Here is a 55,886-nt window from a genome sequence, read left to right as displayed (position 1 = left end):
TACCCACCCCGATTCCGACAATGTCTGGATCGATCAGGCCATGCACCCCGAGCCCGACGTCAACCAGTGGGTCATGGTCATGAACAAGGAGACCCGCGAGCTGACCCCGATCCACGTCGCCGACCGGCCGCTGGAGCACGACGCCGTGGCGGTGCACATGGAGTACGACCAGACCGGCAGCGAGGTGTGGGTCTCGATCTGGGCGCGCGGCGACGGCCACCAGAACGACGGCGCCATCGTCGTCTTCGACGACAAGACGCTGGAAGTGAAGGCGGTCGTCGAGGGCCTCAATACGCCGACCGGCAAGTTCAACGTCTACAACCGCAAGCACCACGTCGGCTGATCGTCTCCGCCGACACCGCCGGGGGCCCAACGGGCGCCCCGGCCCCTTCACCAGCCGCTCCCCCCTTGCGAAGCGGCTGGTGAAGGGGCCGACACAACAGCGACGTCCAGGCAGCGGCCGTCGAGGGCAGGCACCCGCGTCACGACACTTTGGGAGAAAGACCATGGGGGAGCGACCACGCAACTGGCGCAGAATCACTATCCTGGGGGCATCGCTGGGTGCCGCCGCGTTCTTCTTCGTCGCCGGCATCATCTTCTGGGGTGGTTTCAATACGGTGATGGAAGCCACCAACAGCTACGCCTTCTGCAGCACCTCCTGCCATGAGATGAGCTGGGTCCACGAGGAGTACCAGGATCGCCCGCACTACCAGAACGCCACCGGCGTGGGGGCGGCCTGCTCCGACTGTCATGTGCCGGACGCCTGGGGGCCCAAGATGATCCGCAAGATCCAGGCCAGCCGCGAGGTGTGGCACTGGATGCTGGGCTCGATCGACACCGAGGAGGAGTTCGAGGCCAAGCGCATCCACCTGGCCGAGAACGTGTGGCGCTCGATGCTGCGGACCGATTCGCGCGAGTGCCGCAACTGCCACGACTGGTCGACGATGGACCTGGAGCAGCAGGCTGCGCGCGCCTCGCGCGAGCACGCCCGCGCCTTCGAGCAGGGCATGACCTGCATCGAGTGCCACCAGGGCATCGCTCACCAGCTGCCCGAGGCATGGGACGAGTCGCCGGTATGGGCGGGCCGCTTCGATGTCGACAGCGACGCCGGCGAGGCTGGTGATGCGCAGCCCGTGGCGCTGGAAGCCGAGGACCTGGGCGAGGCGGCGGCGGTCGAGGACAATATCGCCGCCTCGCTCGACTGGGACGAGGTGCCGGCCATCGACCTGACGCTGTTCCTGCCGGGCCAGGCCTCCATCGAATGGATCCAGGACGGCAGCGAGCACGGCGGCGGGCGCGCCTTCAGCTTCGGCGACCGCTGCCTGTGGTGCCACCAGGGCGAAGAGACCGACATCGGCGCGCTGGCCGTCGCCGCGGAAAAGATCGAGACCTACGACCTGGGCGACAAGCGCGGCCACGTGCCGATGCGCGTCAAGGCCGCCTTCGACGACGACTACCTCTACATGCAGTTCCAGTGGGAAGCCGGCGAGCATGCGCCGCTGCCCTTCGTCGACGGTGGCATGATGGACCCGGACAACCCCTTCAAGCTGACCGTGAGCCTGTCCGACGATCGCGTCGAGATGGCCGAACGGGCGGGCTGCTGGGCGAGCTGCCACCACGATTCCGCCTACATGCCGGATGCCCCCGAGGCCGAGGCGCTGGCGGCGAGCGAACTTGCCGAGCGGCTCGACTTCATGAGCGGCAACGGCGTGACCAAGTACCTTGGCGAGAGCCGCACCGACATCGAGATCCGCGGTCGTCGCGGCGCCGCTCGCGGTGGCTGGGACAAGCTCAAGGAGGAGTCAGAGGTCGAGGAACTGCTGGATGGCGGCGCCTATCTCGACCTGGCGCGCTACAACAGTGGCGACGGCTCCGTCGAGTCGGGCTACGTCCTCGACGAGCGCCACTTCAGCGACAGCCAGGCCATCGCCTTCAGCGTCGAGGAGCAGGATGGCGCATTGACCGCCTACCTGACCCGCGCGCTCAAGACCGGCACGGAGGGTGACAAGCCGCTCGACCTGGAGCGCCTCTACAGCCTCAACGTGGCGCTCCACGACGACCATGCCGCCTCGCGCTTCCACCATGTCTCCTTCCAGTACGGCCTGGCCTTCGGTGTGGAGAATCCGGAGGAAGCCTTCGGCGAGGACATGGTGGAGATCAACGCGACGCGCATCGACCAGTGACGCGTCGCCCGGGGGAGGAGAGGCGAATGGCAAAGGCCAGCAAGACGAGCCTCGGTGCCGCCCTGGCCGCCCTGCTGCTGAGCGGGGCGGCCGGGGCCGACAACGACGTCGTCGAAGTGGAGATGCGCGACTACGGCTTTCACCCCGCCGAGCTCGAGGTCGAGGCCGGTACCACGGTGCGCTGGGTCAACACGGAGAAACGCACCAGCCACGACGTGTACTTTGTCGATGAGGAGCGTGGCTCGCAGCGCCTGTTTCCCGCCGAGCACTGGGAGCGGACCTTCGATGAGCCCGGCACTTATCCCTACCGCTGCCGTCCGCACGAGAGCCGGGACATGCAGGGGATGATCGTGGTGGTGCCGACCGAATGATACGACCAAAGCGCCATTTGCTGCGAACGCCGGCACGGCCGGCGATTGCAGCCGTTCATGCAAGAGGAGCGACTATGCGACGACACCTGCAAGCGTCGGCCTGGCTCGGTGGCAGCCTGGCCGCCCTGGCCTTCAGCGCCGCCCTGGCGGCGGAGGGGCCGGCCGGCTATCGCAGCGCCGAGTTAGGCATGGCCTTCGACGAGGTGATGGCCGAGCTGGAACGCGACGCCGCCGTGGTCAACTTCACCGCCAGCGAAACGGAGGACGGCGACCGCCTCATCGACGGCGAGCTGGACGCAGTGGACGAGCCGCAAACGGACCTGCGCTACGTCTTCCCGGCGGGCAGCGACGCCCTGGCGCTGGTAGTGGCCTTCCACCCCGAGGTGACGGACTATCCGCGCGTCAGGGAACGGCTCGAGGAGCGCTACGGCCAGCCCTGGGAGGCGGAGATGACCGAATGGTGGTTCGAGCAGCTCAAGGGGGGCATGCCGCAGGAACCGAGCAGTCTCACCGTGTGGGGCGGCGATGGCAGCGAGGATACCGAACGCGGCCGCTTCGTGCGCCTGTGGTCGTTCGAGGATTACCTCACGGTGGAATATCTCGACACGCAGCTGTTCCCTAGATGAGCCCCAGGAAGGGCACCAGCGTCAGGGCCAGCATCGCCAGCACCGCCAGTGCCACCAGCAGCATCTGAACCGGATGCTGCCACAGGCGCCGCCACAGGGTCGGCGCGTCTCCCTGCGCGACGCGGTCGGCATGCTCCTGCTGTACACGGGCTTGCCGCTCGGCCTGGTAGCGCTCGAGGACCTCGCGGGCTGCGTCCAGCTGCGCGGGGTCACGCAGCCAGATGGCATCGACTCCCAGGCGCCAGAAGCCGGCGTGGGTCTCGTAGGTGTCGAAGCCGTGCTCGTCGAGCAGCCGGCGCACCTCCCAGGCTTCCTCCTCGGTGACGTTGGCCAGCCGGAACAGCAGCGTCGCCATCAGCCGGCCGCCTCGCACTGCCGTTCGGCGCGGGCGATGGCCGCGTCCGCCCCCGCCAGCTCGAAGCTCATGAACCAGTAGTCCTCGTCGCCGCGATCGAAGCGCAGGCGCAGCGTCTCGCCGGCGCGCATCTCGTCGAGCAGCCGGTCCTGGGTGTCGAGATAGAAGTTGACGTAGAAGCCGCGGTCGCCGCGCTGGGTGATGAACTCCGCCATGCCGCTGTGGATGGTCTCGTGATCGACCCGCAGGTCGCCGGGCACCAGGTTGGCCACGCGGCTCTCGGGCTGGTGCTCCTCGAGCTCGACGCGCACCTCGAGCCACGGCAGGTCGCACACGCCGGGGGTGTAGTTGACGCTCAGGATCGAGTCGCTGTAGCTGGTCTGCTCGAGGGCACGGAAGTGGCGTTCATCGCCCAGCGACAGCGTCACGGAGTGCCACTTCTCGTGCTGTTCGGCATCGCTGACGTTGTAGTTGGTGGCGCTGGCCGGCTCGGACAGGGCCAGGCCGACCAGGAGGGGGGCGAGCAGGGCGCTGAAACGCATGCGGGGTCCTCGAAAATCGATCGCCCGAGCCTAGCATGAAGCGCCTGGGCTGTCCCGCCGGGCTCAGTGCCCGCTGCCGTGCCCGGCCAGGTTGCCCATGGCATCGTCGCCGCCGCCCAGTTCGCCGCGGCTCAGGCGCGCCAGCAGCTCGAGGTCGATGTCGTCGAAGGCGTACAGCTCGCCGCCGTGGGTCTCGGCGAAGGCCTCGGCGTGGTGACGCTGCTTGAACGAGGCCAGGGTATGGCCCATGGAGCCGCGCTGGTCGTGGCCGGCCACGTACCAGGCCTCGCTGGCGAGGACGAAGGCCTTGTCGTCGGGGGTCGGCCAGGGCGCGGCGGCCACGTCGTGCACGTAGGCGTGGGAGAGGCGGGCCTCGTTCTCCGGCTGGCGCAAGAAGGCGAACAGCTCCGTGGTGGAGCAGAACTTCAGCGCCGAAGTGCTCTTGTCGAGGAAGGCCTCGCCCTTGGGGCCGGGGTGCTCGTCGATCAGCATCCCGCACACATGGCAGCTGTCACCGGATTCGATGGGTTCGGCGGCGGCCAGGGCTTCGGGCTCCGACTCGCCGCAGCCGGCGAGCAGCAGGGCGAGAAGCAGGGGCAGCAGGGCAAGGGCACGGATCATGGATCTCTCTCGAAATGACGTCGCGAAGGGATGGCTCATGTGGAACGGTGACGGAAGCGCAGCAGCGCCAGGCCAAGGGGCACCAGCACCCAGGCCGTCAGCAGCGGCAGCAGCACGGCGGGGCGGAAGGCGCCGCCCTCGGCGATGGAGGTCAGGCCGGTGTAGCTGCGCGCTGCCTCGAAACCGGCCAGGTTGATCAGGCGGAACAGCTCGGTGGGGTTGAGCAGCAGCAGCCAGGGCAGCCAGTCGCCGCCCTGCTTGACGCTGACCAGCAGCGCCAGCAGGCCCAGGTCGAAGACCAGCACGAAGAGGAACCACACCACCAGCGCCAGGCCGGCGGCACGGGCCTTCTCGCTGACCGATACGCTGATCAGGTAGGCGAAGGCGATGAATACCCAGCCCAGCAGCACGCTGCTGGCGATCAGCAGGCCCATGCCGGCGGCGAGCTCGCCAAGCGCGACGCCCTCGGCCCCCACGGCGATCACCACGCCGGCGACGCCGAAGCCCAGCGCCGTGGCGCTGCCCAGGATCAGGCCGTGGCCGAGGAACTTCCCCAGCAGCAGCGAGCTGCGGCTGACCGGATAGGTGAGCAGCAGCAGCAGGGTGCCGGCCTCCTGCTCGCCGACCACGGCATCGTAGGCCAGCAGCAGGGCGATCAACGGGATCAGGAACACCGCCAGGGTGGCGAGGCTGACCAGGGTGGTGGCCAGCGAGGTGAAACCCAGCCCGCCGCTGGCGGCGGCGCCGAACCAGGCGATGCCCACGGCGAGGATCGCCAGCACCAGGGCGATGGCCCAGACCCAGCGGTTGCGCAGGCCGTCGCGGAACTCCTTGCCGGCCAGCGTCAGGATGGCGTTCATTGGGCGTCTCCTCGTTCACGGGGCGCGAGCCCGGCGGAGAAATGGGTGTAGAGATGCTCGAGGGTCGGCGGCAGCAGTTCGATGTCCTCGACCCCGGGGTGCGTGGAGAGATGGCGCAGCACGGCGAGCTTGGCGTCGGCGGGCACCGAGAGCGACACCTCATGGCCGTTGAGCGGCCGGGCCTGGATGCGCGTGTCGTTCCAGGGCCGCTGCCAGTCGGCGCCCTCGAGCCAACCGCGGGCGCGAATGGTCATCGGCAGGGCGGCCTCGGCACGCAGGGTCTCGAGGCTGCCCAGCGCCAGGCGGCGGCCGCCGCCGAGGATCAGCGCGCGATCGATGTAGGGCTCCACGCCGGGCAGCACGTGGGAGGAGAGCAGTACCGTGCAGCCGCGCTCGCGCAGCGTGCGCACCGTCTCGTAGAAGTCGCGGGTGGCGGCGGGGTCGAGCCCGGTGGTGGGCTCGTCGAGCAGCAGCAGGCGCGGCTCGCCGAGCAGTGCCTGGGCCAGGCCGAGGCGCTGGCGCATGCCCTTGGAGTAGGTCTTCACCCGGCGCCTGGCGGCCGCGCCCAGGCCGACCTGTTCGAGCAGGCCGGCGACCTGGCGGCGGTCGACGCGCTTGAGCCGGGCGAAGAAGTCCAGCACCTCGCGGCCGCTGAGCTGGTCGTAGAAGCTGACGTTCTCGGGCAGGTAACCGAGGCGACGGCGCAGCGTCTCGGCGTGGGGGCCGTCGGGGGCGCCGCCAAGCACGGAAACCGAGCCTTCGCTGGGCGAGAGCAGCCCCAGGATCAGTTTCATGGTGGTGGTCTTGCCGGCGCCGTTGTGGCCAAGCAGGGCCAGCACCTCGCCCTCGCTGACCGTGAGGTCGAGGGCGTCGAGGCGCACCACATCGCCGTCGCGCCGGGTCACGCCGTGAAATTCGATCACCGCGGTCATGAGTCGGTGTCTCCGAAGTCGGGTTCTGTCATCAGGGGGGCGCTGTCCTTCACGCCCTGGGGGCGGAAGACGGGGAACTGGCGCTGTACCCAGCGCAGGGTGAGGACCGCGGGGCTGTGCATCAGCAGCCGCGCGACGGGGTAGCGCCACAGCAGGCGATCCATGGCGTCGTTGGGCTCGTAGGGCGTGTCGCCGAACCCGTCGCCGCCCAGGTCCCAGCCCAGGTAGTCGCTCCAGTAATTGCCGCGATCCTCCTCAGACCACTCCTGGGTGCGCGTCGCGACGTACATCACCTGCTGGCGGTTGTCGACGAAGGCGTTGCCCACCACGCTGTTGTCCTCGGAGCCGGCGGTGAGGTGGATGCCGATGTCGCTCTCGGCCAGGCGGTTACCCTCGAAGCGGTTGTACTGGGCGTTGTAGACGAACAACGCCTTGCCCTCACCGCCGCTGACCAGCCCCTGGCCGCTCGCGTCCAGCGGCTGGCGCACGCCGCTGACGCGATTGCCGCGCAGCGTCGAGTAGGTGATGTTGTTCATCAGGATGCCGTAGTTGAGGTCACCCTCGGAGCGGTTGTTCACGACCGTCAGCTGGCGCGACTGCATCAGCGCGTAGCCGGTGCGGGTACCGCGGGTCAGGTTCTCTTCCACGCGGTTGTCGTGGGCATACATGTAGTGCACGCCGTAGCGCAGGTCCTGCATCCGGTTGCCGCGCAGCAGGCTCTGGCTGCTGCTGTCGATGTAGATGCCGTCGCGCACCTCGCGGATGTCGTTGCCCTCTACCCGTGCATTTCGCACATTGTAGAGGTGGATGCCGTTGCCGCGGTCCTGCGAACGCAGCGAGGTGTCGCCGCGAATCACGTTGTCGAGCACCGCCACCTCCTCCACCGAGTCGAGGCGGATGCCGAAACCGGGCCCTTCGAGGCGCGAACGGCGAATGACGCTGCCGGCAGCGCTGCGCTCCACCAGGATGCCGCTGTCCATGGCGGTGAGGTCGTGGCCCCAATCCTCGACGGTGAGGCCGTCGATCACGCTGTCGGGGGCGGCGACGATGACGCCATGGCCGCTGCCGCCGGCATCGATCACGGCACCGGGTTCGGCCACCACGCTCAGCGAGCGGTCCAGGGTGAGCGGGCCGGGATAGCGGCCCGCCGGCAATAGCAGGCGGTCGCCGTCGCTGGCGCGTTCGACCAGCGGCTGCAGCGATTCGCCCGGGCTGGCCTGCCAGTCGGCGGCCAGCAGCAGACCTGGCAGGGACAGCCAGGCGGCAAGAATCGGGATCAGGACGCCGAGGATCGGTCGTCGGGTCATGCATTTCTCCAAACTTATAGGGTGCCGGGACCAGGCCGTATTTGCCTTCAACCTGGTCCCGGTGCCCTCAAGGCAGCCAGAGCGTCATCTGGCCATTGCCTGTCACGCCTTCTCGACCAGCATGCGGCCGGTCATTTCCATGTGCATGGCGTGGCAGAACCAGTTGCAGTAGTACCAGTGCACCCCGGGCTTGTCGGCGACGAAGGTGACGCTGGCGGTCTGCTGCGGGCCGATCTCCATCTGCGCACCGTGGTTGACCATGCAGAAGCCGTGGGTAAGGTCTTCCACCTTGTCAAGGTTGGTGATCACTACCGTGACCTCGTCGCCCTGCTTGACCTTGAAGTCGGTCAGGCCGAACGTCGGTGCCACGGAGGTCATGTAGACGCGCACCTTGTTGCCATCGCGAACCACCTTGTTGTCACGCTCGACATCGACGCCATCGGCCTCGGCCATGGCGATGGTGTCGGCGAAGAAGGGGTCGTCGCGACGCCACACCCGCACCGGGTCGATCTGATCGGCGCGTACCAGGATGCAGTCGTGCGGTTCGGCATAGGTCGGGCCGTCGTGCACCAGCTTCATCTCGTCGCCGCTGATGTCGATCAGCTGGTCGTTCTCGGGGCGCAGCGGGCCCACCGGGAGGAAGCGGTCCTTGGAGAACTTGCACAGCACCACCAGCCACTTGCCGTCGGCATCGCGCGACTCGGTGAGGCTCGCGTGGTTGTGGCCGGGCTGGTAGTGCACGTCCAGCTTCTGGCGGATGTAGTTGACCTCCTCACCGTTGTAGGCGCGGATGGCGTCCTCGATGTGCCACTTGGCCACCTGGCTGTCGATGAACAGCGTGGTGTAGGCATAGCCGCGGCCGTCGAAGGTGGTGTGCAGCGGCCCCAGGCCCAGCTCGGGCTCGCCGACCACGGTGTCGCGCGGCTCGATGGCATCGTCGAACAGCTCGGGCAGCCTGTCGATCGCGATGATGGACACGGTCGGCGACAGCTTACCGTTGGCCATGAAGTACTTGCCGTCCGGCGAGGTGTTCAGGCCGTGCGGGTTCTTCGGCACCGGGATGTAGCGGGTCAGCTGGGAGCCCTTGCGGCCGTCGAGCACCGGCACCTCGGAGTCGCCCAGGGTCTCGAACTCGCCGGCGGCGACGGCGGCCTCGATCGCCTCGACGTCGAACACCACCACCCAGTCGCGCTCGGCGCTCATGGTCTCGGAGAGCGTCACGCCCTTCTCGGAGTTGTAGCAGGTTGCGGCGACGAAGCGGCCGGTGTAGTCGGCGTCGGTGTTGTCGAGGTTGCCGTCGACGATCACCTGCCACGCCACGTCCATGCTCTCCGCGTCCACCGCGTTGAACATGGTCCAGTAGTTCTCCGGGTTCTCCATGTCGCGGCCGTCGTTGACCTGCGGGATCGGCATCTCGGCGTTGCAGAACACGTACTTGGTGTGCGGCACCTTCTGCAGGCGCAGGCCGTGGATCGCCTGGACGTTGGGGATGGTGGTGATCTTGTCCGTCTTCATGATGTCGAGACGGATGCGCGCCACGCGGGTGTTGGCCTTGTCGTTGATGAACAGGTACTTGCCGTCGTAGCGGCCGTCGGTCATCGAGACGTGGGGGTGGTGGCTGTCGCCGTTGAGGAAACGCGCCGACTCGCCGAGGATACGCTTGGACTCGTTGCTGATGCCCCAGCCGGTGGCGCTGTCAGTGTTGAACACCGGGATGCGCATCAGTTCGCGCATGGAGGGCACGCCCAGCACGCGCACCTCGCCGGAGTGGCCGCCGCTCCAGAATCCGTAGTACTCGTCGAGTTCACCCGGTGCCACGCTGCCTTCCGCACCGGCGGCGGCCTGGGCCGTGCGGCTGCTCATCAGCGCGCCGGCGCCGAAGCCGCTGGCCAGGCCGGCCCCGGCGACGCCGGTCACCGCGCTGTTGCGCAGGAAGTGGCGGCGACCGAGGTTCTCGATCTGCTTCTTGTCACTCATGGTTCAGTCCTCTTGGTGGGTCGGAATACGCTGCAGCCGGTCGACGGCGTTGGCGGGTTCGTGGAACTCGACGCGGCCCTTGCCGCCCGATACGCGCGCTGCCTTCTCGTAGCGCTTGCGGCGCTTGATCATCGGTGGACAGCGGCGGTCGTCGTGGTAGGTGATCTGGCAGTCGAGACAGTAGTGGCACTCGTTGGCGTTGATGCGGCCGTCGGGATGGATGGCGGCCACCTCGCATTCGTTGGCGCAAATCTGGCAGGGCGTGCCGCAGCTGCCGCGATGGCGCTTGAGCCAGTCGAACAGGCGCAGGCGGGCGGGGATGGCGAGCCCGGCGCCCAGCGGGCAGACGTAGCGGCAGTAGGCCTTGTGGGTGAACGCCGAAATCGCGACCAGGCCCAGCGCGTAGAGCAGGAAGCCCCACTCGCGCTGGAAGCGCAGGGTAATGGCGGTCTTGAACGGCTCCACCTCGGCATAGCGCTCGGCCTGCCCCAGCGAGTGCAGCGAGACGGCGAACAGCGCCAGCAGGATGATGTACTTGATCGCCCATAGCCGCTCGTGCAGGCCGAAGGGCACCTCATACTGCTTCACGCCCAGCTTGCGTGCGGCCTTGTTGACCAGGTCCTGCAGCGCACCGAAGGGGCACAGCCAGCCGCAGAACACGCCGCGGCCCCACAGCAGCAGGCTCACCGCCACGAACGACCAGAGAATGAACATCATCGGGTCGATCAGGAACGACCCCCAGCTGAAGCCGGTGATCAGCGAGTTGGTGAAGGTGAGAACGTTGACCACCGAGAGCTGCGCCAGCGAGTACCAGCCGATGAACACCAGGGTGTAGACCAGGAAGCCCAGGCGCAGCGGCCGCATGATGCGCGGGTAGCGTACCAGCACGTCCTGGAACAGCATCACGCCGGTGAGCACCACGAGGCCGGCGCCGAGCACGGCGATCTGGAACGCCTTGTCGCGCCACACCTGGACCCAGATCGGCTCCTCCCGCGGGGGTTCGGGCCGCTCGATGTAAGCCTCGGGCACGCTGTAGTCGGCACTGAAGCGGCTGAACTCGGTGTCCAGCGGGCCCGAGGCGCGGCGCACCAGCAGCTCGAGCTGCCACGGCTGGCCCGGGTCGAAGGAAGCAGCCTCGCGCACGATGAAGATGTCGCGCTCGGCGAAGTCGGGCGCACCGGCGATGGCGAGGCTGCCGAGCCGGGTATGGTCACTGTCGTGGAAGCTGACGGTGGTGCTGCCCTGGCTGAGTTCCAGGCGGTCGAAGATGCCGCCGCGCACGTAGCCCGAGCCCTTGAAGGAGTAATCGCCGCGACCCATCACGGCGATGGCGTGCTCGTTCTCGTCGAGTTCCGCCATCAACCGCTCGTAGCCCCGCTCGCCAAGCAGGTTGCGGCCGGCGGTGGGCGGGTTGAGGTAGGTGTAGAAGAGCTCGATGAAGGTGCGCTCCGCCGGCTGCGGCGTGTGCAGGTAGTCCTCGGCGGGGGTACCGACGAACGCCTCGTCCACCTCGCCGTGGCTCAGGTGCAAGCGGCGGATGGTGCCGTCCCCGGTGAGCGTTTCCCAGTCCGCGGGGGCATAGACGTCTTCACGCACCCGGGCCTGGGGGGCGGCGGAGGGGTCGGCGATCAGCCCCTGCTCGGCGGCGACCTGGCGCGCGGCGCGCAGGATGGTGTCGCTGACCACGATCACGGTGACGGTGGCACCGGAGATGGCGTCGAGGTTGTCGCCGACCTTGAGCCGGTCGTTGACGTGGGCGCCCACGTGCGCATCGGCGAAGCCCTCCAGCTTCGTATCGGGGATGCCCACCAGCATGATGGGTTCCTCGTGACCGAGAATATCGGCCAGCACGATACGGCCCTGCATGTCGATGCCCACCAGCAGATTGACCGGCTTGCCCGAATAGGCGGGGATGGGAGCGATATCGACACTCTCGAAGACGTAGCCCAGCGCCTCTCCCGCGTCGTTCTCCACGGTCATGGCGGGAAGCGTGCCTTCGGCATCGCTCAACCGGGCCGCGTCGGTGAAGCCGGGGCGTACCTGTTCCAACTCGATGGCCAGGGTCGGCAGGGAGAACAGAAGCATCAGCAAGCCGATCAGCCAGGGGAGAGCCACGGAAGACGTGAGGCTGCGCCGGGTAGGCATGGGCGTTCCTTGTTTCGGTACCTGCGAGGCCCGGAAAATACGGGTCTGGATAACAGGCATGTGAAATGTGTCTTTTGCTGCTGGAAGCTATGATGCCAGTTGCCCCTGGGGTGGGAATTGACGTGGATCATGGCGGGGACAGGAGGGCGGGGGAGTATCTCGAAGGGGGTAGGCCGGCGAGGTACGTTACAGAAAGGGCAGAACGCCATGGCGCGGATGCGCCATGGCGTTGCGGTGGATGGCGAACGGCGTCGCCAGGAGGATATCCGCCTGTGTTTACATTACCGGCTCGACCAGGAAGTCGACCGCGGCCTGCACTTCCTCGTCGCTCAGGTTCGTCTGGCCACCCTTGGGCGGCATGGCGCCGATGCCCTCGATGGCGTGGGTGTAGAGGGTCTCGATGTCCTGCTCGATGCGTTCGGCCCAGGCCTCCTCGTCGCCGCGGATCGGGGCGTCGGAGGCGCCGGTCATATGGCAGGCCATGCAGGCCTGGTTGTAGATCGCCTCGCCATCGGGCTCTGCCTGGGCAGTGGCGGCGAATGCCAGACCGGCGGTGCCGACGAGCAGGGCGGCGGTAAACTTGTTCATGGTTTTCTCCTGATTCTCACGGTCACGGTGAAGCCAGGTGGCGCAGGATTCACCTGCAACTGGCGGCTGGCTTCGATACAAAGCCAAAACGGATTTTGGCACAGTTAAACGGGGTGGGTGGCGATCTGCATCAAGCGGGCGAGCTGTGGCTGCCGCCTGCCGAGCATGTCGGCCAGAGTATAGCGATCGAGAACGCCCATGAAGGCATCCATGGCCTCATTGAGGATCGGCTTGAGCCGGCAGGCGGGGGTGATGACGCAGTCGTTGCTGTCGCGAAAGCACTCCACCAGCCCGAGTTCGTGCTCGGTATCCCGCACCAGCGCGCCGAGGGTGATCTCTTCCGGGGCGCGGTTGAGCAGCAGCCCGCCGTTCTTGCCACGGATGGTGGTGATGTAGCCGCGGTGGCTGAGGTCCTGCACCACCTTCATCAGGTGATTGCGCGAGACGCCGAAGCTCTCCGCGATTTCGTGGATCGTGGAGCGCTCCTCGCCCTTGACGGCGAGGTAGATCAGCACGCGCAGTGCATAGTCGGTATAGCGGGTCAGGTGCATGGCAAGTCCGAAAGTGGCTTGATGAGCATCAATTGAAGTACGCTAAAACCTTCTTATCATAGCAGTATTCCCTTCCTGGCGTTCGCCGCGCAGGGGTGTGGCATCGGGTCGCGTCAACACGAAAGCGGCCACACAGCCGAAAAGCGCTGCCGTCGCACCCAGCACCTGGCCGGGCGCACTTCCCAGCCAGAGTATCAGCCAGCTCAGCGCCAGCAGTAGCGTCGCCATCCGCTTGGCGCGCCGGGGGATGGCACGCTGGTGCTGCCAGGCCTGCAGGGCAGGGCCCAGCCGCGGATGCTGCCACAGCCAGCGTGACAGGCGCGGCGACGCCTTGGGCGCCGCCCACGCGGCCAATAGCAGGAACGGCGTGGTCGGCAGCAGCGGCAGCACCACTCCCACGACTCCCAGGCCGATGCAGCCATAGGCCAGCGTGCACCAACCCAGGCGTCCCAGGGTATTTTTCATGGCGTCCTCGCGGTAGGGCAGCGAAGCAGTTTCCAGCAAGTCGTCTAAGTAGTATTTTATATACATGTTTATTGCGCTTGCCAAGCCCGGCGTCGACACGACCGGCTCCAGCTCCCTCCGGTTGCCCGCCTGGCGCTGGTTGTTCCCGCTGGCGGCGCTGCACGCCGCCCTGATGGTCCCGCTCTCCCTGCTGGCATTGTTCCACGGCTGGACGGCGGTGCAACTGGCGTCGCCGGCTGCCCACGCCCGCGAGATGCTGTTCGGCTTTGCCCTGGCGGTGGTCGCCGGCTACCTGTTGGGGCCCGTGCCGCGGCGTCAACTGGTCGTGCTGGTGGCGCTGTGGCTGGTGGGGCGGCTGGGCGTGCTGGACTGGCCGGGGGCGATCGTGGCCTCGCTGGCCGATGGCGCCTTCGCTGTGTGGGTGGCCGCTCGGCTGGTGCCACGCTTCCTCACCGCCAAGAAGTGGCGCAACCGGCTGCTGTCGCCGCTGCTGGGCATGCTCTGCCTGCTGGCGCTGGTAACCCTGACCTGGCGCTACCTCGACGACATGCCGACCACCGCGCCGCTGATGCACCAGAGCGTGCTGTGGCTGGTGCTGCTGATGACCTTCATGGGCGGCCGCGTCATCGCGCCGGCGATCAATGGCTACCTGATGCAGGCTCGCCGGCAGGCGGGTGCCGGCGTGCAGCCGCGTATCGAGGGGGCCCTGATCGTGCTGCTGGGGCTGGCACCGTTCCTGATGCTGTGGGCCCCGCTGCGGCCGCTGGCGGCGCTGCTGGTGCTGGCGGCGGGCGTGCTGGTGCTGTGGCGTATCCGGGGCTGGCAGCCGAACCAGTGCGGCGACAGGCCGGACCTGCAGGTGCTGGTGCTGGGCTACGCCTGGATCGCCATCGGGCTGTTCCTGCTGGCACGCAGCTGGTGGGCGCCGCAGCACGCCAGCACGGCCCTGCATGCCTTCACCGTCGGGGCGCTGGGAACGCTGGCCAGCAGCATCATGCTGCGCCATGTGATCCTGCGGGCGAAGCAGCGCCCCGAGCGGGAGTGGTCGGCGCTGCCGCTGGCCGGGCTGTTCGCCGTGGCGGCAGTGCTGCGGCTGTGGGCGATCGAGGCCGGCAGCACCTGGCTGGCGCTGCTGTGGGCCTCGGCCCTGAGCTGGAGCCTGGGCTGGCTGCTGGTGGCCTGGCGGCTGCAGGCGTGGCTGCGATGGGGAGACAGGGCGTCGGCAACGGCGCGCACCCGACAAACTTGACCCGGGGCAAGAGAGCGGCGAGCTGTCAAGACGGCGCCGAGCCCCCGGTGTCATACTCACGGGCATCGGGCATGGCATGCACCATGCCAAGGTTTCAAGAGGCTGTTCCGATCATGCAAGACGATCTGCTGTTCAATCGCCCGCTGGTGGAGAAGTACGACCGCCCGGGTCCTCGCTACACCTCCTATCCGACGGCGCCCCAGTTCCATGCGGCCTTCGCCGAGGACGACTACCGCGCTTGCGCCTCCCGCAGCAACCGGGTCGCCGCGCCCAAGCCGCTGTCGGTCTATGTGCACATCCCGTTCTGCAAGAGCCTGTGCTACTACTGCGCCTGCAACAAGATCATCACTCACAACACCGAGCGGGCGGCCGAGTACCTCGAGTGGCTGAAGCAGGAGATCCGTGTGCAGGGGACGCTGTTCGACGAGACCCGGCGCATGACCCAGCTGCACCTGGGCGGCGGCACCCCCACCTACCTCAGCAATGCCCAGCTCGGCGAGCTGATGGCGGCCCTCGACGAGGCCTTTCACTTCGCACCTGCCGAAGAGCGCGAGTTCTCGCTGGAGGTCGACCCGCGTACGGTCACGCCCGAGCAGATCCATGAGCTTCACGACCTCGGCTTCAACCGGCTGAGCTTCGGCGTCCAGGACTTCGACCCCGACGTACAGAAGGCGGTCAACCGCGTGCAGAGCGAGACGCAGGTAGTCGAGCTGGTCGAGGCAGCCCGCGAGGCCGGTTTCCAGTCGGTCAGCGTCGACCTGATCTACGGCCTGCCGCTACAGACCGTGGCGAGCTTCGATGCCACGCTGGACAAGATCATCGCCCTGCGCCCCGACCGTATCGCCGCCTACAGCTATGCCCACCTGCCCGAGCTGTTCAAGGCCCAGCGGCTGATCCGCCCCGAGGACATGCCGCCGCCGGAGCGCAAGCTGGAGCTGCTGGAATTGACCATCCGCCGGTTGACCGCGGCCGGCTACGTCTACATCGGCATGGACCACTTCGCCCTGCCCGAGGACGAGCTGACCCTGGCCAGGGAGAACGGCACCCTGCAGCGCAACTTCCAGGGCTATTCCACCCACGCCGACTGCGACATGATCGGCCTGGGCATCACCTCCATCGGCAAGGTCGGCGACAGCTACAGCCAGAACGTCAAGGAGACCGCCCAGTACCAGGCGCGCCTGGAGAGCGGGCGGCTGCCGGTGATGCGCGGCTATCGCCTCAACGACGACGACCGCCTGCGCCGCGACGTGATCAACGCGCTGATGTGCCACGGCCGCATCGATTTCGCCGCCATCGAGGCGCGCCACGACATCGCCTTCCGCGACTACTTCGGCGACGCCCTCGACGAACTCGAGGAGATGCAGGCGGACGGCCTGGTCTCGCTGCGCGACGACGCCATCGAAGTGCTGCCCGCCGGGCGTCTGATGATGCGCAACATGGCGATGGCCTTCGACGCCTACCTCAAGCCCAATGAGGGGCGCTTCTCGCGTACGGTGTGAGCCGCCGTCCTGGTCGCTTGCCCGTATGGATAACGGCGCCCTTGGGCGCCGTTAGCGTTCTGAGGTGGATTGTCAGGCGCGTTCGAACAGCAGGTTGTTCTCCAGATGGATGTGCTCCATCAGGTCTTCGCGGAACTCGCGCAGGCCGGTATAGAGGGCACGCCAGGTGGTGCAGGCACCCTTGGGCGGAGTGATGTCGTCGGTGAGCCGCATCACCTGCTCGAGGTTCTCGCCGTGGTCGTCGTGCTCGTGGCGCATCACCGCGATCGGTCCCTGGGCCTGGGCGCCGAGGCCGCGGCGCAGCATGGGGAAGAGGATCTGCTCTTCCTTCTGCATGTGGCTCTCCATCTCCTGATAGATCACCAGCAGCAGGTCGGCGAGGCCGTTGGGGCAGTTGTCGCGGTCGCCGTGGACCTGCTCCACTCGCCGCGCCATGCGGATCAGCTCGGGTAGCTGCTCGCGGTGCACGTCGTGATAGCGGGTGAGGATGTGGTCGATCAGTTCGTCGTTGCTGGCCTCGCGCCAGTCGCGCTGTTCGCTGCTGGCAGCTGGCAACGCCTCGAGTTCGGCGACCAGCTTGTCAACTGGCAGGCCGGCGCGCTCGGCCGCCTGCTGCAGGCTGATCCTCCCGCCGCAGCAGAAGTCGATGTTGTTGGCATGAAAGACACGGGTGGCGCCGGGCAGCGACAGGGCGAGGCGGCCGACGGTCTGTTCCTGCAGGGTCATGAGATGCTCCTCGAAGGGTGAAGGACACCCTGCCTGAGCAAGTGCTGTGCCAGCTTTTGTTTTTCAAGCGGTTACGTCTTCGATGGTAAAAAACACCCTAATCGGGTAAGGTTTTTTCTACCTTCTCTGGGTGATTTCCACCATGCTCGACCACTCCCTTCTCGCCGATCTCGCCGCCGACCTGCCCAGTGCCGTGCGCCTGCAGCGCTTGGTGCGCACCCTGCGCGAGGGCTTCCGCTGCGGTGCGGTGTGCCTGCTGCGGCTCCAGGACGACGTGCTGGCCCCGCTGGCGGTGGACGGCCTGGTGCGCGAGGCGCTGGGCCGACGCTTCGAGGTGGCGCGGCATCCGCGCCTGGCGGCGATTCTCGCCAGCCGCCGGTCGACGCTGTTTCCGCCGGATTCGACCCTGCCCGACCCCTACGACGGCCTGGTCGAGCAGCAGCCCGGCGAGCCCTTGCACGTGCATGACTGCATGGGCATCAGCCTCCACGTGGAGGGCGAGCCCTGGGGCGTGCTGACCCTGGATGCCCTGACGGCCGGCACCTTCGACGAGGCAGCCTGCCTGTTGCTGGAACGTTATGCGCTGCTGATCGAAGCCGCCGTGCGGGTCTCGCGCCTGGAGCAGGAGGTGCGGGCGCTGCGCATGGCGCACCAGGGCGCGCACGCGCATGCCGAGCCGGGGGAGGGGGGCGAGATCCTGGGGCACAGTGCGGTGCTGCAACGCTTGCTGCATGAACTCGACGTGGTCGCCGAGGCCGACCTGCCGGTACTGCTCAGCGGTGAGACCGGCGTGGGCAAGGAACTGTTCGCGCGACGCCTGCACCTGCGCTCGCCGCGCCGCGAGCAGCCGCTGGTGCAGGTCAACTGCGCGGCGCTGCCCGAGTCGCTGGCCGAGAGCGAGCTGTTCGGTCACGTCAAGGGGGCTTTCTCGGGTGCCACGGCCGACCGGGCGGGGCGCTTCGAGGCCGCCGACGGCGGCACCCTGTTCCTCGACGAGGTGGGCGAGCTGCCGCTGACGATCCAGGCCAAGCTCCTGCGTGCGCTGCAGAACGGTGAGGTGCAGCGCTTGGGGGAGGACACTCCGCGGCGGGTCGACGTGCGCATCATCGCCGCCACCAATCGCCGGCTGGCCGACGGTGTGCGCGACGGCCATTTCCGCGCCGACCTCTATCACCGCCTGTCGGTGTATCCGGTAATGATCCCGCCGCTGCGCGAGCGCGACAGCGACGTGCTGGTGCTGGCCGGCCACTTCCTCGAGATCAACCGGGCGCGGCTGGGTGTGCGCAGCCTGCGCCTCGCGCCGGCGGCCGAGGCCGCGCTGCTCGATTACGCCTGGCCCGGTAACGTGCGCGAGCTGGAGCATGTCATCAGCCGCGCGGCGATCAAGGCACTGGGGCACGGCGCCCGGCGCGACGACATCGTCACCCTCGTGCCCGAGTGGCTCGACCTGCCCGCGGGGACGGCGCGAGCGACTCCGGCAACGACGCGCGAGGCCCCGCCCGCGATCCTCGAAGCGCCGTTGAGGGCGCAGGTGGACCAGGCACAGCGCGACGCCATCCGCGCGGCACTGACGGCCGCTGGCGGCAGTTGGGCGGGGGCTGCGCGAAGGCTCGAGGTCGACCCCAGCAACCTGCACAAGCTCGCCCGACGGCTGGGGATAAAGTAGCCTTCGACTTTTCAAGCACGCTCGTTCGGTTATATACTGAACTGTCTAGTATTCCTTTTTTGAATATATCGTTGTTCCGGACGCTTATATGCAGCTTCAGTTCGAACGGGTCGCCAAGTCCTTCGGCGACCTGAGAGTCATCGACTCCTTCGACAACACCATCCGCGACGGCGAGATCGTTGCCCTGGTCGGTCCGTCCGGCTGCGGCAAGTCGACCCTGCTGCACATGGTCGCCGGCCTGCAGTCGGCCACCGAGGGTGAGGTGCGCGCCGACGGCAAGCGCGTCGAGCGTCCCGCGCCCGAGCGCACCCTGGTGTTCCAGGAGCACGCTCTCTATCCGTGGATGACGATCAAGGAGAACGTTGCCCTGGCGCTGGAGTTCCAGGGTCGTGCGCCCGGCCCGGCCCGCGAGGAAGCCAGGGAGTGGCTGGGGCGCGTCAAGCTCGACGGCTTCGAGGACTACTACCCTCACCAGGTTTCCGGCGGCATGCGCCAGCGCTGCGCCCTGGCCCGCGCCTTCATCGCCCGGCCCAAGGTGCTGCTGCTCGACGAGCCGTTCGGGGCGCTGGACGCCCTGACCCGCATGACCCTGCAGAGCGTGCTCAAGGAGCTGATCGAGGAGGAGCGCCCCACGGTCGTCCTGGTGACCCACGACGTCGACGAGGCGATCTACCTCGCCGACCGCGTGCTGGTGTTCAGCCATCGCCCGGCGCGGGTGCTCGAGGAGTTCACCCTCGGACACATTCCCAAGACCCATGACCTGTCCGCCTTCGCCGATATCCGCCGTGAGGTGCTCACGCTGCTCGGTATCGATACCCAGGCCGAGGCATCCCAACGTCAAACCGAGAAAGGAGACGTGCAATGACACGCTGGCTCATCGCTCCCCTGCTGTCCCTGCTGCTCGCTGCTCCGCTGTCTGCCGATGAACCGTTTCGCGTCGGCTACGTGCGCGTGATGGACGACGCCCAGGTGATGCTTGCCTATGAGGCGGGGCTCTACGAGAAGTACGGCCTCGACGCCGAGCTGATCGAGTTCAGCTCCGGCACCGACCTGATCAAGGGCATCGTCGGCGGCCAGCTCGATATCGGCGTGCTGGGCTTCTCCAACGCCTTCACCTGGGCCGGCCGCGGCGCCGACCTGCGCATCGTCGGCGGCGCCCAGCGCGGCTATCATGCGCTGCTGGCCCGCGAGGACGCCGGCATCGACGAGGTCGCCGACCTGGCCGGCAAGAACCTGGCGTCCCAGAAGCAGGGCAGCACCGCCGATATCGTGCTCAAGGGCGTGACCCTGGCCGACGCCGGCCTGACCCCGGACGATCTCAACATCATGGGCGTGGCGCCCTCGGTCGCCGTGCAGTCGCTGGCCGGTGGTCGCGTCGATGCCGCCTTCCTGTTCGAGCCCTACGCGCGCATCGCCCAGCTGCAGGCGCCGGTCAAGGAGATCTACGAGATCGGCGAGGTCTGGCCCTTCCCGTGCATGGTGGTGATCACCTCCGCCGAGACCCTGGAGAATCGCCGCGACGTGCTGTGGGCGGCGATGGATGCCCAGCGCGAGGCGATCGACATGCTCGAGAACTCGCCCGAGGAGGCCGCGCCCTACATCACCGACTACTTCGTCAACGACGACGAGATCGAGGCCCGCGACGGCAGCACCGTCCCCAGCGAGGAGGTCATCGCCCAGGCCATCGCCACCAATGACTTCAGCGCCGAGCTCACCGAGGACGACATCGCGCGCATGAAGGAGCTGGCGGTGATCATGCAGGAGCAGGGCGTGCTCGAGGGCGAGGCCGAATTCGACGTCGACGCACTGCTCGATCTCTCCTGGCAGGAAGAGCGCGAACTTTGAGTATGAGCAATACCGCAACCGGCGTGGCCAGCAAGCGTGCCTACGTGCTGGCCATCGCCTTCATCCTGTTCTTCTGGCAGGTAGCCGCCTGGTTTCTGCCCAGCTTCCTGATGCCCGACGTGCACGTGGCGATGATGCGCCTGTGGCGCGAGCTGGGCAGCGCCGAGTTCTACCACGGGCTCGGCAACAGCATGGGGCGGCTCGGCGCGGGCTACGGTGCGGCGCTGCTGGCGGGCATCGTGCTGGGGCTGGTCGGCGGCACGCTGAACGCGGTACGCAGCACCCTCAAGGCCGCCATCATCATCCTGCAGTCGATACCCTCGATCGCCTGGGTGCCGCTGTTCCTGATCCTGATGGGCTTCGGCAACATGCCGATCATCATCGTGGTGGCCGTGGGGGCGTTCTTCCCCACCGCGCTCAGCGTGATGAACGCCACCGAGAGCGTCGAGCGCGTGCACGTCGACGCCGCGCGGGTCATGGGGGCGTCGCGCTTGCAGATGCTCAAGCGCGTCTACTTCCCGGCGGTCACCCCGGAGCTGATCACCGGCGCCCAGCTCGCCTTCGGCAACGCCTGGCGGGCCTTGATCTCGGCCGAGATGATCGTCGGCTTCAGCGCCGGGCTCGGCAAGTCGCTGGCCTACTCGGGCGAGATCGCCGACATGACCGGCGTGATGACCAATATCTTGGTGATCGCCGTGCTCGCCGCCGTGATCGACCAGGTGATCCTCGAGCGCATCAAGTACCGCCTGCTGCGCTACCAGTACCTCTGATCGGCGGTCCGGCCGCCAGTGACGATGGCGGAGCGCCGCGATGCGGCACTCCGCCATGTACCGCCCCGACCGCGGCCTCCTCCCCTCCCATCGCCAATCCCTCGGCTGGCTTGTGCCTGCGCCGCTCACCGCGACCCGCCTGCGATGACGTCACGGGCCCTTCGCTCGCGCCGAGTGCCGGCCTCCTGAGCTACCCGTCTGGGGGATCAGACAGTTACCGAATTGCAAGCACTAGCGTTAAAATAAAGGCTAGATGTGGTGCTTGATCAACGATGCCGGTCTATATATGGTAGCCAAGGCCCCGGATCGGGGCACTGGCACGAGCTTGACGCATATCAGTGCAGATGGGCGGCGTCGGGCTTAGGATGATCGGCTTCGTGGCCCCGTGGCCGCACCGAATCCACTGGTTTGCTCCACCGGAGAGTCGCTATGTTCCCGCTGCCCCTGTCACGTTTGCCGCGTCCGCCCGCCCCGATCCAGCTGATCCGCTCCATCGACCCCCGCGTGCCGCTGACGTTGAAGCGCCAACTGGTCGAGCCGCTGCTCAACCGCACCTTCGCCGGGCCGCTGGCCGAGGGGGAATTCGATGTGCTGGAGGGCCGCCGCATCGCCCTGCAGGTCGAGGACCTGGGCGTAACGCTGACGCTGACCCTCGAGGGGGAGCGCTTCCGCCTCACCCGCGAGGCGGGCGAGGCCACCATCCGCGGCGGCTGGCGCGAGTTTCTGTGCCTGGCGACCCGGCGCGAGGACCCCGACGCGCTGTTTTTCCAGCGCCGGCTGGTGATCGAGGGCGACACCGAGCTCGGTCTGATGGTCAAGAACCTGCTGGACAGCTGCGAGGAGGGCCTGGCCCAGGGACGCCTCGGCGAGTGGCTGGCGCGCTTCGAACGCCTGGCGCGCCAGGAACATTGAACATTTTGAACTTTTGACCCTGACTGGAGATCCCTGCATGAGTACTTCCACCAAGGCCGTCAAGACCTCCCACGAGGTGCCTATGCAAGCGCCCTCACGCGACATCTGGGACTCCAAGTATCGCCTCAAGGATCGTCATGGCCGGCCCGTCGACAAGGACGTGGCGGCGACCTGGGATCGCGTCGCGCGCGCCCTGGCCGCAGTGGAAGGCGACAAGGCCGAGGAGTGGCTGCCCAAGTTCCGCTGGGCGCTGGAGAACGGCGCCATTCCCGCCGGGCGCATCATGTCCAACGCCGGCGCCGAGGACTACAAGCCGGCGGTGAGCCTGATCAACTGCACCGTCTCGCGCACCATCCGCGACTCCATGCACGACATCCTCTCCTCGGTGGTGGATGCCGGCATGACCCTCAAGGCGGGCTGCGGCATCGGCTACGAGTTCTCCACCCTGCGCCACAAGGGCGCCTTCGTGTTCGGCGCCGGCGCCGGTACCAACGGCCCGCTGGCGTTCATGGATATCTTCGACAAGATGTGCTTCACGGTGGCCTCGGCGGGCGGCCGTCGCGGCGCCCAGATGGGCACCTTCGACGTCGGCCATCCCGACGTGCGCGCCTTCATCGAGGCCAAGCGCGAAGCCGGCCGGCTGCGTCAGTTCAACCTCTCGCTGCTGATCACCGACGAGTTCATGGAAGCGGTGAAGAACGACGCCGACTGGCCGCTGGCTTTCCCGCTGCACGCCGGCGAGAAGGATGACGTCAAGCCCGAGGACCTGATCTATCGCGACTGGCCGGTGATCGAGGACGACTATACCGTCGATGCCGAGGGCCGCGTGGCCTGCCGCGTCGTCGAGGTGATCAAGGCCCGCGAGCTGTGGGACACCATCATGCGCTCCACCTACGACTTCGCCGAGCCGGGCTTCATCCTGATCGACCAGGTCAACCGCATGAACAACAACTGGTTCTGCGAGGAGATCCGCGCCACCAACCCCTGCGGCGAGCAGCCCCTGCCGCCGGAAGGGGCCTGCCTGCTCGGCTCGGTCAACCTGACCCGCTTCGTCATCGACCCCTTCGGCAAGAAGCCGCGCTTCGACTGGGAGCGCTACCGCCAGGTGGTGGCGATCTTCACCCGCATGCTCGACAACGTGGTCGAGATCAGCGGCCTGCCGCTTCCCGGCCAGCGCCGCGAGATCGAGGCCAAGCGCCGCCACGGCATGGGCTTCCTCGGCCTCGGCTCGACCCTGACCATGCTCAAGATCCCCTACGGCTCGCCCGAGTCGCTGGCCTTCACCGAGGAAGTCAGCCGCAACCTCGCCCTCGAGGGCTGGAAGCAGGCGCTGGAACTCTCCCGCGAGAAGGGCATGGCGCCTGTGCTGGCCGAGGACTTCGAGATCACGCCGAAGATGATGCGCGAGCGTCCCGAGCTGGCGAAGGACGGCTACGAGATCGGCGACAAGGTGCCGGGGCGCATCCTGCATGCGCGCTATAGCCGCTACATGCAGAAGGTCGCCGAGGTGGAGCCGGAGCTGGTCGCGGCGCTGGCCGAGCACGGCGCGCGCTTCACCCACCACAGCTCCATCGCGCCGACCGGCACCATCTCGCTGTCGCTGGGCAACAACGCCTCCAACGGCATCGAGCCGTCGTTCTCGCACCGCTACTTCCGCAACGTGATCCAGTCGGGCAAGAAGACCAAGGAGCAGGTGGAGGTGGTGTCGTTCGAGCTCGCCGCCTACCGCCACTTCATCGCCAGCGATGCGGTGGAGAGCGACCTGCCCGACTACTTCATCACCGCTGATGCGGTCAGCCCCAAGCAGCACGTGGCGGTGCAGGCGGCGGCCCAGGTGTGGGTCGACTCGGCGATCTCCAAGACGGTCAACGTGCCCACCGAGTTCCCCTTCGAGCAGTTCAAGGATCTCTACCTGGACGCCTACCAGAGCAAGCTCAAGGGCTGCACCACCTTCCGCTTCAACCCGGAGGCGTTCCAGGGCGTGCTGGTGCGCGAGGACGACCTCAAGAACACCACCTACGTGTTCGAGCTGGAGAACGGCGAGACGCTGGAACTTTCCGGTGACGAGAAGGTGATCTACGACGGCGAGGAGCACAACGCGGCCAACCTCTATGACGCACTGAAAGAGGGTACCTATGGGAAGTGGTAACCGCTCGAACCGTTTCTGCGTCATGAAGACAAGTATTGGAGGAGCCTGCTGATGGCCGTCGAAATCAAGTCCAAGATCGTTTCCTACAGCGTCAAGAAGGCGGTGCAAGAGGTGCCGCTGGCCGACGAGAACCCGCTCACGGTGCGCATTCCTTCACGCCCCGAGGGCACGCTCGAGGCCGTCTCCGAGAAGATCTCCTACGTCGGCGCCGAGGGCCGCAAGAAGGTCTACCTGCTGGTCTCCTTCATGCCGGTGGAAGGCGTGCTCGACGGCAAGCGCGTGGTGATCGAGCGTCCGGTGGAGTTCTTCTTCCCCTCCGGCCAGCTCTCCAGCGAACACCAGTGGATCACCGCTACCATGCGCAGCCTGTCGCTAGCCGCTCGCGGCGGCTACGTCACCCAGGCGGTGGCCGACCTGCGCAAGGTGGCCTGGGACAAGGGCCTGGTGCGCTGCGGCATGAACCGCTGGGGCAAGCCGATGTTCCACGACTCCGAGGTCGCCGCGATCGCCTGGTCGATCCAGCAGATCCTCTACCGCCGCGGCTTCCTCGACCAGGACGGCAACCAGGTGCCGGTGGAGGAGCTGGTGCGCCGCTATGCCCATCGGCTGGCGAACGGCCACCCCTGGCAGCCGCCCACGCCGGAAGAGGAAGCGCAGGCCGAACAGCAGGCCCAGGCGCATGCAGCGGGAGAGAAGGGCGACGGCCCCACCGTGGTGGGCCACTGCCCGGAGTGCCGCGGCGAGCTGATCATGATGGATGGCTGCCCGACGTGCTATGCGGGCTGTGGCTGGTCCAAGTGCGGGTAGGCTTGGACGAAAACTGGCTGCGCTCGGCCATACTGCGTTAAAAATCGGCTCAAGGTACTCATTTACAGCACGTAAACTCCGTCCTTTCGCAGATTTTTGCCTTGTCTGGCCTTCGCTCGCCGACTTTTCGTCTCAAGCCTGAGTGTCTGCGCTCGGCCATTATCACCACTCCAGAAGCCGGACGTGTTCCGGCTTCGTCGTGTCCGGGGTCAGGCGGCGACGATCCTGGGGCCGCCGTTGGCCTGCAACAGTGCCATGTCGCCGTCGGTGATCACCACGTCGAAGTCGCCGAGGCGGGCGAAGTAGGCGGGGCGCACCTGGCCGATCTTGCTCTCGTCCACCACCAGCAGGCGCTGCTCGGCGCAGCCGATGGCGGCCTGCTTGGGGGCGACCTCGTGGAAGTGGAAACAGCTCACGCCGCGTTCGGCGTGCACGCCGGCGGCGGAGATGAAGGCGCGGTTGATGCCCAGGCGCCTGATCGCCGTGCTCATGTCGTCGCTGCCGAAGGATTGTGAGCTGGCATGGTAGAGACCACCCAGCAGTACCAGGCGCACCTCGGACATCCGACTGACCGCATTGGCCACATTGAGCGCATAGGTCACCACGGTGAGCCGTTCGCGGCCAGAGAGCATCGCCACCAGCGGCGGCAGGGTGGTACCGCAGTCGATGAACAGGGTGTCGCCGTCCTCGATGAAGCCTGCGGCCCGCTCGCACAGCCGGCGCTTGGCCGGGGCATGGCTGTCCTTCTGGCGATCCAGATCGTAGGGGTAATGGGGATTGCTCCCCAGGACCAGGCGCCCGCCGAGCAGGGACATGGCACCGTCGCTTGCGGCCACGTCGCGGCGAATGGTCATCTCCGAGACGCCGCACAGGCGGGCGGCTTCACGCAGATGTAGGGTACCGCCGACGGCGAGCGCCTGCTGCAGACGGGCCAGGCGCATGGCGCTGCGGTCGTTCATTCCCTGCTCTCCACCGGGTCTTGGGTTCGAACTTGCGCTTCGAAGGCATTCGAAGATCGCTTTGGACGGCCTATGCTGAGCCAAGCGATGAGGTTTTTCCACCCCCGACGAGCCGGACGCTATGCTTGTTCTGGCAAGACATCTTCGTGCTCATTCCCATGGAGTGTACTACGTTCATGATCCGCTCCATCCTGGTAGTCTGTCGCGGCAACATCTGCCGCAGCCCGGTGGCCGCAGCAATGCTCCAGCAGCGTTTGCCCCACTGTCGTGTGAGTTCGGCCGGGTTGACCGCAATGGTCGGTCTGGGTGTCGAGCCCAGCGCGCGAGCGCTGGCCGAAGCTGCCGGGCTCGATGTCTCCGGCCATTTGGCCCGACAGCTCGATGCCCAGCACTTGGCTGGGGCCGATCTGGTCCTGGTAATGAGCAACGACCAGCGGCGCATGGTCGCTGAGCGCTGGCCCCAGGCGATCGGCAAGGTCATGCGCCTTGGGCACTGGCTGGAACAGGGGCGGGGGTGCGACATCCCCGACCCCTATCGCCGACCTCCGGAAGCATTCCAGCGAACGCATCGGCTTCTCGATGAGGCTAGCCAGGAGTGGGTCCAGCGGCTGTAGTCCTCGAATGAGGGCGAGTATGCGATTTCCCTACCCGAAAAAGGAGTCTCGTACCGGCGAGTATGCTCCTTCTATCGTTAACACCCCTGAGTTGCCTCATGTTGCCGAGTGGCGCTGGGGCGTGGGTCTCCTGATGTTTTCTTCCAGCTGATTTTCAGTCTCCCGGTTACGCAAAAACCATCTGGCAGCACCGTAACGCTAACGTAACCTAAATGTATCTTCTGCAGATCCTCACCCAAGCGTGTTCGTATCCGTTACGTAACGAAATGTTTCCGATGAGATTGCTGAAGAATAACAAACGAAAAGGGATTACAGGGCTTCGGATGGCTGCCAGATGAGTCCGGGGCGGTAGCGTGAGTGAAAGCCCTCAGGGGGAGAGTCAACATGATGATGCCAGCAGCTCGTTCGCTACTGCGGGTAACCACCTGCAAAAGCGATCTTTATCCCATCAGTGGCTTGCGTCCGGCAAGGCGAATAGTTTCGCTTTTTTGGGTTGTAATGATCCTTGTCCTCTCAGGGTGCGCCTATGCTCCTGGGGGGCATATAGATGAAAGCCAGCTCGAGGAGTCGCTCGATGCCCGAGTGGAAATTGAGCCGATCACGCCGGAGCTGGTGAGCGGAATGCAGACGGAAATGCAGACTGAGGAGACCTCCGTGTCCCGCCTCGTGCCGGAATCCATGGTGCACGAGCTGCAGTCCTACGAGTACCTTATCGGTCCTGGCGATGTCATCAGCGTTATCGTTTATGACCACCCGGAACTTACCATCCCTGCCGGTAGCGAGCGCACCGCAGCGGAAACCGGCAACCGGGTGCGACCGGATGGCACCATGTTCTACCCCTACGTGGGGAGGATCCAGGTTGAAGGTATGACCCTGGAGGAGTTGCGGGGTCTGCTTGCCAGCCGGCTTGCCGAAGTCATCACCGACCCTCAGGTGGAGGTGGGGATCGCCGCCTTCCGTTCACAGAAGGTATATGTCAGCGGGGCGGTGGAGCAGCCTGGGGCACAGCCGTTGACCATCGTGCCAATGACCGTGCTCGACGCCATCAGCGATGCTGGTGGTGCGCGTGCCGACGCCGACTGGCATCGCATCATTCTGACCCGCGATGGACGCGAGGAGCAGCTATCGCTCTACGCCATGCTGCAACAGGGCGACTTGACCCAGAACCGGCTGCTGCGCAATGGCGACCTTCTGCACGTTCCCAGCGCGGAGAATCAGAACGTGGTCGTGCTTGGCCAGGTTCTCAAGCCTGGTTCCATTCCGCTGGGCAATGATCGTCTGTCGCTGACCGATGCCCTGGCCCGGGCCGGTGGGGTTAACGAGAGCCGTGCCCAGCCTTCGGGCATCTTCGTGGTACGCGGAAATCCACCGGAAAGCGAGAAGCTCGCTACCGTCTATCAGTTGGATATCAGCGATGCGACTCGACTGATGCTGGGTACGCGCTTCCCATTGCAGCCGCAGGATGTGGTCTACGTCACTTCCGCGCCACTGGCACGTTGGAACAATGTGATTTCACTGCTCCTGCCATCGGTCACACTACCGGGTGACGTGGCTGGTTCCGCCAATGACATCGGTGATCTATAAGGTGTATGCCGACATCGCTTCACGAGTTAAGGGGGCACGATCATGACGGTTTTTTCCAACCCTCCTGCCCCCTCGCCGACCTCGGGCGAGAGCAATGATCTCAGCCTTAGGAAGCTTTTCGATGCGCTTATCGACAAGAAATTCATCATCCTTGGGGTCATCGTTCTTTTTATGCTGGCGGGCTATTTTCATTCGAGTTCACAGCCCCGTGTGTATCAGTCGGATGCATTGATCCAGGTCGAGAATCATAGCGCATCGCTAAGCGTATCCGGGCCGCTGGCCGGCAGGGAACAGGCAGGCAACCCGACCTCGGCCGAGTTGGAGATACTGCAGTCACGCATGGTGATGGGGGAAACCGTGGACCGGCTCGACCTGGCCATCCGGATTACGCCGCGGCGCCTGCCGTGGGTGGGTGATTTCCTGGTAAATCACGGGTTCGACCAAGCCTGGTTCGAGCGTTTGACACCGGCTGTGCTGCGTGACCGGCTGGCTGGCTCGGCCCCCGCAGGGGAAACGCCCTATGTATGGGCGGGCGAGTCGCTGAAGGTCTCGCGTTTCGAGATACCTTCCGAACGTATTGGTGTTCGGCACGTGCTACGCGTGACCGGTGCGGAGACCTATGAATTGCGTCTCGGCGAGGAGCTGCTGATGGCCGGACGGGTTGGTCAGACCGTTAGCGGCGAAGCGGGCTACCGGCTCTTCGTCAGCCAGCTTGATGCACACCCTGGGGCGGAATTCACTATCGAGCGCGTGTCCCAGCTCAGTGCGATCGCCGACCTCAAGCGGCGTTTCCTGATCGTACCCCGGAGCGAGGATTCGGGCGTCTATCAGGTGCTGCTGAGCGGGACCGATCCCGACCTGACCCAGAGGACACTCGATACTCTCGCTGGGGTATTCCTGACCCAGAACGTGCAGCGCCATTCGGCGGAAGCCGAACAGCAGCTCGACTTCCTCGACGAGCAGATCCCGCAGGTCAACGTGCAACTGACCGATGCCGAAAGCCGGCTCAACTCGTATCGCGCCCAGCGCGACTCGGTGGACCTGACCTTCGAGACCCAGAACCTGCTCAATCGCCTGGTGGAGGTGGAGAACCAGCTCACCGAGTTGTCCCTCACCGAAGCGGACCTGGCCGAGCGCTTTCGCCCTACCCATCCCAGTTACCAGTCATTGATGCGCCAGCGCTCCCAGTTGCAGGCCGAGCGTGACCGCTTGAATGAGCTGATTGGCGATCTGCCCGAGACACAGCAGGAGGTGCTGCGGCTGACCCGCGATACCCAGGTCAACCAGCAGGTCTACGTGCAACTTCTCAACCAGCGCCAGGAGATGCGCCTGCTCAAGGCAGGGACCGTGGGCAACGTGCGCATCCTCGATGAGGCGGTCATGCAAAGCGGGACGATCACACCGCGCATCATGCTGACCACCGTGATCAGCGGTCTGATCGGCGCGCTGCTGGCAGCGTTCTGGGTGATCCTGCGCCTGCTGCTGAGCCAAGCGATCAAGAGCCCCGACCAGCTCGAGGAAATCGGCCTGCCGGTTTACGCGACACTGCCCGAGTCAGCGGAGCAAACCAAGTTGACGCGACGCATCCGTCCTGCCGGCGTCAAGCAGACCCAAGAGGTCTTCCGTGGCCTGTTGGTTCTCGAACAGCCCATGGAGATCGCTGCCGAGGCTTTGCGCAGCCTGCGCACCAGCCTCTACTTCGCCATGCTCGAGGCGGGGAATAACCGGCTGATGATTGCCGGGGCGGGACCCGGGGTAGGCAAGAGTTTCATCGCCGCCAATCTGGCGGCGGTATGTGCCCAGTCCGGCCAGCGCGTCCTGCTGATCGATGCCGACATGCGCCGTGGACGACTCCACCACGCCTTTGGCGACAAGAGTGTCCCCGGGCTGTCGGAGCTGCTGGCCCAGCGCATCGATCAGGACGAAGTGGTTCGTGCGAGCGAGATCGAGGGATTGCACTACGTGACGCGCGGCACGGTACCGCCAAATCCATCGGAGCTGCTGATGCAGCATGGCTTCCACGACTTTCTGCAGGCCATGAGTGCACGCTATGACCTGGTGGTGATCGATACACCCCCCGTCCTGGCTGTCACCGATGCCGCCGTGGTCGGCAAGCTGGCCGGCACCAGCCTGATGGTGGTGCGCTTCGGGGTCAATCCACCCGCCGAGATCCGGGCCGCCAAGCGGCGCCTGGAGAGTGCCGGGGTGCGTCTCAAGGGTGCCATCCTCAATGGCCTGGAAAAGCCGACCAGCCGTTACGGACACTACGGCAACTATCTCTACGCTTACCGGTGATAAGGATATGGTGACCCAACTGCGTGAACTCTACTCACTGTTGACGTCGAGCCAGCGTCGCCGCCTGCTGCGACTCCAGGGCTTGATCATCGTGATGGCGTTCGCCGAGGTAGCCAGCGTCGTCTCCATCGGGCCGTTCATGGCCGTGGTGGGCGACCTGGGGCGCCTGGAAGAGGGCTGGCTGGCTCGAGCCTATCGTATGAGCGGTGCGGGCAGTCCCGAACAGTTCCTTACCCTGATGGGGGCAGGCGTGCTGGCGGTGCTGCTGCTGGCCGCGCTGTTCTCGATGTATACCACTTGGCGACTGTCACTCTATGGCGCCCAGGTGGGCGCCGATCTTTCCAGTCGCCTCTACCGCTACTACCTGCTCCAGCCGTGGCTGTTTCATGCCGGCGGAAGCAGCAGTCGGCTGATCAATCGGGCTTCCCAGGAGGTTCAGCGCGTCGCCACCAAGATCATCAATCCTTGCATGCAGCTCAACGCCAAGTTGGTGATGGTGACTTGCATGTCATTGACGATCTTCCTCTACAACCCCGTCGTGGCCACTTGCGGTGTTGCCATCTTCGTCGCCGCCTATCTGTTGTTATACAAGACAGTACGTCGCTTCCTGATCTCCAACGGTCGACGCGTATCGCGTTCCCAGGCCAAGCGTTTCAAGCTGATGACCGAGGGGTTTGGTGGCATCAAGGATCTTCTGCTGCTACGTCGCCAGACGACGTTCACAAATCAGTTCGACCGCGCCAGCCAGCAGGTGGCTCGTGGCTTGGGTGTGACCCAGGGGCTCTCCGACGCGCCACGCTATGCGATCGAGTTGGTGGCTTTCGGCTCCGTGATCCTGCTGGTGCTGTATCTGCTCAACGCACACCAGGGCAACCTGGGCACGATCCTGCCGGCGTTGTCGATCTATGCCCTGGCGGGCTTCAAGATGCTTCCGGCCTACCAGAGGATCTACTCCTCGATCTCCAATATTCGCAGCAACCTGGCGGCCTACGAGGCCATCCGTGACGACCTCATCGCGAGCCGGGGCTCCGCCACGAACGGGGACAAGGGGAAGGCGCTTCGGGCGCTCCAGCCGCATACCCGTATCTGGCTGGATCATGTGCACTTCCACTACCCGGGCAAGCGCGAGGCTGCACTCAACGACCTGTGCCTGAGCATTCCGGTAGGAGCCTGTGTGGGGTTGGTCGGCGAATCCGGCTCAGGCAAGTCGACCATCGTGGACCTGTTGCTGGGTCTGATCCGGCCGCAGTGCGGGCGGGTCATGGTGGATGACACCGTCCTGACCGATGACAACCTGCCTAGCTGGCAAGCCAGCGTTGGCTTCGTTCCCCAGCATATCTTCCTGGCCGATGCCTCGATTCTCGACAACGTCGCCTTCGGTGTGCCGCATGACGAGATCGACGTCGGTCGGGTGAAGAGCGCGTTGAGCATGGCTCAGCTCGACGCCATGGTCGCCTTGCTGCCCGAGGGACTCGATACACACGTGGGTGAGCGTGGCGTGCAGCTCTCCGGGGGGCAGCGCCAGCGCATTGGCATTGCCCGGGCGTTCTACCATCAGGCCCAGGTACTGGTGCTCGACGAGGCCACCAGTGCGCTGGACAGCATTACCGAGCAGCGCGTGATGCAGGATATCGAGGCAATCGCCGGCGACAAGACCTTGGTGATGGTCGCCCACCGCCTCTCCACGGTGCGCGACTGCGATGTGATATTCATGATCGACCAGGGGAGGGTCATCGACAGCGGCTCCTATGCCGAGCTGGCCGAGCGCAACCATGTCTTCCGCATGATGGCCAAGCTCTAGTGTCTGGCCGCAACGGGTGTCCGCCATGAACTTGATCGCTGCCGTACTGCTTTTCTGCGGCCTGAGCCTGTCCAGTCTCTATGTCTTTCCCAGTGGCCAGCCACAGCCCGGCGATTTTCTTCTGCTCGGCTTTGCCGGGGTAATGTCGCTGGCTTGCCTCGGCGACGAGCGGCTGGAGCTGTCTCCCTTCGCGCTGTGCTGGCTGCTGATGGTGCTCTGGGTATTGCTGGTCTGTCTGGGCTGGGCGCTGGTCATGGAAACCATGACCTTCTTCCGCTACTCGGCGTTCTTTTTCTACAACTTCCTGGTGGGAGTGGCGCTGTTGCGCTTCCTGCGGGTGTCTGGCGATGCCAGCCGAATCCTGATTCGCAACGCACTTTCCATCGCTCTGCTGCTGTCCGCCGCTACGGTCGCAGCCCAACTCGGTACGGGAGCCATCCGGACTACCGGCAGCTTCAACAATCCCAACCAGCTGGCCTACTTCGCGCTGTGCGGCATGGTGGCGCTGATGCTGCTCGACGACTTCCGTCCTCCACTGCGTCCCTTGATGCTGGCCGGTCTGGCTGCGGCAGTGATCAGTATCCTCGCCGCATCCTCGCTCGGCGCCCTGGGCGGCGCACTGCTGGTCGGATTCGGCTGGGTTATCGCCAATGCCGGAAAACTGCGCTATTTCGCACGGCTGCTGCTGGTGGTGCCGCTGCTACTGACCGTGGTGCTGGTGGCCAACCTGCGTTCCGACGGGCAGGTACAGCAAAACCTGCTGACGCGCCTGGAGCGGGCCCCGGTCAAGGTCGAGCGGATGGTCGAGGAGCGCCGTTTCGATCGTCTCAGCCATTTCCCGGAGTATGCCATTCTCGGTGCGGCGGAAGGCGAGCGCCAACGCTTCGCGCCCTACCACAGCGATGAAATTCACTCTTCCTTCGTCAGCATGCTGTTCTCCTACGGCATTCCCGGGCTTGGCCTGTTCCTCGCGACCATTTTCGTCGCCCTACGGCGTGCACCGCTCTATGTGTGGGCGGGAGTGGCGGGCCCTCTAATCTATTCGCTCAGCCACTACGGCTTGCGTTCGACCCTGTTCTGGATGGTGTTGGTGCTCTGCTGGCACTGCTACCGAGACGGTCGGGCAGAACAGCGCAGCGCTGTCGTCACTCCCCCCGCATTATCGGAGCCTGAGCCCTGGGGCAGGCAGAGCGACTTGCCTGGCACTTCACGAGTCGAGAATGGACAGCCCTGACGGAGAAGGATCATGCAGAAGCTGTTGAAATCGTTGCTGGTGATGCCACGCAGAATCAAGCGCTGCGTGTTGATGACCGCCGATGCGCTGACCGTCATCATGAGTCTGGTCCTTGCGAGTGCACTCCATCACGAGAGCCTGGCGCCGCTGGCGGAAAGTGCCCTGTGGCTGACGAGCCTGGCGGTGGCCGGGATCAGTCTGCTGGCTTTCCACTGGCTAGGACTCTATCGCGTGGTGCTCCGCTATATGTGTTACACCATGCTGCCCATTGTCGGCATGGCGGTGTTGGTATCGGCGAGCGCTGTGGCGTTGTTCGGCTATATCACGGGGGAGCGCCTGGGACTCTCGATCGTGGCGATCCATGCACTGCTGGTGCTGCTCGGCATTGGTGGGGTGCGCTTCCTGCTGCATGCCCTCTACCTCTATGCCCGACATCGCCGGCGTCGCCCTGTGGTGATATATGGTGCAGGGGCGGCGGGTTGCGACCTGGTGGCGGCACTTCGTCACGGCGGGGAGTACGAGCCGGTAGCCTTCGTCGACGACTGGCGCGGCCTCGACGGGGCCTTGGTCGAGGGGCTGCGAGTCCACCAACCGCTCGTGCTACCGGGACTGGTGGAGCAACATCATGCGGCCATGGTGCTGTTGGCCATTCCCAGCGCCCCGCGCTGCCGCCGCCGCGAGATCCTGCAGCGCCTGTCGGCGCTCTCTGTGCCGGTCAAGACCATCCCCGGCAGCGCCGACGTCATTTCGGGTCAGGCCCGCATCAGCGAGCTACGCGATGTCGCCCTGGAAGACCTGTTGGGGCGCGAGCCGGTACCGCCATTCCCAGACCTACTCGCGGCCAACATCCAGAACAAGACGGTGATGGTGACGGGGGCGGGTGGCTCGATCGGCAGTGAACTGTGTCGTCAGATCATCGCGCAGCATCCGGCGGCCCTGCTGCTGGTCGACAGCGGGGAATATGCGCTCTACGCCATCGAGCGGGAACTGTCGCAACATCCATTGGTTGTCAAGGAAGGCATTCGGATCACGCCATTCCTGGTCTCGGTTCAGCAGCGCGATGCGCTAGTGGCGATCTTCGCCTCTAGTCCGGTTCATACCGTCTATCACGCGGCCGCCTACAAGCACGTGCCGCTGGTCGAGTGCAACCTGGCCGAGGGTATTCGCAACAACGTTTTCGGCTCCCTGGCCTTGGTCCAGGCGGCAGTTGCGGCGGGAGTCGAATCATTCGTTCTGATCTCCACCGACAAGGCGGTACGACCCACCAATGCCATGGGCGCTTCCAAGCGCTTGACCGAGCTTATCTGCCAAGCTTTCGCCGACGCCCAGACCCGTACCTGCTTCAGTATGGTGCGCTTCGGCAACGTATTAGGCTCCAGCGGTTCGGTGGTTCCTCTGTTTCGTCAGCAGATCGAGCGGGGCGGGCCGGTGGCAGTGACACACCCGGATATCACACGCTATTTCATGACCATTCCCGAGGCTGCCCAACTGGTCATCCAGGCGGGAGCCATGGCTTCCGGTGGCGAGGTGTTCGTGCTCGACATGGGCGAGCCGGTGCGCATCCGGGACCTTGCAATGAACATGATTCGCCTGTCGGGGCTGGAAGTACGAGATGACGACCATCCCAACGGCGATATCGAGATCGTCTATACCGGCCTGCGTCCTGGTGAAAAGCTATATGAGGAATTGCTGATTGATGGTGACGTCAAACTGACGCGCCACCATCGAATCATGACATGTCGAGAACATTACTGGGAGTGGCCGCGACTCGATGCTTATCTCCAGGAACTGCAGCAGGCGCTCACTGCCATCGACTACCCCCGCTTGCGGCAACTGTTGCTTGAGGCACCACTGGGCTATCAGCCGCAAGCCGAGACCGACGACCTGACCTTGAGGGGCCGGCAGGGGCGGGCGCCGGCCACACCTCGCGCTGAGGTGGCAGATCTCATGCTAATGCCGCGTTGCCCATGAACTATCGGTCCTACGGTGATCTGGCGCAGGACATCCGTGGCGCCGCCCACAAGCTCCGGGGCGATTGGGATCTGGTGGTGGGTATTCCACGCAGTGGCATGATCCCCGCCTTCATGATCGCGCTGATGCTCAATCTGGATTGCGTCGATCTCGCCGCCTGGGTGTCGAATGCACCGTTGAAGCGGGGCGTGACCCGCAACCAGCGTCACCGGTTGACCCATCCGCACGAAGCTCAGCGCGTGCTGCTGGTCGACGACAGCATTCTGTCGGGGCGCTCGCTGCGTCGCGAACTCGAGGCGTTGCCGGAGCCGCTGCGGCGCCGAGCCACCACGCTGGCGGTGTATTCCAGCCGGCTAGTGCGGCGCGATGTCGATATCGTCCTGTGCTATCTGTCCCATCCTCGCGTATTCGAATGGAACGTCTATCACCACCCTGTCGTTGCCCGGGCCTGCATGTCACTGGAAGGGGTGATTGCCCCTGTGGAAGACCCTTTGTTGGCGATGGGCGAGGCAGTTCCCGCCTTGCTCGTGCCCAGCGAGACGATCCGGCTGCTGGTCTCTCGCCGTCCTGAATCCAGCCGTGTTTCGGTAGAGCGGTGGCTGGACGCGGCCGGAGTGAAGTACGCCTCGCTGGCCATGCTCGGCGATGCGGTTGTGGATTCCCATCGCCCCCCCGCGCTGGCACAGGCCAAGGCAGGCATCTATGCCCGCTCTGATGCCCGACTGTACTACGAGGCCGATGACGCCCAGGCCCGCCTCATCGTGAAGCAGTCGAACAAGCCGGTGTTCTGCGTGGGGACTAACGAAATGCTGCGCCCCGGCTTCTACTACGATCCGGCTTCAAATCTCTGGGTTCGGCGAGTGCTGAACCAGTACCGGAAGCTCTGGGGCCGGTAAGCGGCGTGTGCCGGGAAAGCCAGGCCATGTCCCGGCTCGATGTCGCTTACATCGAGGCAGAAATGAATATAACTAACTGCCTTGGGCAGGTGCGGGGAATGAACGGTCATGCCTCTGATAACGGTAGTCTTACCCGTGTGCAACGATGTGCTGAGCCTGGGTACGTCCCTGCCGTCCCTGTTTCGTCAGGTCTTCAAGGATATCGAAGTGTTGGCAGTGGATGAGGGGTCGGACGATGGTTCGTTGGAGCTATTGCGCCACTACGAGCGGGCTGGTCGGCTCCGATTGCTCCGCCATCACGGATCGCGGGTGGACAAGCTTGCGGCTTGCAACGATGCGGCCCAGCGTGCACGAGGTGCTTGGTTGATGTTCTTCGATCCGCACGACCTGCTTCTTTTCGATCACTTGTCGCGCATGGCAGAGGCAATATCCCAGCATCCCGATATCGAACTGTTTGCCAGTGCCTATCAACGAATGGAGCAGCAAGGACCAGTACGCATCGCAATATCCGCACGCGGCGTGATGAACCGGCGCAATGCGCTGGCGGCCTATGCCCGCTGTGAATTTATCCAACCTCATGCCACCTGTATCCGCCGTGAGCGCTTCCTGATGCTGGGGGGATTCTCCGAACCCTACCGCCACGGAGGCGAAACCCATTTCTGGCTCGGGGCGCTCTGTGCGCTACCGGCGATTCACTACGACGACACCGTCACCAGCCTACGACTCGCGGACAATGGCGTCTTGGAGCCGGATAAGGAATCGCTGTCCTTGCCTACCGTCGTGGATCTGCTGGAACGCCTTTCCCCGCAGTTGTCGGCACGCGAGCGACGCCAGTTACGAGCTGCGGTGAACCGTGTGCTGCTCGATTGGGCGATGTACAAGAAGCGTCACGGTCACTCGGCTCATGCGGAGCTGGCGGCGCTGCGCCTGATGTCCCTACCGGTGCACCTGTGGTCGCGTGCAGCCCTCTTGATGCTGCCTTCGGCCTGGTACCAGCGCCTGCAGAATAAGCAATAAAAGCCATTCCTTTCGCTACCCCGAGGGCGTCCCATGCCGTTCTTTTCCGTGATCATGCCAGTCTACGACAAGGCTGCCACGCTGGAGGCGACACTGGATTCGGTTTATCGCCAGCGCTTCACCGATTTCGAGCTCATCGTCGTGGATGACGGCTCCCAAGACGGCTCGATGGAGCTTCTGCGCCGGCACGCTGCTCAGGGCCGTCTCAGGCTGCTGTGTCGCAACTCCCCGGGACCCGGTGGCTACGCGGCGAGGAACTACGGGGTGTCACAGGCCCGGGCGGAATGGATTGCCTTTCTCGATGCCGACGACCGCTACCTGCCCGATCATCTCCAACTGCTGCACGATGACATCGTCGCCAACCCTGACATTGCGCTGTTCATCAATGCCTACGAAAAGCAGGGCAGCCGACGACGACGGCCCCGCCGGTCTGCCCTTGCCAGCGGCTGCGTTTCACGTCGCGACGCTCTCGCCGCCTTCGGTCGGGCCGATTTCATTCATACCAACGGCGTCTGTATGCGGCGGACTTTCTTCACGGCATTGGGCGGCTTCCCAGCGGGTCGCTTCAAGCGTGGCGGCGACGTCTACCTGTGGCTGAAGGCGATCTGTGCGACCGAACGACTCCACTACCGCGACACAGTGACCAGCCTGTGGCAGATGGAACATCGCGAGGTGACACGAATACCGACCAACCTGGCCGGCGTCCACCCCAGCGTGGAGCTGCTGACGCATGGCCCGATCGAGCTGCCGTGGCGGGACAAGCTGCGCCTGATGGCTGCCATCAATCGCAAGTGCCTGACCTGGGCCATCGAGAAAAAGAGCCACGGCAAGTCCGTTGGTGAAGACATTACGGCTCTGTTCGTGCCCGGGCTCAGGCCCCGGCAGCTCGTCTACCTGGTGTCGCTGCTGCTACCCGTACCGTGCGTGCTCTTGCTCAGGAAGTGTCGCCGGCGAGCGAAACTCGCCTGGGCAACCGCGGGCCACCATAACGCCTCTTCCTGATCGTAGAGGAAGCCATGTCCGATCCCCTGGTAAGCGTCTACATGACGGTGCGCGACGGCCTCCCCTACGTCGCCGAAGCGGTGGAGAGCGTGCGTCAGCAGACGTTCGCAGACTGGGAGCTGATCGTGGTCGACGATGGCTCGCGAGACGGCACGGGGGATTACCTGGCCGGCTTGCCGTCGGCGGATGATCGGATACGGGTGATCCCTACCGCAGGGGTCGGCAGGGCAGTCGCCCTCAACCTGGCACTGGCGCAGGCCCGCGGCTTTTACGTCGCCAACCTCGACGCCGACGACCTGGCCCACCCGCAGCGACTCGAGATCCAGCTCGGCCTGATGCGTCGCCACCGATTGCAGTATCTCGCCTCGGCTTCGCAGTTCATTCGCGATGCCGAGGCCGTGCGCTGGTGTACGGTCGACGAAGGTGCCTGTGAGGTAGCCGATCGCAGTCGCCGGCTACTGCGCAGGAACCCGATCAACCACTCCTCGGTGATCATGGAGCGGCGACTATGCCAGGCGGTGGGAGGCTACGACGAACACCTCAGTTCGCAGCTCGACTATGACCTCTGGTACCGGCTATGTCGGGCGGGGTGCCCCATCATGCGTTCCACTCCCGCGTTGGTGGCCAAGCGGCTCCACGCGCGGCAATCGTTCGAACGGCGTCGGCGGCTGCACTACTTGTGGCACAGCTATCGCGTCCAGCGGCGGGTGATCGCCGGGCTGGGCGGAGCCTGGCCGGACCGACTCTACATGATACTGCGGCTGTGCATGGGGCTGGTGCCGGCCGGTATTCGGCTGAGCCGACGTTAATCGCTCGCCTGGTGTGGCCGTACGACTGTCCGACCATGACAGTTGCTTGCCTCTCCATGCGCGGCGGAACCGACTGCGAGAACTCGGAGGATGACAATGCAGGTGACGGAAGCGATCGACAAGGATGAGTCGGCAATGCCGGCCGTCAGCAGGCGAGTGCTGATACTCGGTGGTACGTCCCGCTCGCTGATCAACTTTCGCGGACCGCTGTTGCAGCGGTTGCGGCAACGTGGGCACTGGGTTCTGGCCGCGGCGGGCGCCGACGCGGCCATCGATGACGTGAGGACTTCGCTCGAGGCGATGGGAATTACCTACACGAGCCTGGCCCTGGCACGTGGCGGCGTGAATCCCTGGGAAGACTGGCACAGCGCACGTCAGATTCGCGACCTGCTGATGGCCTTTCGCCCCGACGTGCTGATCGCCTATACGGCCAAGCCGGTGATCTATGGCGGCTTGGCCGTGGGGCGGATCGGTGGCATTCGCTTCTTTCCAATGATCACCGGGCTGGGGTACGCCTTCGCCGATACGGGTGGGCTGCGCCGCTCATTGGTGCACCTGGCCCAGCGTCAGCTCTACCGCCGTGCCCTGATGCATGCCACCACCACCATTTTTCAGAATCCCGACGATCAGCGGCTGTTCGCCCGGTTAGGGCTGGTCACTCAGGGCACGGTCCGGGTCCATGGCTCGGGTGTGGACCTGCTGCGCTTTCCTCCTGCGCCGTTGCCGCCGAAGCCGGTGTTTCTGATGCTGGCGCGGCTGGTCGCTGACAAAGGCGTGCGCGAGTACGCCGCGGCCGCACGCCAGTTGCGCCCTCGCTTTCCCCTGGCCCGCTTCCAACTGGCCGGGGCGCTCGAGACGGGGCCGAGGGCAATCTCCAGGGACGAGCTCGCGGCCTGGCAGAACGAGGGAATCATCGACTACCTGGGACGCGTATCGGACGTCCCCGCCGCGCTCGCGGGCTGCCGCTGCTATGTCCTGCCCTCCTTCTATCGCGAGGGCATTCCGCGCTCGGTTCTCGAGGCCATGGCCACCGGGCGGCCGATTATCACCACGGATGCCCCCGGTTGCCGCGAGACCGTCGAAGACGGGAAGAATGGCTATCTCGTGGCGCCGCGCAGCGCCGCGGCACTGGCGACGGCCATGACCAGAATTCTCGAGGCCGACCCCGCCAAGCTCGAGGCCATGGCGGCCCGCAGCCTGGCGCGGGCCCGCGAACTTTACGATGTCGACAAGGTGGACCGCGACATTCTCCAGATCACCGGACTTTAACCCCGCCAAAGGCAAACCGGACAACGCTGCGACATCCCGCATCCGGGGCATCGGTGCCTGTGTTAACTCCGCGAAGCCGAGCCTGCCATGGCGACAGGAGATCGCATGAAACGACTCTTCGACACGCTCTGCGCCGTGCTCATCGGCCTGCTGCTGATGCCGGTATGGCTGACAGTGGCGGGGCTGGTCTGGTGGCATCTCGGTCGTCCAATACTCTTTCGCCAGCAGCGGGCGGGGCTCAACGGCCGACCCTTCGTCATGATCAAGTTCCGCACCATGGGGCCGGAGCGCGACGAGCAGGGCCAGCGGGTTCCCGATGCGGCTCGTACCGGGCGGCTGGGCCGCTTCTTGCGAGCGAGCAGTCTCGATGAGTTACCCGAACTGTGGAACGTGATCCGGGGCGACATGGCGCTGGTGGGGCCGCGTCCGCTGTTCATCGAGTACCTCCCCTATTACACCGAGGAGGAGCGGCGGCGCCACGATGTGCGGCCCGGGATCACGGGGCTGGCGCAGATTCACGGACGCAACACGGCGGGGTGGGCCCGCAAGCTATCGCTTGACGTTCACTATGTCGACCACCGCAGCTTCTGGCTCGACCTCAAGATCCTGTTGGCGACTCTGGGCAAGGTCATCGCGCGCAGCGACCTGGAGGTGGTGCCCAACGGGCGTCGACGCCTGGACGAACTGCGGCGCGGGGCGCGTGCGAAACGAGATGCCGGCTGACGCCGGGGGAGAGAGGAAAATGGAGCCATTCCTGCACGGCTGCTCGATCTACCTGCGTCCCGTCGAGCATGACGATAGTGTTCATCGCGTGGCGTGGCTGAACGATCCCGAGATCAATCGGACGCTGGATTTCGAGCTGCCTGTCGGTGAGGCCATGACCCGGGAATGGATACGTCGTGTCTCGGCCGATGGCACGCGGCGCGACATGACGGTCTGCGATCTGACGAGCCGTCAACCGATCGGCTGGGGAGGACTGCTGGCCATTGATTGGCGCCATCGCAAGGCAGAGAGCTACCTGGGTATCGGCGACAAGCACTACTGGGGCACCGGAGTCGCTGGCCAGGTGCGTTTGCTGCTGCTCGAACTGGCCTTCGACGTGATGGGGTTGAACCGCGTCTACTCCACCGTCTGGGTGGAAAACCTGGCGATGCAGCGACTCAACGAACGGGCCGGGTTGCGACGCGAAGGGGTGCTGCGAGCGCACAAGTACGCCCACGGTCAATACCGGGATTATGTCGTCTACGGCATCCTGCGCAGCGACTACGAATCAGACAAGCAGGCTGTCGGGAGCCGCGATGCTCGTTCATGAGCTGGTCCATGGTGGCCATCGCATCCGGGTGGCGCGCGACGACCTCTATCCGCTGGCCGGCGGAGGCAACAAGGGGCGCAAGCTCGAACGCATCTTCGCCGAGCTACCGGCGGAGTGCCAAGCGATCATCACCACTGGAAGTACGCAGTCGAATCATGCCCGGGTCTGCGCGCTGCTGGCGGCGCAGCGTGGAATCGAGGCGCATCTGGTGCTGCACGGCCCCTCGAGGGAGCTGGCCGCGCCCGAAGGTAACCTGCTCGTCGCGCTGCTGGCGGGGGCCAACGTCCAGGTCGTCGCGGCCGATCGCATCGCGACGACGATTGACGGGATTCACCGTGCCCTTCAAGAGCGGGGCGTCGTCGTGCGAGTCATTCCTGGCGGGGGGCACTGCCTGGCCGGCGGCCTGGCCTATGCCGACGCCGTCGATGAATTGACGGTCCTGCCCGACGTGATCGTCCTGGCTAGCGGTACCGGCGCGACCCAGGCGGGGCTGCTCGCCGGTCTCGATCGACGGCAGGCGGAGACCCGTGTCATTGGCGTCTCGGTGGCCCGCCGACAGCGAGAAGGCCGGCCCCGGGTACTCGAATCCTACCGCGAATTGCGCGGACATCTCGGGCTGGCCAGCCCCGAGCGGCAGGTCGAGTTCGACGACCGTTGGCGTTTCGGGGGCTATGGCGACACCCGTCCCGAACTGCTCGACACCATCGTCGGCGTGGCCCGGACCACCGGGCTTGTCCTCGATCCCACCTACACCGGCAAGGCGTTCTTTGCGCTGCTCGGCATGTTGCGTAGCGGCGAAATCGCAAGGCAGGCGTCAGTGCTGTTCTGGCATACGGGCGGATTGCTCAATGCCTTGGCGTCAGCCGATCTCAAGGAGGCAATGAAACGCGTATGAACGTACTGTTTACCTGCGCAGGAAGGCGCAACTATCTGCTGGGCTACTTTCGCGAAGCGCTTGGGGAGTCGGGGCAGGTCATCGCGGCCGATAGCTCCCCCATGTCAGCGGCGGTGAATGAAGCCGATATCGCCCTGACGCTGCCGCGCGTGGATTCGGCGGGGTACGTCGATCGTTTGCTCGACGTCTGCCGCGAATTGAGGGTCGGTCTACTGGTCTCGCTCAACGATCACGAGCTGGCGCTTCTGGCGTCGGCCCGGGAGCGCTTCGCCGCAGCCGGTACCCAGGTAGTGGTGTCGTGTCCCGAGGTGATCGAGCGGTGCTTCGACAAACTGGCCACCTTGACATTCGCGCGACGCTTGGGCGTCGCCGGGCCATACACCGTCACTACGCTCGAGGCGGCTCGTAGCGCGCTTCGCATCGGCCGGCTCGCCTTTCCTCTCTTCGTCAAACCCCGTTGGGGTACCGCTTCGATCGGCGTGGAGCGGGTCGAGAACCGCGAGGAACTGGAGCTGGTCTGGCAATTGGCGGGCCGGCGTCTGAGGCGTCAGGGCCTGCGGGGAGCGGAAACGAGAGCGGGCCTGTTGATTCAGGAGGCCTTGCCGGGGATAGAGTATGGCCTGGATGTCATCAACGACCTGACGGGGCGCTACCAGACGACCCTGGCCAAGCAGAAACTGGCCATGCGGGCCGGGGAGACGGATCGCGCCGTCATCGTGCAAAGCCCGACCCTGATAAAGCTGGGCAGGCGTATCGGCGAGGCACTGAAGCACGTCGGCAATCTCGATTGCGACGTGTTCATGCATGGCGATCAAGTCTATCTGCTGGAGTTGAATCCGCGTTTCGGCGGTGGCTACCCGTTCAGTGCCGAGGCCGGCGCCAGGCTGCCGGACGCGCTTCTGGCCTGGGCGCAAGGACTGGCTCCTCCGCTCGGTTGGGAGCGCGTACAACCGGGACAGGCTTACGCCAAGTGCGATCGGCTGGTCAACCTTCGCTACGGAGCCGCCGCCCAGAGTGACGGCAGGATGGTCGCCCATGCCTGACTGGCCGGTATACGAGCAGGACGAGTGCGAGGCGGTGGAGCGTGTCCTGCGCTCAGGCCGTGTCAACTACTGGAACGGCGAGGAGGGGCGTGCCTTCGAGCAGGAGTTCGCCGCCTACCATGACGTGCCCCACGCCATCGCCGTGACCAACGGTACCCTGGCGCTGGAGCTGGCCTTGCATGCGCTGGGCGTCGGGCCCGGCGATGAGGTGGTGGTGACGCCACGCAGCTTCATGGCCTCGGTCTCCTGCGTGGTGGCTTGCGGCGCGCGGCCGGTGTTCGCCGACGTCGACCTCGAGTCGGGCAACCTCAGCGTCGAGAGCGTGGCCGCGGTACTTTCCCCGCGCACCCGTGCCATTGTCGCCGTGCATCTGGCCGGCTGGCCCTGCGATCTGGACAGCTTACGCCGGCTGGCCGACACCTGCGGTTTGTGGTTGATCGAGGATTGTGCCCAGGCCCATGGGGCGACCTGGGGCGGTCGCCGGGTCGGCAGCATCGGCGACGCCGCCGCGTTCTCGTTCTGCACCGACAAGATCATGTCGACGGGCGGCGAGGGCGGCATGCTGCTGCTCAAGGACGAGGCGGCCTGGCAGCGCGCCTGGAGCTACAAGGATCATGGCAAGTCGTGGATGGCGGTGCACGCCGAGCATCCGCCGGGATTTCGCTGGCTGCACGACAGCTTCGGCAGCAACTGGCGCCTGACCGAGATGCAGGCGGCGATAGGCCGCATCCAGTTGCGCAAGCTGCCGGCGTGGCTTGCCAGGCGTCGCGAGAACGCCGCCATCCTGTCCGAGCGGCTCGTCCATCTACCGGGTCTGCGCGTGCCGCAGCCACCGCCAGAGGCTGGCCATGCCTGGTATCGGTTCTATGCCTTCGTCGAGCCCGAGCGGTTGCGTCCCGGCTGGAATCGCGACGCCGTCGTCGCGGCGATCCAGGCCAGTGGCGGAAGTTGCATGCACGGTGGTTGCAGCGAAATCTATCTCGAGCGGGCCTTCGACGACACCGACTTCAGGCCACCGTCACGCCTGCCCGTCGCCCGGCAACTCGGCGAGACCAGTCTGATGCTTCGGGTCGACCACACCCTGGCTCCAGAGCAGCTGTGTGAGCTTGCTCGGATCGTGGAGGAGGTCATGCAACAGGCTGCGGGCAGGGTTCGCTCCACAACTGAGCCTGTAGAACCTTGTGCGGGGGCACGTCGCAATCCATCTCACATGCAGCGGGGGGGCGAAGGGCGGGGGGATTAGCAAAAGCAGCTGCGATCGGCTTGTGCTTCTCGATGACATGGAGTCAAACGCCTATGGATTACCGGCGAGATATCGACGGGCTGCGTGCCGTTGCTGTATTGCCCGTCATCCTCTTCCACGCCGACCTGCCGCCTTTTTCAGGCGGGTTCGTTGGGGTCGATGTTTTTTTCGTTATCAGCGGATATCTCATAACGCTTCTGCTGATTGGAGAGATAGAGAGCGGCCGATTTTCCCTGGCCCGCTTCTACGAAAGGCGCGCCAAGCGACTGCTGCCAGCGCTGTTTTTTGTACTTATCCTGTGCACGCCCTTGGCTTGGCTATGGATGCTGCCCAGCCAGTTCGAGGAGTATGCCCAATCGCTCATGGCGATCAGCTTCTTCGTTTCGAATATCCATTTCTGGAAAAAAGACGATTACTTCGCGCCGGAGGCGGAAAGCAATCCTTTGCTCCATACCTGGAGCCTATCCCTGGAAGAGCAGTTCTACATAATCTTTCCCCTTCTGCTCGTAATGATCTGGCGGTACGGGCGTAAATCGGCGTTTCGTATCGTCATGCTGCTGACGTTGGCCAGCTTCCTGCTGTCGGAATGGGGTTGGCGATACTCCCCAAGTGCCAGCTTCTACCTGCTGCCGACGCGTGCATGGGAGCTTGGTGCCGGCTCCATCTGCGCTTTCCTTGCTCATCGAAGCAAACCAAGTCCCAGGGCGGTCTTGCCGTTGTTCGGTCTCTGCCTCATCGCCTATGCGGTAGTGCTCTTCGACGACGAAACTCCATTTCCTTCCGTCTATACGCTGGTACCGGTCGTGGGTGCCGTGCTGGTGATTCTGTTCGGCGATGGCAGGGGCCTGGCCGACAAGTTTCTCCGCTCACGCATCATGGTCGGTATCGGGTTGATCAGCTACAGCGCCTATCTCTGGCATCAACCCTTGATGGCCTTGGCGAGGATCCGCAGTGAGGCCTATCCGTCTCCCTCAACGATGTTAGCGCTGGCCCTCGCATCGCTTGGTCTTGCCTACCTCACATGGCGGTATGTCGAGCTACCCTTTCGCAGACCGAGGCGTGCCGCGGGAATGTCAGGGAGGCGGGTATTGGCATACTCGGTGGCGGGTAGCCTGCTGTTTGCCAGCATCGGCCTGCACGGTAGAACGAGTGATGGAATGCGCTACCTGTGGGAGCTCAGATATCCCGTCGCCTCTCGGACTTACACGATCATCGAACGGAGCATGGAGGAAGCCGACGCCGGGCCTTCCCTGGTCAGCTGTCAGCTCCCTTCGCTTATCTACCGGGAAGACAAGATTAGGTATCTCAATGGATGCAAGTTGGCCCATGGCGAAGGGATCCTCGTCATCGGGGACAGTCATGGCACCGACCTCTTCAATGGCATGGTGCTGAATGGGGTCGGTGATTTCATCGTGGGGTCGGTAAGGGGCGGCTGTAGCCCGGGTACGGAACGGGCGGATTGCCAAAGGCAGTATCGTGACATCCGGCGGCTGATCAGCGAGCACGGCCATCTCTTCAAGAGTGTTATCTATACCCAGGCAGGATTCTATCTGCTAGAGAGGATGGGGGATGGCCGGAAAGGACGGCGACTCATTTCCCGACACTCTCTCAATGACTCCATGCATCGCTCGGACTATCGCATCAAGCAAGAGTCCATTCTCGAAACCATGGACTACCTCGAGGAGTTGTCTACGCTGGCAGTGGACACTGAAATATACTGGATAGGGCCTCGAGTCGAGCCGCATATCCCCGTCAATAAGATCGTCATGACAGGTTGCGGCGGCGAGTTCGAGATGCGCTCCGGGCAGGAGGCGCTGTTCGAAGAGATTGGTGAGGAAATTGCTCGGCAAGCTGAGCTGAGCCCGGTGCATTACGTGGATCAGATCGAGGCCGTGGCGTTCGATATCTCCAGGGACTTTATTAACTGCCGGGAGTGGCTGTGGCGCGATGGAGATCATTGGAGCCTCGCGGGGGCTGAGGAGTTCACCAGAAGAATTTTCTCGGCGAGGTTCGAGTTGGCATCGCGCTGTTAGTCTATGAAATTTGTGCAAGATCAATGGCTTGATCTTTGATAATAAAAATGAAGCAAGAAGTTGCGGAGGTTCAATATGCGCCAGGTCGGGATTAAGGAGAAGTTAATTCGTCATGCAGAAGTGAGATTTTATTATCCATTGAAGAAAAAAATACATGCTTCATTTCACCACAAGCAACATGGGGTTGAAGCCCCGGAGGAGGGGGAGGTTGTCTGGGTGAACCCCAGAGATATTTCGGGGCATATGTTCCCAGATGTATGGAAAGAGCTAAGAAGGAGGACGGGGTTTAACGGTGGCGCTTTGCTTGGTGGGAATTGGGATATCGAGAATATTCATTACATGGAGTTCACGAAAGTGGATCCGTATCTGAGTTGTCACGAGCACTGGATTGAGGGGAAGGATTGGAGCCAGACTCCATTATATCAAAATTATGTCGAGAAGCTGGGTCGTGGTGAGCCGTGCCGATTTTCCTCCGTTAGCGCCCTCCGCGGACGATATGAAGAACTTGATATCATTTTTTCCGAAGTGATGGCAAAAAATTGCATGAGTTCCAACAAAAAGGATTTGGTTAGAGTCAGTGTTGCGCGTGATGCTAATCTCATTTGGGGGCCCGACGGAAGGCATCGTGTATGTATGGCGATCTGTGCAGGTCTGGATAAAATGCCCGCCATGTTAGGTTTTGTTCATAGTGATGCCATTAATCATCTCAAGGGTCTGAGATCTCGCTGAATATGCGCTTGATGACAAGCGTCGGACTCAAGAGCGGAACGAAAGAAGGGTGCCGGCGCCTGAAAATCAAGAGGCTTCGTTCACGCCTTCTGAGTTTTCCCCCTTGCTTTCAATGCCGCCTTAATAGGGTGCGGAAGACTCGAGAGGATCCTCCGCTTCATGGCACGAAGAAGAGATTTGGCATAGACACGAGGGCCAGTCCTGGTAGAAGTGCTATCAGTCGCCGTGTAGACTCGATTGTTTTCACAGCAGTAAACGGGTTTTCCGGAGGTTCTTGCAATTCTGACAGCCTGCCAAGTTTTGCTCTCGATGAAGAAAGTGTACTCGGAATTCCTGTAAAAAAGGCTCTTGTGCATAGAGCGATCCCCTTGGCTCTGCCGTTTCTTCTGCGAAGGAAGGTCTAGCATCACCAGGCGATCATATTCAATACCCTGCTGCTTGAGCCAAGCCTCTGTGTGGCTACGGTACTTCTCGAGGCGGTTGGTTACCAGGCAGCCGATTCGGCCGTAAGGAAGGAATAAAGGCTCCGCATTATTCAAAAATGCAATGTACCTCTCTCCGTCATCATTTTGATGGGGAGTAGGGTCAACGCACAGTACGCCATCGATATCGACGCATGCTCGGGAGAGCATGGCGGGATTGAAGAGGTTCCACTGGAATGCGTGGGGCGACTCCAAAGTGATAAAGGCAATATCGACGTTCTTCCTACCAGCGGGATCTGCATAAATTGCCAAGGTATCGATTGTACAAGGGCAGCCATCGGGGATGGCATCCCGCGCTGCCTGTATGGTCCGCCCTGTTACGACGCAATCATCGACGAGAAGGACTTTTTGGGCATCCCATGTAGCGCTCGGCTGCCCCTCGGCTTTCCTGCGCATTCGGGTCTTCAGTGGTTGGTTGGCGAGGAAATCCGGGAGCCCCACTACATCGATATGTAACCCCAAAGCAATCATGCTGGCGGGGATCATGCCACTACGTGGAATACCAACCACCAGGTCGTAGCCTTTTCCTTGGACACGAAACATGGCTGCAGCGATGTCCTCACTCAAGTCACCATAGGATTTGTAATTCATTGTCGATGCACCGCCTTGCCAGTAACACCAATGTAAGTTCGGGAAATGGGTTCGCCATAGCGTTCCAGGCTCGGCAGACCTACGTTGCTTTGCTGACCACGGCGCACCTTTAAGGTACACCTAAAGGTTCAGTGGATTGCCGCCGACGAAGTCACTGCTCTCAGTACCAAGCATGAGTGGGGCTGGCATGACCAGCAGTAGCAGAGTAGACGGCCTGATGGGTTTTGCCAAGATGATGGGAATCTTTGGAAGGCAATCATTACTAATGCCAGTTTCGGCTGTGCGTCGCAGTATTGGAGGGGTTGAAAAAGCTAATGATGTTTGTAGAAAGGATTTCTTATAGGCACCTAAGATTGGGATGTTTGTTCCTGAAGAGCCGTACTGCGTTTCCTGGTCTATTTTAGGATCGTTTGTTTTAATTGAGTGTTTTTGCCCAAAAGCAGGGATTTCCTAGCACGAGAAGGCTCAAATTAGGAGTATGCATTCAGCAGGAAGAACTGAACCAAAGCCTCTGTATCATTAGTTTGACTTGCTCGACCCGACGAGATCGCCACGCCCCGCGTGGCGATCTCGTTTTCGTTCCAACCCCCTCTCCCCTTCCCCTACCCCAATCCTCAAGCCAGCCCAGTCCGGACGCCGCCTACGGCCTGACTCGACGCCCGTGCCGCCTTTGTCCGCGTGGAAGAATTGGAAATGTTGGAATAATAACATTTTGTGTTATAGATTTGACATTTCACACCCCCCATGCACTCACTACTATAACCAGGTGCGCCCCTGCCGCGGCCACCCAGCACGAACGGAAGGACCCTCCCATGACCGCCATCATGAGCCTGGTCGGCATGGCGACGCTGATCGCCATCGCTCTCGTCTTCTCCTCCAACCGCCGCGACATCCGCCTGCGAACCGTGGGCGGCGCCTTCGCCATCCAGGCCGGCATCGGCGCCTTCGTGCTCTACGTGCCGTTCGGCCAGACGGTGCTGCAGACCATCTCCGCCGGCGTCAGCCAGGTGGTGCTCTACGCCAACGACGGCATCGACTTCCTCTTCGGTGGCCTCGCCGATGCCGACAGCGTGGGCTTCGTCTTCGCCATCAAGGTGCTGCCGGTGATCATCTTCTTCTCCTCGCTGATCGCCGTGCTCTACTACCTGGGGATCATGCAGTGGGTAATCCGCCTCCTGGGCGGCGCGCTGCAGAAGGCGCTCGGCACCTCGCGCACCGAATCGCTCTCGGCTACCGCCAACATCTTCGTCGGCCAGACCGAGGCGCCGCTGGTGGTGCGCCCCTTCATCGCCCGCATGACCCCCTCCCAGCTGTTCGCGGTGATGTGCGGCGGGCTGGCCTCGGTGGCGGGCTCGGTGCTGGCCGGCTACGCGGCGCTGGGCATCCCCATGGAGTACCTGGTGGCGGCCTCGTTCATGGCCGCGCCGGGCGGGCTCTTGTTCGCCAAGCTGATCCTGCCCGAGACCCGCGAGCCGGCCGACGATACCGAGGAGGCCACCCAGGTGATCGAGGAGGAGGACCGGCCGGTCAACGTCCTCGACGCGGCGGCGACCGGCGCCACGGCGGGGCTGCGCCTGGCAGCCAACGTCGGCGCCATGCTGCTCGCCTTCATCGGACTGATCGCGCTGATCAACGGCATGCTCGGCGGCGTGGGCGGCTGGATCGGCGTCGAGGAACTGAGCCTGGAAATGATCCTCGGCTGGCTGTTCGCCCCGCTGGCCTTCGTGCTCGGCGTGCCCTGGGAGGAGGCCACGCTGGCCGGCTCCTTCATCGGCCAGAAACTGGTGGTCAACGAGTTCGTCGCCTACATCAACCTGGCGCCCTACATCGAAGGCGAGTCGCTGGTATCGAATACCGGCCAGGCCATGAGCGGGCATACCGTGGCGATCCTCTCCTTCGCCCTGTGCGGCTTCGCCAACCTCTCGTCGATCGCCATCCTGCTCGGCGGCCTGGGCAGCATCGCTCCCAGCCGGCGCCACGACATCGCCCGCTTCGGCGTCAAGGCGGTGCTGGCCGGCACGCTCTCCAATCTGATGTCGGCGGCCATCGCCGGTTTCTTCCTCGCCTCGGGGGGCGTGATCTGATGACCGCCGCGAACCTCCCACGCTTCGACAGGTAATGCCATGACCGAACTGCAGCAGGCCGCGCGCCAGGCGCTGGCGCTGATGGACCTCACCAGCCTCAACGACGACGACAGCGATGCCGTCATCCGCGAACTCTGCGCTCGCGCCAACACGCCGGCGGGCCACCCGGCGGCGGTGTGCGTCTATCCCGCCTTCGTGCATACCGCCCGCGAGGCGCTGGCCGAGCAGGGCCTGGCCGGCAAGGTGAAGGTGGCCACGGTGACCAACTTCCCCCACGGCGAGGCGGACATCGAACGCGCCGCGGCCGAGACCCGGGCGGCCGTCGCCGCCGGGGCCGACGAGGTCGACGTGGTCTTCCCCTACCGTGCGCTGATGGCGGGCGACGCCGAGGTCGGCCGCGAGCTGGTCGCCGCCTGCAAGCGCGAGTGCGGCGACAAGGTGCTCAAGGTGATCCTGGAAACCGGCGAGCTGAAGGATGCCGGGCTGATCGACCGCGCCGGCATGCTGGCCATCGACGGCGGCGCCGACTTCCTCAAGACCTCCACCGGCAAGGTGGCGGTCAACGCGACCCTGGACGCCGCCAAGATCCTGCTCACCGCGATCAAGGCGAGCGGCCGTGACGTCGGCTTCAAGGCCGCCGGCGGCGTGCGCACCGCCGAGGACGCCGCCGCCTACCTGCGCCTCGCCGAGCAGGTGATGGGCGCGGATTGGGTCACCCCGGCGCACTTCCGCTTCGGCGCCTCGGGGCTGCTCGGCAACCTGCTCGAATCCCTTGGCGTTGCTGAGGGCGAGGGGCCCACGGAGGGATACTGATGCCTGCACGTGCCCTACCTCAAGAGCTGATTCGCGCCAAGCGCGACGGCGAGGTGCTATCGCCCGAGGCGATCGGTGAGCTGGTGGGCGGTATCGTCGACGGCAGCCTCTCCGACGCCCAGGTCGGCGCGCTGGCCATGGCGATCTACCTCAACGGCATGAGCGCCAGCGAGACGGTGGCCCTGACCGAGGCGGTGCGCGACTCCGGCGAGGTGCTGGCGTGGCGCGGCCTGGGCCCCGGGCTCGACCTGCCGGGGCCGGTGCTCGACAAGCACTCCACCGGCGGGGTGGGCGATCTCGTCTCGCTGGTGCTGGGGCCGTGGGTCGCCGCCTGCGGCGGCTGCGTGCCGATGGTCTCCGGCCGCGGCCTGGGCCACACCGGCGGCACCCTGGACAAGCTCGAGGCGATTCCCGGCTACGGCATCGCGCCCTCGCGCGAGCGCTTCCGCAAGCTGGTGTGCGAGGCGGGCGTGGCCATCGTCGGCCAGACCGCCGAGCTGGCCCCGGCCGACCGGCGGCTCTACGCCATTCGCGACGTCACCGCCACGGTGGAGTCGTTGCCGCTGATCGTCAGCTCGATACTGGGCAAGAAGCTCGCCTGCGGCCTCGACGCCCTGGTGATGGACGTCAAGACCGGCAGCGGCGCCTTCATGCCCACGCTGGAAAGGTCGCGCGAGCTGGCGGAGACCATCGCCGAGGTGGCCAGCCGTGCCGGCACGCCGACCACCGCGCTGCTTACCGACATGAGCCAGCCGCTGGCGCCCTGCGCCGGCAATGCCGTCGAGGTGCGCGAGGCGATTGCCCTGTTAACTTGTCAAAAGACCGATGAAAGGACTGGCGGCCGACTGCTCGAGGTGACCCGCGAACTCGCCGTTGAGCTGCTGCTGGCCGGAAAGCTGGCCCACGACCGGAAAGCGGCCCTGGCCCTGCTCGACGAACGGCTCGCCACGGGGGCCGCCGCCGAGCGCTTCGCGCGCATGGTGGCGGGGCTGGGCGGCCCTGCCGACCTGCTCGAGCGGCCTGAGCGCTACCTGCCCCGGGCGGCTGTCTTGCGCCCCGTATTCGCCCGGCGCAGCGGCTGCGTGACGCGCATGGACACTCGCGCCCTGGGCCTGGCCGTGGTGGCGCTGGGCGGCGGGCGCCGCGCGCCGAATGAAGCCATCGACCCCGCCGTCGGCCTGACCGGCATCGCCGCCCTCGGCGAGGCGGTCGACGGCGAGCGTCCGCTGGCCTGGGTGCATGCGGCGAGCGAGGTCGACGCCGAACTCGCCGCCAGCCAGCTGCGCGCGGCTATCGAGGTGAACGACGTCGCCGCCGCTGACGTCCCACGGCCTACACTTATTCAAGACGTGATTCGTCGGGAGGTGCCATGACTCGCGCCATCGTGCTGGTTCTCGACTCCTTCGGCATCGGCGCGGCACCCGATGCGGTGGATTTCGGCGACGCCGGAGCCGATACCCTGGGCCATATCGCCGCCGCCTGCGCGCGTGGAGAGTGTGACGGTGCCGATCGCCAGGGCTCGCTGGCACTGCCCCACCTGGGCCGGCTGGGGCTGTTCCACGCCCACCGCGAAAGCATCGGCAACTGGGCAAAGGGCGTCGAGGCGCCAGCCGAGGTGATCGGCGCCTACGGTCACGCCCGGGAGATCTCCTCGGGCAAGGACACCCCCTCGGGGCATTGGGAAATCGCCGGGGTGCCGGTGCGCTTCGACTGGGGCTACTTCTTCGACCGGGAAGACAGCTTCCCGCCGGAGCTGCTCCAGGCGCTCGAGCGCGAGGCCGATCTGCCCGGCGTGCTGGGCAACTGCCACGCCTCGGGCACCGAGATCATCGCCCGCCTCGGCGAGGAGCACATGGCCAGCGGCAAGCCCATCGTCTACACCTCGGGCGACTCGGTGTTCCAGATCGCCGCCCACGAGGAGTCGTTCGGCCTCGAGCGGCTCTACGCCCTGTGCGAGACCGCCCGTCGCCTGCTCGAGCCCTACAACATCGGCCGGGTGATCGCGCGTCCTTTCGTCGGGCAGAGCGCGACGGACTTCGCCCGTACCGCCAACCGTCGCGACTACAGCGTCGAGCCGCCCGCGCCCACGGTACTGCAGAAGCTCGCGGGCGACGGCGGCGAGGTGATCGCCATCGGCAAGATCGCCGACATCTACGCCCATTGCGGCGTGACGCGCACGGTCAAGGCCAGCGGCCACGATGCGCTGATGGACGCCACCCTGGCCGCCCTGGAGGAGGCCGGCGAGCGCTCGCTCGTCATGACCAACTTCGTCGACTTCGACACCCTCTACGGCCACCGCCGCGACGTGGCCGGCTATGCCGCCGCGCTGGAGGCCTTCGACGCGCGCCTGCCCGAGCTGCTGGCCAGGCTGCGCGACGACGATCTGTTGGTGATCACCGCCGACCACGGCTGCGACCCCACCTGGCACGGCAGCGACCATACCCGCGAGCGGGTGCCGGTGCTGGCGCTGGGCGCGGGGCTCGCCCCCGGCTCGCTGGGCGCACGCGACACCTTCGCCGACATCGGCCAGAGCCTGGCGTCGCACCTGGGCCTTTCGCCCATGGACGACGGCACGAGTTTTCTCCCCAAGCCAATCGCTGCATAGGAGCCTCGACATGGCGACTCCCCATATCCAGGGCGAACGCGGCATCTTCGCCGATACCGTGCTGATGCCCGGCGACCCGCTGCGTGCCAGGCATATCGCCGAGACCTTCCTCGAGGAGGCGCGCGAGGTGAACAACGTACGCAACATGCTCGGCTTCACCGGCCGCTACCGCGGTCGCCAGATCTCGGTGATGGGCCACGGCATGGGCATTCCCTCGGTCTCCATCTACGCCAAGGAACTGATCACCGACTATGGCGTGAAGCGGCTGATCCGGGTCGGCTCCTGCGGCGCGGTGCGCGACGACGTGGCGGTGCGCGACGTGGTGATCGGCCTCGGCGCGAGTACCGATTCGGCGGTCAACCGCACCCGCTTCATGGGTCACGACTTCGCCGCCATCGCCGACTTCGAACTGACCCGCCACGCGGTGGACGCCGCCGCGGCCCAGGGCGTGCCGGTCAAGGTGGGCAACCTGTTCTCGGCCGACCTGTTCTACAACCCCCAGGCGGAGCTGTTCACGCTGATGAAGCGCTACGGCATCGTCGGCGTGGAGATGGAGGCGGCGGGGCTCTACGGCGTGGCGGCGGAGTTCGGCGGCCGGGCGATGACCCTCTGCACCGTCTCCGACCACATCCTCAAGGGCGAGTCGCTGCCCAGCGAGGCCCGCGAGCGCAGCTTCAACGAGATGGTCGAGGTGGCCCTCGATGCAGTGCTGCGCGACGACGCAGCGGGGGCGGCATGAGCGATATCGATCCGCAGGTCGATCCGAGTGTCGTCGGCGCGCTGATCGCGGTGCGCGACAATGCCTACGCACCCTATTCGCGACATCCGGTGGGCGCCATGGTGGAGAGCGAGAGCGGCGCGCGCTACGTCGGTGCCAACGTCGAGGTGGCCCACTACAAGGGGCTGTGCGCCGAGGCCTCGGCCATCGCCGCCATGGTCAGCGCCGGCGAACGGCGGCTGCGCCACGTCTACGTGATCGGCCCCGGCGAGCACCTGTGCTCACCCTGCGGCGACTGCCGCCAGCGCATCCGCGAGTTCGCCGACGCCGCGACACTCATCCATGTGGTCGACGCCGAGGGCCGGCTGCTCAAGCGCTACGCCATCGACGAGCTGCTGCCCGATGCCTTCGGGCCGGAGAATCTGGAACTCACTTCCTGAGCTCGATGCGTTCGAAGTGCGGCCCCAGGCGCCTGACCAGCCCGGCCAGCATCGCCCGCGGCGGGGCGTTCTCCACCGGCTGGCAGTAGGCCGGGTCGAGGCACTGGCGGGTGCGGGCCACCTGGATGGCGTAGCGGCGCACGCCACAGTCGGCCAGGGTCAGCGCCAGACGCTCCACGTCGGCCAGATCAAAGTCGCGCCAGTGCACGGTGGTACGGCACTCGAAGTCGATCCCGCTTTCGAGCAGCGCCATCAGGCTCTGGCTGTTGCGCTGCCAAATGCCCGGCCGCCCGCAGATTCG

At 65.1% G+C, this 55,886-nt stretch carries 52 protein-coding genes (1 of these 52 only partly in view); 37 read left to right on the top strand and 15 right to left on the bottom strand.

Going from position 1 to position 55,886, the window contains the following annotated elements:
- The 4 genes from DIS04_RS14335 to DIS04_RS14320 all read left to right on the top strand — a co-directional run.
- A partial coding sequence (locus DIS04_RS14335; protein ID WP_281270207.1) for a cytochrome D1 domain-containing protein occupies window positions 1–343 on the top strand: 343 nt, incomplete at its 5' end.
- A gap of 163 nt (window positions 344–506) precedes the next feature.
- Window positions 507–2,183: a NapC/NirT family cytochrome c gene (locus DIS04_RS14330; RefSeq protein ID WP_111414470.1), complete on the top strand. Its 1,677-nt coding sequence runs from the start codon at window positions 507–509 to the stop codon at window positions 2,181–2,183.
- A 26-nt stretch (window positions 2,184–2,209) separates the two neighbouring features.
- Window positions 2,210–2,554: a cupredoxin domain-containing protein gene (locus DIS04_RS14325; protein ID WP_111414469.1), complete on the top strand. Its 345-nt coding sequence runs from the start codon at window positions 2,210–2,212 to the stop codon at window positions 2,552–2,554.
- Window positions 2,555–2,628: 74 nt separating this feature from the next.
- Window positions 2,629–3,180 (top strand): hypothetical protein, encoded by a 552-nt coding sequence (locus DIS04_RS14320; RefSeq protein ID WP_111414468.1) that lies wholly within the window; start codon window positions 2,629–2,631, stop codon window positions 3,178–3,180.
- On the opposite strand, the gene DIS04_RS14315 is transcribed toward DIS04_RS14320, so the two are convergent.
- From DIS04_RS14315 to DIS04_RS14265, 11 genes are all read right to left on the bottom strand, one after another.
- Window positions 3,173–3,535: a DUF6164 family protein gene (locus DIS04_RS14315; RefSeq protein ID WP_111414467.1), complete on the bottom strand. Its 363-nt coding sequence runs from the start codon at window positions 3,533–3,535 to the stop codon at window positions 3,173–3,175. The two genes, DIS04_RS14320 and DIS04_RS14315, sit on opposite strands and share 8 nt — an antisense overlap.
- Complete coding sequence (locus tag DIS04_RS14310; RefSeq protein ID WP_111414466.1) at window positions 3,535–4,077, bottom strand: hypothetical protein; 543 nt, start codon at window positions 4,075–4,077, stop codon at window positions 3,535–3,537. The genes DIS04_RS14315 and DIS04_RS14310 overlap by 1 nt, the downstream gene beginning before the upstream one ends.
- A gap of 63 nt (window positions 4,078–4,140) precedes the next feature.
- Complete coding sequence (locus DIS04_RS14305; RefSeq protein WP_111414465.1) at window positions 4,141–4,698, bottom strand: nitrous oxide reductase accessory protein NosL; 558 nt, start codon at window positions 4,696–4,698, stop codon at window positions 4,141–4,143.
- A gap of 35 nt (window positions 4,699–4,733) precedes the next feature.
- The gene (locus DIS04_RS14300; protein ID WP_111414464.1) at window positions 4,734–5,558 is read right to left on the bottom strand and encodes an ABC transporter permease; all 825 of its coding nucleotides are present in this window, start codon (window positions 5,556–5,558) and stop codon (window positions 4,734–4,736) included.
- The gene (locus DIS04_RS14295; RefSeq protein ID WP_111414463.1) at window positions 5,555–6,490 is read right to left on the bottom strand and encodes an ABC transporter ATP-binding protein; all 936 of its coding nucleotides are present in this window, start codon (window positions 6,488–6,490) and stop codon (window positions 5,555–5,557) included. Before DIS04_RS14295 ends, DIS04_RS14300 begins: the two co-directional genes overlap by 4 nt.
- Window positions 6,487–7,797: a nitrous oxide reductase family maturation protein NosD gene (locus DIS04_RS14290; RefSeq protein WP_111414462.1), complete on the bottom strand. Its 1,311-nt coding sequence runs from the start codon at window positions 7,795–7,797 to the stop codon at window positions 6,487–6,489. Before DIS04_RS14290 ends, DIS04_RS14295 begins: the two co-directional genes overlap by 4 nt.
- Window positions 7,798–7,899: 102 nt before the next feature.
- Window positions 7,900–9,774: a TAT-dependent nitrous-oxide reductase gene (nosZ, locus tag DIS04_RS14285; RefSeq protein WP_111414461.1), complete on the bottom strand. Its 1,875-nt coding sequence runs from the start codon at window positions 9,772–9,774 to the stop codon at window positions 7,900–7,902.
- Between the two features lie 3 nt (window positions 9,775–9,777).
- Window positions 9,778–11,919 carry a transcriptional regulator NosR gene (nosR, locus tag DIS04_RS14280; RefSeq protein WP_111414460.1) on the bottom strand — a complete coding sequence of 714 codons (2,142 nt, stop codon included), beginning with the start codon at window positions 11,917–11,919 and terminating at the stop codon, window positions 9,778–9,780.
- Between the two features lie 276 nt (window positions 11,920–12,195).
- The gene (locus DIS04_RS14275; RefSeq protein WP_111414459.1) at window positions 12,196–12,507 is read right to left on the bottom strand and encodes a c-type cytochrome; all 312 of its coding nucleotides are present in this window, start codon (window positions 12,505–12,507) and stop codon (window positions 12,196–12,198) included.
- 104 nt (window positions 12,508–12,611) lie between these two features.
- Window positions 12,612–13,058 (bottom strand): Rrf2 family transcriptional regulator, encoded by a 447-nt coding sequence (locus DIS04_RS14270; protein WP_111414458.1) that lies wholly within the window; start codon window positions 13,056–13,058, stop codon window positions 12,612–12,614.
- Window positions 13,059–13,100: 42 nt separating this feature from the next.
- Entirely contained in the window at window positions 13,101–13,523 is a 423-nt protein-coding gene (locus tag DIS04_RS14265; protein ID WP_111414457.1) for a YbaN family protein, read from the bottom strand.
- 64 nt (window positions 13,524–13,587) lie between these two features.
- Here DIS04_RS14265 and DIS04_RS14260 point away from each other — a divergent pair, with 64 nt between their 5' ends.
- Entirely contained in the window at window positions 13,588–14,772 is a 1,185-nt protein-coding gene (locus DIS04_RS14260) for an NnrS family protein (RefSeq protein ID WP_111414456.1), read from the top strand.
- A 113-nt stretch (window positions 14,773–14,885) separates the two neighbouring features.
- Window positions 14,886–16,271 (top strand): oxygen-independent coproporphyrinogen III oxidase, encoded by a 1,386-nt coding sequence (hemN, locus tag DIS04_RS14255; protein WP_111414455.1) that lies wholly within the window; start codon window positions 14,886–14,888, stop codon window positions 16,269–16,271.
- A 72-nt stretch (window positions 16,272–16,343) separates the two neighbouring features.
- Here hemN and ytfE read toward each other — a convergent pair whose 3' ends face one another.
- Window positions 16,344–16,997, bottom strand: a complete 654-nt coding sequence (gene ytfE, locus DIS04_RS14250) for an iron-sulfur cluster repair protein YtfE (protein ID WP_111414454.1) — start codon at window positions 16,995–16,997, stop codon at window positions 16,344–16,346.
- Window positions 16,998–17,139: 142 nt separating this feature from the next.
- On the opposite strand from ytfE, the gene norR reads away from it, so the two are divergent.
- The 7 genes from norR (at window position 17,140) to DIS04_RS14215 (ending at window position 25,146) form a co-directional block, all read left to right on the top strand.
- A complete protein-coding gene (norR, locus tag DIS04_RS14245; protein ID WP_111414453.1) occupies window positions 17,140–18,663 on the top strand; it encodes a nitric oxide reductase transcriptional regulator NorR in 1,524 nt (507 codons plus the stop codon).
- 88 nt (window positions 18,664–18,751) lie between these two features.
- The gene (locus DIS04_RS14240) at window positions 18,752–19,528 is read left to right on the top strand and encodes an ABC transporter ATP-binding protein (protein ID WP_111414452.1); all 777 of its coding nucleotides are present in this window, start codon (window positions 18,752–18,754) and stop codon (window positions 19,526–19,528) included.
- Window positions 19,525–20,508 (top strand): ABC transporter substrate-binding protein, encoded by a 984-nt coding sequence (locus DIS04_RS14235; protein ID WP_111414451.1) that lies wholly within the window; start codon window positions 19,525–19,527, stop codon window positions 20,506–20,508. Before DIS04_RS14240 ends, DIS04_RS14235 begins: the two co-directional genes overlap by 4 nt.
- A 2-nt stretch (window positions 20,509–20,510) precedes the next feature.
- Window positions 20,511–21,278: an ABC transporter permease gene (locus tag DIS04_RS14230; RefSeq protein ID WP_111414450.1), complete on the top strand. Its 768-nt coding sequence runs from the start codon at window positions 20,511–20,513 to the stop codon at window positions 21,276–21,278.
- Between the two features lie 429 nt (window positions 21,279–21,707).
- A complete protein-coding gene (gene ubiT / locus DIS04_RS14225; RefSeq protein ID WP_111414449.1) occupies window positions 21,708–22,190 on the top strand; it encodes a ubiquinone anaerobic biosynthesis accessory factor UbiT in 483 nt (160 codons plus the stop codon).
- A gap of 37 nt (window positions 22,191–22,227) precedes the next feature.
- A complete protein-coding gene (locus DIS04_RS14220; protein ID WP_111414448.1) occupies window positions 22,228–24,339 on the top strand; it encodes an adenosylcobalamin-dependent ribonucleoside-diphosphate reductase in 2,112 nt (703 codons plus the stop codon).
- 51 nt (window positions 24,340–24,390) lie between these two features.
- Window positions 24,391–25,146: a ribonucleoside-diphosphate reductase gene (locus DIS04_RS14215; protein ID WP_111414447.1), complete on the top strand. Its 756-nt coding sequence runs from the start codon at window positions 24,391–24,393 to the stop codon at window positions 25,144–25,146.
- A gap of 209 nt (window positions 25,147–25,355) precedes the next feature.
- Here DIS04_RS14215 and DIS04_RS14210 read toward each other — a convergent pair whose 3' ends face one another.
- Entirely contained in the window at window positions 25,356–26,105 is a 750-nt protein-coding gene (locus tag DIS04_RS14210; protein ID WP_111414446.1) for a DeoR/GlpR family DNA-binding transcription regulator, read from the bottom strand.
- A gap of 176 nt (window positions 26,106–26,281) precedes the next feature.
- On the opposite strand from DIS04_RS14210, the gene DIS04_RS14205 reads away from it, so the two are divergent.
- From DIS04_RS14205 to DIS04_RS20485, 18 genes are all read left to right on the top strand, one after another.
- Window positions 26,282–26,719, top strand: a complete 438-nt coding sequence (locus DIS04_RS14205; RefSeq protein WP_111414477.1) for a low molecular weight protein-tyrosine-phosphatase — start codon at window positions 26,282–26,284, stop codon at window positions 26,717–26,719.
- A gap of 498 nt (window positions 26,720–27,217) precedes the next feature.
- Window positions 27,218–28,303: a polysaccharide export protein gene (locus DIS04_RS14200; protein WP_111414445.1), complete on the top strand. Its 1,086-nt coding sequence runs from the start codon at window positions 27,218–27,220 to the stop codon at window positions 28,301–28,303.
- A gap of 42 nt (window positions 28,304–28,345) precedes the next feature.
- Window positions 28,346–30,598: a polysaccharide biosynthesis tyrosine autokinase gene (locus DIS04_RS14195; RefSeq protein WP_111414444.1), complete on the top strand. Its 2,253-nt coding sequence runs from the start codon at window positions 28,346–28,348 to the stop codon at window positions 30,596–30,598.
- Window positions 30,599–30,605: 7 nt separating this feature from the next.
- Window positions 30,606–32,399 carry an ABC transporter ATP-binding protein gene (locus DIS04_RS14190; RefSeq protein ID WP_111414443.1) on the top strand — a complete coding sequence of 598 codons (1,794 nt, stop codon included), beginning with the start codon at window positions 30,606–30,608 and terminating at the stop codon, window positions 32,397–32,399.
- A 25-nt stretch (window positions 32,400–32,424) separates the two neighbouring features.
- A complete protein-coding gene (locus DIS04_RS14185) occupies window positions 32,425–33,633 on the top strand; it encodes a hypothetical protein (RefSeq protein WP_111414442.1) in 1,209 nt (402 codons plus the stop codon).
- Between the two features lie 12 nt (window positions 33,634–33,645).
- Window positions 33,646–35,604 carry a polysaccharide biosynthesis protein gene (locus DIS04_RS14180; protein ID WP_111414441.1) on the top strand — a complete coding sequence of 653 codons (1,959 nt, stop codon included), beginning with the start codon at window positions 33,646–33,648 and terminating at the stop codon, window positions 35,602–35,604.
- Window positions 35,601–36,500 carry a phosphoribosyltransferase family protein gene (locus DIS04_RS14175; protein ID WP_111414440.1) on the top strand — a complete coding sequence of 300 codons (900 nt, stop codon included), beginning with the start codon at window positions 35,601–35,603 and terminating at the stop codon, window positions 36,498–36,500. The genes DIS04_RS14180 and DIS04_RS14175 overlap by 4 nt, the downstream gene beginning before the upstream one ends.
- A gap of 108 nt (window positions 36,501–36,608) precedes the next feature.
- Window positions 36,609–37,517, top strand: a complete 909-nt coding sequence (locus DIS04_RS14170) for a glycosyltransferase family A protein (protein WP_111414439.1) — start codon at window positions 36,609–36,611, stop codon at window positions 37,515–37,517.
- 33 nt (window positions 37,518–37,550) lie between these two features.
- Window positions 37,551–38,519 carry a glycosyltransferase family A protein gene (locus DIS04_RS14165; RefSeq protein ID WP_111414438.1) on the top strand — a complete coding sequence of 323 codons (969 nt, stop codon included), beginning with the start codon at window positions 37,551–37,553 and terminating at the stop codon, window positions 38,517–38,519.
- A gap of 14 nt (window positions 38,520–38,533) precedes the next feature.
- Window positions 38,534–39,328 carry a glycosyltransferase family 2 protein gene (locus DIS04_RS14160; protein ID WP_111414437.1) on the top strand — a complete coding sequence of 265 codons (795 nt, stop codon included), beginning with the start codon at window positions 38,534–38,536 and terminating at the stop codon, window positions 39,326–39,328.
- Window positions 39,329–39,424: 96 nt separating this feature from the next.
- The gene (locus tag DIS04_RS14155; RefSeq protein ID WP_218938167.1) at window positions 39,425–40,597 is read left to right on the top strand and encodes a glycosyltransferase family 4 protein; all 1,173 of its coding nucleotides are present in this window, start codon (window positions 39,425–39,427) and stop codon (window positions 40,595–40,597) included.
- 105 nt (window positions 40,598–40,702) lie between these two features.
- Window positions 40,703–41,320, top strand: coding sequence for a sugar transferase (locus DIS04_RS14150; RefSeq protein ID WP_281270204.1), 618 nt, complete (start codon window positions 40,703–40,705; stop codon window positions 41,318–41,320).
- Between the two features lie 19 nt (window positions 41,321–41,339).
- On the top strand, window positions 41,340–41,909 hold the full coding sequence (locus tag DIS04_RS14145; RefSeq protein ID WP_162623075.1) for a GNAT family N-acetyltransferase: 570 nt from the start codon (window positions 41,340–41,342) through the stop codon (window positions 41,907–41,909).
- Window positions 41,896–42,804 (top strand): 1-aminocyclopropane-1-carboxylate deaminase/D-cysteine desulfhydrase, encoded by a 909-nt coding sequence (locus DIS04_RS14140; RefSeq protein WP_162623074.1) that lies wholly within the window; start codon window positions 41,896–41,898, stop codon window positions 42,802–42,804. The genes DIS04_RS14145 and DIS04_RS14140 overlap by 14 nt, the downstream gene beginning before the upstream one ends.
- The gene (locus DIS04_RS14135) at window positions 42,801–43,847 is read left to right on the top strand and encodes an ATP-grasp domain-containing protein (protein ID WP_111414433.1); all 1,047 of its coding nucleotides are present in this window, start codon (window positions 42,801–42,803) and stop codon (window positions 43,845–43,847) included. Before DIS04_RS14140 ends, DIS04_RS14135 begins: the two co-directional genes overlap by 4 nt.
- The gene (locus tag DIS04_RS14130) at window positions 43,840–45,090 is read left to right on the top strand and encodes a DegT/DnrJ/EryC1/StrS family aminotransferase (RefSeq protein WP_111414432.1); all 1,251 of its coding nucleotides are present in this window, start codon (window positions 43,840–43,842) and stop codon (window positions 45,088–45,090) included. Before DIS04_RS14135 ends, DIS04_RS14130 begins: the two co-directional genes overlap by 8 nt.
- A gap of 53 nt (window positions 45,091–45,143) precedes the next feature.
- Entirely contained in the window at window positions 45,144–47,123 is a 1,980-nt protein-coding gene (locus DIS04_RS14125) for an acyltransferase family protein (protein WP_162623073.1), read from the top strand.
- Window positions 47,124–47,198: 75 nt separating this feature from the next.
- The gene (locus tag DIS04_RS20485) at window positions 47,199–47,852 is read left to right on the top strand and encodes a hypothetical protein (RefSeq protein ID WP_162623072.1); all 654 of its coding nucleotides are present in this window, start codon (window positions 47,199–47,201) and stop codon (window positions 47,850–47,852) included.
- A gap of 80 nt (window positions 47,853–47,932) precedes the next feature.
- Here the strand turns inward: DIS04_RS20485 and DIS04_RS14120 are convergent, their stop codons facing one another.
- On the bottom strand, window positions 47,933–48,925 hold the full coding sequence (locus DIS04_RS14120) for a phosphoribosyltransferase (protein WP_111414430.1): 993 nt from the start codon (window positions 48,923–48,925) through the stop codon (window positions 47,933–47,935).
- A gap of 812 nt (window positions 48,926–49,737) precedes the next feature.
- Between DIS04_RS14120 and DIS04_RS14115 the strand changes: the two genes are divergently transcribed.
- Genes DIS04_RS14115 through cdd form a run of 6 tightly spaced genes read left to right on the top strand, consistent with a single transcriptional unit; the run spans window position 49,738 to window position 55,585 of the window.
- Window positions 49,738–51,009: a NupC/NupG family nucleoside CNT transporter gene (locus tag DIS04_RS14115; protein WP_111414429.1), complete on the top strand. Its 1,272-nt coding sequence runs from the start codon at window positions 49,738–49,740 to the stop codon at window positions 51,007–51,009.
- A 39-nt stretch (window positions 51,010–51,048) separates the two neighbouring features.
- Entirely contained in the window at window positions 51,049–51,822 is a 774-nt protein-coding gene (gene deoC / locus DIS04_RS14110; RefSeq protein ID WP_111414428.1) for a deoxyribose-phosphate aldolase, read from the top strand.
- Window positions 51,822–53,195, top strand: coding sequence for a thymidine phosphorylase (deoA, locus tag DIS04_RS14105; RefSeq protein ID WP_111414427.1), 1,374 nt, complete (start codon window positions 51,822–51,824; stop codon window positions 53,193–53,195). Before deoC ends, deoA begins: the two co-directional genes overlap by 1 nt.
- A complete protein-coding gene (locus DIS04_RS14100; protein ID WP_111414426.1) occupies window positions 53,192–54,427 on the top strand; it encodes a phosphopentomutase in 1,236 nt (411 codons plus the stop codon). The genes deoA and DIS04_RS14100 overlap by 4 nt, the downstream gene beginning before the upstream one ends.
- A 10-nt stretch (window positions 54,428–54,437) precedes the next feature.
- Window positions 54,438–55,166, top strand: a complete 729-nt coding sequence (deoD, locus tag DIS04_RS14095) for a purine-nucleoside phosphorylase (RefSeq protein ID WP_111414425.1) — start codon at window positions 54,438–54,440, stop codon at window positions 55,164–55,166.
- On the top strand, window positions 55,163–55,585 hold the full coding sequence (gene cdd, locus DIS04_RS14090; RefSeq protein WP_111414424.1) for a cytidine deaminase: 423 nt from the start codon (window positions 55,163–55,165) through the stop codon (window positions 55,583–55,585). The genes deoD and cdd overlap by 4 nt, the downstream gene beginning before the upstream one ends.
- Here cdd and DIS04_RS14085 read toward each other — a convergent pair.
- Window positions 55,575–55,886, bottom strand: the final stretch of a protein-coding gene (locus tag DIS04_RS14085) for an anaerobic ribonucleoside-triphosphate reductase activating protein (protein WP_111414423.1). The gene runs 438 nt beyond the window's last position; 312 of the gene's 750 nt are visible here — the last part of the coding sequence; the start codon falls outside the window, past its right edge — the gene reads right to left on this strand; it ends in the stop codon at window positions 55,575–55,577. The two genes, cdd and DIS04_RS14085, sit on opposite strands and share 11 nt — an antisense overlap.

It is taken from the genome of Billgrantia lactosivorans (assembly GCF_003254665.1).
Taxonomy (GTDB): domain Bacteria; phylum Pseudomonadota; class Gammaproteobacteria; order Pseudomonadales; family Halomonadaceae; genus Halomonas; species Halomonas lactosivorans.
Note: the sequence above shows the minus strand (reverse complement) of the source record. Positions and strands in the feature narration are given on the sequence as shown.

Bases quoted from the DNA above. Each gene is read 5' to 3' on its own strand.
- DIS04_RS14330 (WP_111414470.1), top strand. From the start codon at position 507: ATGGGGGAGCGACCACGCAACTGGCGCAGAATCACTATCCTGGGGGCA.
- DIS04_RS14325 (WP_111414469.1), top strand. From the start codon at position 2,210: ATGGCAAAGGCCAGCAAGACGAGCCTCGGTGCCGCCCTGGCCGCCCTG.
- DIS04_RS14320 (WP_111414468.1), top strand. From the start codon at position 2,629: ATGCGACGACACCTGCAAGCGTCGGCCTGGCTCGGTGGCAGCCTGGCC.
- DIS04_RS14315 (WP_111414467.1), bottom strand. From the start codon at position 3,535: ATGGCGACGCTGCTGTTCCGGCTGGCCAACGTCACCGAGGAGGAAGCC.
- DIS04_RS14310 (WP_111414466.1), bottom strand. From the start codon at position 4,077: ATGCGTTTCAGCGCCCTGCTCGCCCCCCTCCTGGTCGGCCTGGCCCTG.
- DIS04_RS14305 (WP_111414465.1), bottom strand. From the start codon at position 4,698: ATGATCCGTGCCCTTGCCCTGCTGCCCCTGCTTCTCGCCCTGCTGCTC.
- DIS04_RS14300 (WP_111414464.1), bottom strand. From the start codon at position 5,558: ATGAACGCCATCCTGACGCTGGCCGGCAAGGAGTTCCGCGACGGCCTG.
- DIS04_RS14295 (WP_111414463.1), bottom strand. From the start codon at position 6,490: ATGACCGCGGTGATCGAATTTCACGGCGTGACCCGGCGCGACGGCGAT.
- DIS04_RS14290 (WP_111414462.1), bottom strand. From the start codon at position 7,797: ATGACCCGACGACCGATCCTCGGCGTCCTGATCCCGATTCTTGCCGCC.
- nosZ (WP_111414461.1), bottom strand. From the start codon at position 9,774: ATGAGTGACAAGAAGCAGATCGAGAACCTCGGTCGCCGCCACTTCCTG.
- nosR (WP_111414460.1), bottom strand. From the start codon at position 11,919: ATGCCTACCCGGCGCAGCCTCACGTCTTCCGTGGCTCTCCCCTGGCTG.
- DIS04_RS14275 (WP_111414459.1), bottom strand. From the start codon at position 12,507: ATGAACAAGTTTACCGCCGCCCTGCTCGTCGGCACCGCCGGTCTGGCA.
- DIS04_RS14270 (WP_111414458.1), bottom strand. From the start codon at position 13,058: ATGCACCTGACCCGCTATACCGACTATGCACTGCGCGTGCTGATCTAC.
- DIS04_RS14265 (WP_111414457.1), bottom strand. From the start codon at position 13,523: ATGAAAAATACCCTGGGACGCCTGGGTTGGTGCACGCTGGCCTATGGC.
- DIS04_RS14260 (WP_111414456.1), top strand. From the start codon at position 13,588: ATGTTTATTGCGCTTGCCAAGCCCGGCGTCGACACGACCGGCTCCAGC.
- hemN (WP_111414455.1), top strand. From the start codon at position 14,886: ATGCAAGACGATCTGCTGTTCAATCGCCCGCTGGTGGAGAAGTACGAC.
- ytfE (WP_111414454.1), bottom strand. From the start codon at position 16,997: ATGACCCTGCAGGAACAGACCGTCGGCCGCCTCGCCCTGTCGCTGCCC.
- norR (WP_111414453.1), top strand. From the start codon at position 17,140: ATGCTCGACCACTCCCTTCTCGCCGATCTCGCCGCCGACCTGCCCAGT.
- DIS04_RS14240 (WP_111414452.1), top strand. From the start codon at position 18,752: ATGCAGCTTCAGTTCGAACGGGTCGCCAAGTCCTTCGGCGACCTGAGA.
- DIS04_RS14235 (WP_111414451.1), top strand. From the start codon at position 19,525: ATGACACGCTGGCTCATCGCTCCCCTGCTGTCCCTGCTGCTCGCTGCT.
- DIS04_RS14230 (WP_111414450.1), top strand. From the start codon at position 20,511: ATGAGCAATACCGCAACCGGCGTGGCCAGCAAGCGTGCCTACGTGCTG.
- ubiT (WP_111414449.1), top strand. From the start codon at position 21,708: ATGTTCCCGCTGCCCCTGTCACGTTTGCCGCGTCCGCCCGCCCCGATC.
- DIS04_RS14220 (WP_111414448.1), top strand. From the start codon at position 22,228: ATGAGTACTTCCACCAAGGCCGTCAAGACCTCCCACGAGGTGCCTATG.
- DIS04_RS14215 (WP_111414447.1), top strand. From the start codon at position 24,391: ATGGCCGTCGAAATCAAGTCCAAGATCGTTTCCTACAGCGTCAAGAAG.
- DIS04_RS14210 (WP_111414446.1), bottom strand. From the start codon at position 26,105: ATGAACGACCGCAGCGCCATGCGCCTGGCCCGTCTGCAGCAGGCGCTC.
- DIS04_RS14205 (WP_111414477.1), top strand. From the start codon at position 26,282: ATGATCCGCTCCATCCTGGTAGTCTGTCGCGGCAACATCTGCCGCAGC.
- DIS04_RS14200 (WP_111414445.1), top strand. From the start codon at position 27,218: ATGATCCTTGTCCTCTCAGGGTGCGCCTATGCTCCTGGGGGGCATATA.
- DIS04_RS14195 (WP_111414444.1), top strand. From the start codon at position 28,346: ATGACGGTTTTTTCCAACCCTCCTGCCCCCTCGCCGACCTCGGGCGAG.
- DIS04_RS14190 (WP_111414443.1), top strand. From the start codon at position 30,606: ATGGTGACCCAACTGCGTGAACTCTACTCACTGTTGACGTCGAGCCAG.
- DIS04_RS14185 (WP_111414442.1), top strand. From the start codon at position 32,425: ATGAACTTGATCGCTGCCGTACTGCTTTTCTGCGGCCTGAGCCTGTCC.
- DIS04_RS14180 (WP_111414441.1), top strand. From the start codon at position 33,646: ATGCAGAAGCTGTTGAAATCGTTGCTGGTGATGCCACGCAGAATCAAG.
- DIS04_RS14175 (WP_111414440.1), top strand. From the start codon at position 35,601: ATGAACTATCGGTCCTACGGTGATCTGGCGCAGGACATCCGTGGCGCC.
- DIS04_RS14170 (WP_111414439.1), top strand. From the start codon at position 36,609: ATGCCTCTGATAACGGTAGTCTTACCCGTGTGCAACGATGTGCTGAGC.
- DIS04_RS14165 (WP_111414438.1), top strand. From the start codon at position 37,551: ATGCCGTTCTTTTCCGTGATCATGCCAGTCTACGACAAGGCTGCCACG.
- DIS04_RS14160 (WP_111414437.1), top strand. From the start codon at position 38,534: ATGTCCGATCCCCTGGTAAGCGTCTACATGACGGTGCGCGACGGCCTC.
- DIS04_RS14155 (WP_218938167.1), top strand. From the start codon at position 39,425: ATGCAGGTGACGGAAGCGATCGACAAGGATGAGTCGGCAATGCCGGCC.
- DIS04_RS14150 (WP_281270204.1), top strand. From the start codon at position 40,703: ATGAAACGACTCTTCGACACGCTCTGCGCCGTGCTCATCGGCCTGCTG.
- DIS04_RS14145 (WP_162623075.1), top strand. From the start codon at position 41,340: ATGGAGCCATTCCTGCACGGCTGCTCGATCTACCTGCGTCCCGTCGAG.
- DIS04_RS14140 (WP_162623074.1), top strand. From the start codon at position 41,896: ATGCTCGTTCATGAGCTGGTCCATGGTGGCCATCGCATCCGGGTGGCG.
- DIS04_RS14135 (WP_111414433.1), top strand. From the start codon at position 42,801: ATGAACGTACTGTTTACCTGCGCAGGAAGGCGCAACTATCTGCTGGGC.
- DIS04_RS14130 (WP_111414432.1), top strand. From the start codon at position 43,840: ATGCCTGACTGGCCGGTATACGAGCAGGACGAGTGCGAGGCGGTGGAG.
- DIS04_RS14125 (WP_162623073.1), top strand. From the start codon at position 45,144: ATGGATTACCGGCGAGATATCGACGGGCTGCGTGCCGTTGCTGTATTG.
- DIS04_RS20485 (WP_162623072.1), top strand. From the start codon at position 47,199: ATGCGCCAGGTCGGGATTAAGGAGAAGTTAATTCGTCATGCAGAAGTG.
- DIS04_RS14120 (WP_111414430.1), bottom strand. From the start codon at position 48,925: ATGAATTACAAATCCTATGGTGACTTGAGTGAGGACATCGCTGCAGCC.
- DIS04_RS14115 (WP_111414429.1), top strand. From the start codon at position 49,738: ATGACCGCCATCATGAGCCTGGTCGGCATGGCGACGCTGATCGCCATC.
- deoC (WP_111414428.1), top strand. From the start codon at position 51,049: ATGACCGAACTGCAGCAGGCCGCGCGCCAGGCGCTGGCGCTGATGGAC.
- deoA (WP_111414427.1), top strand. From the start codon at position 51,822: ATGCCTGCACGTGCCCTACCTCAAGAGCTGATTCGCGCCAAGCGCGAC.
- DIS04_RS14100 (WP_111414426.1), top strand. From the start codon at position 53,192: ATGACTCGCGCCATCGTGCTGGTTCTCGACTCCTTCGGCATCGGCGCG.
- deoD (WP_111414425.1), top strand. From the start codon at position 54,438: ATGGCGACTCCCCATATCCAGGGCGAACGCGGCATCTTCGCCGATACC.
- cdd (WP_111414424.1), top strand. From the start codon at position 55,163: ATGAGCGATATCGATCCGCAGGTCGATCCGAGTGTCGTCGGCGCGCTG.